Origin of the sequence: Micromonospora sp. NPDC049662, from assembly GCF_040675055.1 — a bacterium.
Lineage (GTDB): Bacteria > Actinomycetota > Actinomycetes > Mycobacteriales > Micromonosporaceae > Micromonospora.
Map to the genome: position 1 here is coordinate 115,343 of NZ_JBFAOC010000006.1, position 53,391 is coordinate 168,733.

The window sequence follows — 53,391 nt, forward strand, 5'->3', positions numbered from 1 at the left end:
AGCTCCTGGGTGGCACCCCAGGTGACGAGGCGCACCGTACGGTGTCCGTCGAGCTCGCGCCGCAGGGCGGACATGGCGATCGCGTCGTCCAGCAGGTCACGCACGAGTAGACCGCTGCGCTGCACGGGATGGATGAGGGGCGGGGGAGAAGCACCCATCGCGATGTGGACATCGGCGAACCATTGCCTGTCCGGCATCGCTGGCAGCACGAGCACCCGCCGGCCCAGACTCCAGAACAAACTCTGTTCCGCGAACGCCTGCCCGACCCGAACGAAGCTGTCGTGCGTGGCTGGGTCCACCGTCAGGCGCGGATGACGCAGGTTGAAGTCGGCGATGTTCGGAACCACCAGATCGATGGCTTCGGACTCAACAGCGCTACCAGACATGCCCCTCCCCGATCGGGCGTAACGTCCCGCACGTCGCGACGAGAACCGTTGCATGATACGTGTGTCGGGCCGCGCACGACAGGTGCGCATCGATCCGGCTGATGCGGCGGTGGCTTGCCAGCACCAAACGCGATTGAGAAGATCTCTGATATGGCATCCACGAGGGATCAGGTCGCAGTCATTGACCTCAGCGACTGGCTTGCTCGCACGCCCGAGGGCGACGCCGTCGCCATGCGCCTCGTCGACTCGTTTCGGAAGGTCGGCTTCGTCTACGTAATCGGACACGGAATCGCAGCGGAGGCAGTAACCGCAATCTTCCGGGCTTCGTATCGGCTCTTCCAGCAGACCCCGGCCCAGCTCGACAAAGTGCACTACCGGCACGCGGGTCACTACCACGGCTACGTACCCAAGGGCGTCCTCGCCGGAACCGGTTCGTTTCACGAACTCTACGACTGCGGCATGGACATCGGCGACGACTACCAGGGCCCCGGCGCATACCTGTCCAACATGCCCAACCCCTGGCCGGAGGACCTGCCCGGCTTCCGGGAGACGGTCGAGGGCTACCAACAGCTCATGCGACCGCTCGCGGACGAACTGCTCGCCGCGATCGGGGTTGGTCTCGGTCTGCCGAGAGACTTCTTCCAGGCTCGCAGCGCGATTCCACACGCCCAGCTTCGGTTGCTGCACTACCTTCCGCGCCCCGACGCACCAGATGACGCGCTCAGCGTCGGCCGTCACAGCGACTACGAGGCAGTCACCATCCTGGCGCAGGACGACGTCGGTGGTCTCCAGGTGCGCGACCCCCACGGACAGTGGATGGACATCAAGCCGATCGAGGGCGCCTTCCTCATCAACGCGGGCGACATGCTGGTCCGGTGGACCAACGGCACCATCCCGGCCACCCCGCACCGGGTTCGTACGCCTCGTGAACGGGAACGCTACTCGGTCGCCTTCTTCTATGGCACCAGCTATGACGTGGTCATGGAGCCCGTGCTGCCTCCGGCGCACCCAGTCGTCGAGAGGCATGAGCCCGTGACCGGCGGTGAATACTTGTGGCAGCGGTTCACCGAGCACGGCATCTAGAACTGACCCTCGACCTCTGCTGCAGGCCAGCCGTGCGAGGGGTGGGGACATGAATGTCATCAGCGTTGTGCGGTGCACACGTGACTGAATCAAGGAGCCGCCATGCTGCCACCGCTCGACAGCATGCTGCGGATTCCCATCGGCGTGGCGATCCGACCGGTTGGTTCGAGCATCTCTACGCGGCCGCTGAACGAGGCGAGGTTCGCGTGCCGTGGGTGGAGTTGGCACCGAACCCACACCTCGTGTCCTGGGTGGCACAACGGGACAGGGCGGCCTCGGGCGAGACCGCTCTCGTCGTCGGTTGTGGGGTGGGTGATGATGCGGAGCTCCTCGCCGAGCTCGGGTTCGCGGTGACGGCCTTCGATGTGGCGCCGAGCGCTGTCGCCGGTGCACGGAATCGCTTCCCGCAGTCCGATGTCGACTACCTCGTCGCCGACGTTTTCAACCCGCCGGCGGGGTGGCGCTCCGGGTATGACCTCGTGGTCGAGTCGTACACCGTTCAGGTCTATCAGGACGAGCTGAGAAGCGCTGTGATCCAGAACGTCGCCGACATGGTGGCCCAGGGCGGAACGCTGCTCGTGATCGCGCACGCCGCCGCCATCGTCGAGAACGCGGGACCCCCGTGGCCCCTCACCCTCTCGGACATCGAGGCGTTCGGCCCGGCGGGCCTTCGACCGGTGCGGCTCGACGAGATCACCGACGACCGTCCGCCGGGCCGCCAATGGCGGGCCGAGTTCCGCAAGATTGACTTTGATCATCCGGCGACGGCTGCCTAGCATCGCGCTATGCCTACCTCAACGCGTCCGTTGGCCCCACTTCGTGAAGACTGGAACCGGGTGTTGTGTGTGGCCGCGCACCCAGATGACCTGGAGTACGGTGCGGCGTCCGCGATCGCACGATGGACCGCCCAGGGCAAACAGGTGAGCTACCTGCTGCTGACATCAGGCTCGGCAGGCATCGACGGGATGCGTCCGAGTGAATGCGGGCCGATTCGGATGGCAGAGGAACGCGAGGGAGCCCGCGAGGTCGGCGTGCACACCGTCGATTTTCTCGACTACCTCGACGGAGTCGTCGAGTACGGCCTGCCGCTACGTCGCGACATCGCCCGCGTGATTCGACGAGAGCAACCGGATGTCGTGGTCGGCTACGCGTTCACGGAGCGGCTCGGTGGCGGGATCGTCAACCAGGCCGACCATCGCGCTGCCGGGTTGGCGACTCTGGATGCCGCCCGTGATGCGGCGAACAGATGGATCTTTCCGGAGTTGTGCGAGGACGAGGCCCTTGAGCCGTGGCCGGGGGTGCGGTTCGTGTGTTTCACGGCCTCCCCGCAGGCCACTCACGGTGTGGACGTCACAGGCTTCCTCGAGCGCGGTATCGCCTCCCTGCGCGCCCATCGGGCGTACATGAGCGGCCTTGGCGTGGCAGCGTTCGATCCTGCCGAGTTCTTGACTGAAGTGGCACAGTCCCACGGCGCCCGGTTGGGCGTTGACCTCGGGGTTGCATTTGAGGTCTACGAGCTGATGCCTGGCAGTGCCACAGCGATCTGACGCCATCCGACCAAGAGTCCGGGTTCCGCGCCTTCACGTGGAACTGTCCCTCGGAGGCCAAGCTGCTCGAGTACGACCGCATCGACCTGCACGAGCGTGTTGGTTAGCTGGTTTTGAGGTGCGGGGACCGGGTGGGTCATCGCGTGTAGGGCCTCGTGTTCGGCGGGCGAGACGTGGCCGAGTTCGCCGTGTAGGCGTCGGTTGGTCTTCTACCGGTTCACCGCCGATCCGCCGGCGGCGCTTCCTAGTATTCGGTGTTGAGCCTGACACCGTGTCAGGCCGCAGAATAAGGCGGTGTTCAGCCTCAGAGACTTCGCTGCATTCGGTCGAGTGTCGGTGCACATGCTGCGCCATTACGACGCGACCGGCCTCTTGCGGCCAGCCGCGACGGATCCGGTCAGCGGGCACCGCTACTACCACGCCAACCAGCTGCATCGGCTCGACCAGATTATCGTCCTGAAGGACCTGGGACTTCCGTTAGTGCAGGTTGCCGACATCCTCGACAACAGGGTCACCGTCAAGGAGCTGCGCGGCATGCTGCGGCTGCGGCGCGCACAGTTGGAGCAGCTCAGCGCCAATGTCGCCCGACTTGCCGGCCTCGACGCGCGGCTGCGCATGATTGCACAGGAGGGGCACATTAATACCGGAGACGTAACGTTGAAGCGCATCCCGCAGGCGCGCGTCGCCGAGCTTTCGGAGGTGGTCGCCAGCTACGAAGAATCGGACACCGGGCTGGTGATCGGGCCGCTGTACCAGGAAATTTGGCGGCGGCTGAACCAGAGCGGCGCGACGGTGACTGGTTCGCCGATCGCCTACTACGTGCCGGAACCCGGCACGGGCGGCGACGGCCAGGAGGTGCGGGTTCACGCGGCCGTCGAGGTGGCCGCCGACACGCCTGCGGGCGACGGAACGATCGACATTCTCGACCTGCCCGGGATCGAGTCCGCTGTCACGATCCTGCACCGGGGCCCGATGGCCGAGGCGTTCCGCAGCATGCAGGTCCTGGCCCGCTGGATAGACGACAATGGCTACATGCCAGTCGGGTATGCCCGCGAGGTCTGCCTCGAGTTCGATCCGGGGAATCCGGCGAACTGGGTGCACGAGTTTCAGCTCGGGGTCGTCCGCCCCTGACAGTCAGGGTTCGGACGGTCGCCCGGTGCGCTGCGGGTTGGCGGTCGTTTGGACGAACGACAAGACCTGCGGCAGGACTCAGATCAGAGTGTGGTGACCTTGAAAGCTCGGGCGGGGTAGCCGTCCTGGCCCGGGATTTCGTAGTGGCATCGCACCCGCTGATTCAGCGTCAGGCTCCGATCTCGTTGGGCCCTGCAACGATGTGGCTGAACCAGTCCGGGTGGTGCCGATTCAACCTGCCGGAATCAGAATTGATCGCCAAGGCGGGGACGTGCATCCTCACGTGTCTCTGCCCGCACCCACCTTGTCGTCGCTGGAGAGATGGCCGGTAGCAAGCTCGACACGGCTCGGACGCTGGGTATCGAAACCATCACACCCGAGAAGCTCGCACAGCGCCTCGCTGGCATCTGACGTCGGGCGCGGTCGCGATCAGGACTCCGGGTACGGCGTCCACGCCGTGCACCAGGCGGGAATGCGGACCCCGCTTACCTCGACGCCTGCCTTGAGCTTCGCCTCACCAGGACACCTGGAAGTCCGGCCGGCTCCGAACTTGGTCAAGAGGTGGCTCGGGTGCGGTGTGCTGTATGCCGACGCGCTGCTCAGGCGAGGTGGCAGACCGCGCGGGGTCGGGTGTGGCTGCGGAGATGCGGTAGCCCTCGGCGATGAGCTGAGCGTTCAGACATGTCGCGTACGTGGGCGTGGTGAGGATGCTGTCTGGGTCGCCGTCGCGGGGGCCGAGCCAATCTTTGCCCAAGTCGTCGGCGATTCGGGCGGCGATGTGTGCCCGTTGTCCGTCGGGTAGGGCGAGGTAGATGTCGCGTGCGATCCTCGCGGTGGCGGGGTCCGCGGGGTTGGTGTGCGGGTGCCGGGCGGCGAGGACGGCGTCAGCGGCGTGGAGGTATGCCCGGTGCCCGGCGTGGTGCTGGGGAACGTAGGGGCCGATGGGTTGGTCGGGGTTGTCGCCGGTGATCTGGTACTGGTCGCGGTAGGCCGCGACGGTCGCTACGTGGGTCCGCCACGTCGCGTGCTCGATCGGCTGGCTGACGTTGCCCCGGAGTCCGGTGAGCCAGGCGGGTTGCTCGGTGAGGGCGCGGTCGGTGACCTCGTTGACCCGCTTCTGGATGAGCCGGGTGGCGTCTTCGAGGTAGGCCGTCAAGGCGGTGTCGGTGGTACGGGAAGTGGCGTCGAGCCAGGGCACCGGCCCGGCCTCGGGGGCGGGGCGGGTGAGGCGGTGGAGTTGGTGGCGGACGCTGTCGAGGTCGCTGTTGGGGCGGGCAGCGGTGAGGAGTTGTTCGGCGGGGTGGCCGTGGGTTTCGGCGGCCTTGAGGGTCCAGGCGAGGGTGCGCCAGCCGTCGGTGGTGCCGGCTTCGGCGGGTGGTGGGGTGGTGTCGAGGTGCTGGTTGAGGCGCCAGGCGAGGACTTCGGAGAGGGACCGAGCGTCGTGCAGGGGTCGAGCGAGGGCGGCCGTGGCGACGGCGGTGAGGGCGTCGTGTCCGGCGTGTTCGGCGCGGCGGATCGCGGCGGTGAGGGCTGGCCAGGCGGGCTCGCCGGTAGCTTGGTCGGCCTTTCGGTCGCCGAGAACGGTGGAGATCAGCTGTCGGTGGTCGCCGTCGTGTGAGGTGGGTTCGCTGGCGAGAAGCCGCGGTGGGCGGGTCGCGTCGATGGGGTCGAGGGGCTCGGCCGTACGCAGGATCGGTCGGAGGAGAGCGGCGTACCTCGCGGTGTCGTCGACGCTGGGTTGGGTGAGGGCGGGGCTCGGGCTGCGGCCGTCCAGGTGGTCTGTGATGCGCCAGGTGAGAAGTTGAGCGGGGGATTCGGCGCCGACGAGGGTGCCGCGGCGGGCGGTGTTGGCGAGGACTTGGGGCAGGTCCCAGCCGTTGCTCTCGGCGGTGCGCAGCGCGCGGACGACGGTAGGCCAGGCGGCGTCACGGTGCACCGCGCCAGCGTCTGGGCCAAGGGCGTCGGAGACGAGGGCGTGTAGGCGCTGGTTGTCGGCGAGTTCCGTCGCGTAGCGCAGTCGGGGGACCAGGGTGGCGAGGCTTCGGGCCTGGTCGGCGGCGTGGGCGATGGCTTCGGTGGCGGAGGTTTGCGCGCCTTCGGTGGCGAGGACGGTTTCGAGGACTTCTCGGGCGGCGCGGGCGTGTGGGTTGTAGCCGGCGCGGTCGAGGCGGGCGTCCTCGTCGAGGGGCAGGATCCGGTGGGTGACGGCGTAGAGGGTGGTGTGCTGGCGGGCGCGGGTGGCGGCGACGTAGAGCTGTTCGCGGGCCATGTCGTCGGTGATGAGGGCGTGGGAGGTGTCGACGGTGGCGCCCTGGGCGCGGTGGACCGTGGTGGCGTAGAGCAGTTCGACGTGCGCGCCGACGTAGGCGGCGGGGAGGGTGAGAGTGCCGCCGTGCTGTTGGTGTTTGACGGTGAGGGCCCCGTCGGGGCGGCGGTGGGTGACGGTCCAGGCGTCGCCGTTGCGGACCCAGTCCTTGCCCCGGTTGCTGGTCATGGTGCGGCTGTTGAGGCGGGTGACGATCCAGTCTCCGCGGCCGGCGCGGTTGCCGTCGTGCAGGTTGACGCCGTCGGGTTCGACCTGGCCGGCGGTGACGCGGTCGGCGCGGGCGCGGGCGGACAGGGCGGTGACGCCGGCGCTGGTGGACGACGACATGAGGGTGGTCAAGCCTGCGGTCATGTCGGTGTGCCAGGCGGTGTAGGCCTGTTCGACCATGGCCTCGTAGGAGCCGCCACGGATCCGGCCGCTGCTCTCGTAGTGGTCGAGGGCGGTGGTGTCGCCGTCGCGGAGGCGGCGGGTGGCATCGGCTTCGGCAGCTGTGGTGAAGCGGTGCAGGGCGGTGAGTTCGACGGCGCCGGCCTCCGTTGCGAGCAGGCGCAGTGCGCCGCCGGACTCGACGGCGGCGAGTTGCCGGTGGTCTCCGAGCAGGCGTACGAGGGCGCCGTGCCGTGTGGCGATGTCGCGTAGGGCGTCGAGGTTGTGGGTGCCGGCGAGGCCAGCTTCGTCGACGAGGATGACGTCGCCGGGCCGTACCCGGAAGAACTCCTTCCCAGCGGAAAGGGCGCTGGGGGTGCGGTGTTCGTGGACGAACTTGTGCAGGTTTTCGGCGGGGACGCCGAGGTCGGCGCTGAGGACGGCGGACGCGGCGGCGGAGGTGGCCAGGGGGATGAGTCGCTGGCCGTGGGCGGCGACGACGTGTTGGTACGCGCGCATGGTGGTGGTCTTTCCGGCGCCGGCGGGGCCGAGCCCGACGGCGATCAGCCGCGCGTCGGTGGCGAACGCGACGACCATGGCCCGCTGCCCGGGGTCGAGCGTGGTGGCGGTGGTGGCCTCGTAGGCATCAAGCATCGCCTGCACGGCGGGGGCCGCGTAGCCCATGACGGTGGGGGTGCGGGCGGCGTCGAGGAGGCGTTGTTCCGCGTCGAGGATCGCCTGGCTGGTGTAGCGGGCGGCGCCGTGCTGTACGAACACCGACGTTCCGTCCTCGCGGCGAAGCCCCGCCGGTTCGACCGGATCCGGCTCGACCGTGACGGGTACGCAGAGCACGGTGACGGCCTGGTGGACGACCTGCTGCAGCACCTCCGCGCGGTCATGCGGATCGGTGAAGCGCAGCCCGCGAGGGGCGACGGTGGCGGGTGGTTCGCGCAGCAGCCGGTCGGCTTCGGCACGCAGGTTCCACACGGTCCACGTCGACCGGGATCCCTCCGCCTGCCGCACCGCCAGAGCGGCTAGGGCCCCGATCTGCTCTGTGGATAACGTTGTGGAAACCGTCTCGTGTCTGTGGGCGGGGCCGGTGGCGCTGACTACCTGGGCAAGGGACCGCGCGGCCGATTGGCCGTGTTCGGCGTGCAGTCGGGCCGTCCACTCCTCGCGCAGCGCGGCGAGGGAACGGGGAGCGGGTTTGGGACCGCGGGTGTCGAGGTTGGCTTGGCCCGCGAGGCGGAACGCGGCCTGGTTGTCCGGGTCGCGGCCGTGGGCGCGACGGAAGTCGACGACCAACTGCTCGTAGCGGGACTCGATCTGCGACCGCCGCGATGAGAACGTCCCGATCACTTCGCGCGGAACACCGGCTACCTCACGGACCGGATGCCGCTTGCCCATGGTGTCAGGGCGGACCGCGAACTGCACCCCGAGGTGTTGGATGGCGAGGGTCTCGACGGTGGAGTTGTAGTGCTCGGACGCGGCGACTGCGATGCGGTGCAACGGGCCGCCGTCAAGGCTGCGCCACTTCCCATCCGCGCCCTGGATCTTGTTGCTGATCGCGACATGCGTGTGCAGGTTCGGGTCGCCGTCGCGGGAGTCGTAGTGGTCGAACATGGCGTAGACCAAGCCGCGGGTGTCCAGCTGCGCCTGCCCGGTATCGCCGCTGCGGGTGAACGCCGCATGCTTCTCCAACAGCTGTAGCGCGGAGTCGCGGGCCTGCTCGTGGATCGCCTTCACCGCGTCGCGGACCCACTCGCGCTCGTCGAGGGCCCACAGCAGGACGAGGCTCTTCACGGGGGTGAAGACGAGGTCGTAGCCGGCGACGGCACCGCGGGCCCGGCGGGCCTCCTCGGCGCGTACCTTGCCTGTCTCGGCCTGTGTCGGCCTTCGCCCCGTCTCGGCGCGTACCACGTCGAGCCGTTGCTCAACACGGGTGTCGAAGTCCTGCAGGGTCGCGTAGACGGGGAAACGGCGCCCGAGGGTGGCCTGACGGATCGCCTCCTGCGTGAGCCGCTCGACCTCCTCGTCGTCCATGCCGGGCCGAACCCGGGTGGCGAGATGTCGGGCGATGATGGCATCGGCATCGGGGTGCATCCCCTGGCCAAACAGGTGCCGCATCTGCTCCTCGGACACCTGCCCGGCCAGACCGAGCGGGGCCAGACCTCGACCGCCCCACCGGCCGGGAGGGTTGCCGGGGGCGGTGTAGTAGTCGGTCGCGTCCTGCCCGGGAAGCCGGTCGCGGTCGCCGCCGACGACGTGTCGGGTGAGGTAGGTGTAGCCGTCGCCGACCGACAGCTTGTGCAATGTCATCACTGGGCGACCACCCCTTCCCTTGCGTCGAATTCGCCCCCCATCCGCCTTCGTTGGCGCGATTGTTTGCGCCGTCTATTTGAGGGGGAGAGGGGACGGTACCCGCCGCAGGCGATCCATGGCAAGAGCATCTGCAAGAGGTGTGTCGGCGTTCTCTTTTGAAGCTGTGGATCAACGTTTGCGCTGGTGGGGCGGTGTTGTGTCGGGGTTTAGGCGGCTTTTCTTTTCGGTTGTTTGTGGTTGTATTGACGTGGTTTGAAATTGCGACTCGGTCTTGTTGGTAATGGGTGCTCGTGGCTAGGGTTTCGGTATGGCTAAGCGAAATTCTGGTGCGGGTGTTAATCGGATGGCGGCGCGGAAGGCGTCGGAGGTTCGAGCAGCGCGGGTCGCGAGGCTCGCGGCGTACGAGGCGAACGTGACGGAGGCGGTGCGGGTCTACTTCGACCGGGTGACACGTGCGGGTCAGGTGCGGGAGGAGGCGGACCTTCGGGCTCAGCGGATCCTCGCTGCCGGGCAGAGCAGGGCAGGAGGGCTGGACCGGGAAGCCGATGCGGCCGTCGCCCGGCTTCGGAGACTTGGTGAGCCGGTCACGGAGATCGCGGCCATGATCGAGCTTCCTGTCGCTGGGGTACGCGCCGCCCTCGCCCGCGCCAGCGACCACCCGACTGCCGTGGGCGACCAGCCGGCCCTCGTCGATGAGCCCAGGGAGATGCCCGCGCAGGAGGAGCCGGCATTGTCGACGGCATGAGGTCGGGCGCGGCTTCCAGCACGGCGCAGCCGGGTGCGGTCGGCAGGGGCGGGTGATGTCGCCACGGTGATGGCGCGGTGGGGCCGGACTCGACAGTCCGGCCCCGCCGCGCGTTGCGTGTCAGCGGTCGCCGTAGCGCAGGACGGTCCGGTACTCGGCGGCGTCGGCGGCGCTGTACGGGTCGTAGGCGTCCTTCTGCCCGACCAGCACGAGTCGGCGGCGGACGGACGCCGTGGTGGGGGAGCGGTGCTGCGGGGCGGTGGGAGTGGCGGTGGTGCTCATGAGTGGGTCCTCCTGACGTTCGGGTTGGTGCGCTGCTGCCCGGTTGGGGCCGGGGTGCCGCGCTGACAGGCCGGTGAGGGACCGGCCGCGGCCGGCGGCGGGCAAGCGGGAAGGCCGCGAGATCTTGGGAGCGCAGCGGTCCGGGGAGCGCAGCGAGCCGGCCAAGATGTTGGGGTCGGCGCTTGCCGGACGTGGCCGGGTCGGTCACCACTGGGGACTGGCCAACGCGCACCACGGACACCGGCGAGACCCAAGCGGGTCAGGGCGGAGTGGCGATGCGCAACCTCTCGTACGGGCGGGCGCGTCGCCCGGTGAGGCGTAGGCGCAGATGCTTGACCGGTGCGGTGGGGTAGGCGCGGAGGTAGGTCACCAGCGTGTAGGCGAGGTTGGCGGTGCGCTTTTCGACATCGTCGAGACCGGGCTGGCCCTGCATGCGGGCGTTGAGGGCGCCGAGGAGTTGGTACCAGCCGTAGTAGAGCTCCTTGATGGCGATGACGTTGTCTGCCGTCAGGTGGGTGCAGGTTCGGGTGGCGGTGAGCCACTGCTGGTTCACGGCTTGGGCGTGCTCGTCGAAGAGGTTGCCGATGAGCATGTCGAGTTGGCGGCGTACGTCGTCGGCGTCCTGCGGGAGGCTGATCGCGGGCAGGGGCAGGCAGGCTCCCGACTGGGGGTGGGCGGCGTGGACGACCTGGGTGATCGTCGCGCAGCCGCGAACCAGCTCCCGATAGGCGTCGGCAAAGTGATGGCGGGCTGGAGGAGTCATGAGAGGTTCTCCGGGCGTCGGGCGGGTGTTCGGTGTTCGACCAGGCGGATGGACTGATCCCCGGGCGGGCCGCGGGCAGCGGCCCGCCCGGTGTGGTGGTCAGCGGTGCAGGAGCTGTGGGTCGGTGGTGACCTCGGGGTAGAGGTGCGCGGCGTACTGCTCGCCGTCGGGGGTGGTGACGATGTCGCCGCGGCGGGCCTTGACCGCAGTGCCGGCGTGGGCGTCGGTGAACCGCATGGAGACCGACAGGTTGCGGGCCTGGACTTTGAGGCTGGGCATGTCGGAGTCGTTGAGGTAGGGCAGGAGTTGGCCGGCTTCGACGAGGACCTGGTCGCCGCGGGTGAGGTTGCGGGCCCGGGCGGCGAGGTCGCCCCAGCACATGACCTCGAAGAACATGGCGCGGGTGTCGACCCACTTGCCGCTGTGGTCGCGGTAACGGTCGCGGTGCACGATCGGGAACTGGACGTACTCGCGGCCGTCGCGGGTGTGGCCGGTCTGCGGTGAGGCGGTGAGCCGGCCCTCGACGATGCAGGTGAACAGGGACATGACGATGCTCCAGACAGTCAGGTCGGGTGAGGGGTGATGGGCGGGGCCGGCCGGCGCGGCCGGCCCCGCCTGCGGTGAGGGCTAGAAGGCGGGCTCAAGCTCGCGGTCGTCGGCGCTCCAGGGGGCCTCGACCTGCTCGGCCTTGGCGGTGCGGGCGGACTGGGCGCCGGCGAACCGCATCGAGACGGCGACGTTGCCGGCGGTGACCTGCAACTGCCCGGCCGGCTTGTCACTGTTGGGTGACTGGTAGGCCCAGACGGAGAGGTCGTCGCGGGCCTCGACGATGACCGTGTCGCCCTTGCGCAGGTGCTCGGCGCACCGTTCGGCGAGGCTCTCCCAGCAGGTGACGGTGACCCACAAGGTCGGCCCGTTGGTCCACTCACCGCCGTTGCTACGGCGGCGGGTGTTGTGGCCGACCCGCAGTTTGCAGACGGCCTTGCCGGAGGGGGTGACGCGCAGCTCGGGCTCGTCGGCGAGGTTGCCTTCGAAGGTGAGGTTGAACAGCATGACCGTGCTCCCTGTCGCTTGGTGTGCGGCGGGCGGGCCGGTCGGGTGACCGGGGCGCCGGGGTGCCGCGCTGACGGGGCCGGTCAGAGCCCGCCCTGGGGCCGGGGCTGCAAGCAACCGGCCAAAAGATCTTGGCGTCGAGCGGAGCGAGACAAGGGGCCAAGATGTTTTGGAAGGGGGCTTAGCGGCCCCGGCCCGGGTGGGCTGACCTTCGGGTCCCTCAGCAGCGGACACCCGGCCGCCACCCGGGACACCAGCACCGCCAGTGCGCCTCATTCGTGACGAGCGGGGCCCGGACGTCGTACCGGCCTCGCCGGCCGCCGAGTTGGGGCACTAGCGGCACGCTTGGACGGAGCCAAACGATGTGGGGGCGTTCTGCGCCCGGCAGCGTCGTCCGAACGTGTTGTGGCCAGGTCGCTTGTTCCGGGGCGAGATGCTGACTGCGAGCAGACCATCCGCGTCTGGCTGCTGTCCACGGGGCGCCGAGTCAGACGCCCCAATGACATACGGCGGCGGGGTGGCTGAACTCAACAACTGGTAGGCGCTGGGTGCTGGACTGGTCGTGTTGGTTCGGTCACGATTTGGTGATGAGTGAGGTGCGTCCTCGGTGGGCGAAGCTACCCCCGGCTGAGCGAGACCGCCGTCTGGCGCAGAGCGCCGCAGATCGCGCGCGACACGAACATGGCGCAACGCCGTCGACGGCCGTACCGCGCATGGATGTGCCTGAGCAGGAGCGGCGCAGCCGGCAGGGTCAGAGCGACGCCGCCCGTGCCCAAGTGACGCGCTGGGCGGGACTGCCGGAGGAGGAGCGCCGTCGTCGACAGTCGCAGAGCGACGCTGCTCGGGCTGCGGCCCGGCGTACCGAGGCGCGGCCTGTCCGAAGCTCGGCGACCGAGTTGAGCGACGACGAGACCGTCCGGGCGATGGAAGACACGATCGACAACGGCGGCTACGACTTCATGTCGAAGGACGACTGGTGACAGCAAGACGAAGGCGGCGGCCTGGGTGAGGGCTCGTATTCCCACGGCGCGGTTGTCGTCCCCGGGTTACTGCCCGGGGGCGGCGTAGTCCGGCTCGCCAGCCGGAGGCGATCGTCGTACGAGCCTCAGCCGCCGACAGGCCGACGGTGTGCGCGGCTTCCGCGAGCCGGGGCCACACCACCTGTGCGTCTAGCCCGTCGTGCGCGGCGAGTTGTCCGAGGCGGAATGCCGCGAGGTGCAGGGCCGTGTTCCGGCCGCCAGCGGTGATCCGCTGTCCGCCGCGGATGACCGGCCGGGGTGCGGCGAGGATTCTGCCGATCTCGCCATTGAGGGCGGCGAGCCCGTACCGGTCGGGGTCGTCGATCCGCCCCGGGATAGCCGTAGCCGGTTCGGGCACCGGGGCCGGCGGTGGTGACAGCAGTCGCCGTAGGGCTGGTGGGCAGTCTGGCAGGACGCGGTCGAACTGTTGGGTGAAGGTGTACCGGCGACCGGTGGGGTGCAGCGACGGCGGTGCGACGACGAGGCCGCCGCGTCCACGCCAGTCCACCCCGGGTATCACGCCGACGCGGTTGGCGTGCCCGGTCGCGGCGAACCAGAGATGCCACCCGAATCCGGTTCGTACGACAGGCCCCTTCGAGCGGGCGTTGTCGAAGATGGCCGTGACGGTTCGGAGTCCGTCTGCGGTGTCGATGTCGCAGACGTCGAGCAGGCTGCCGGTGGCGAGGCCGATGTTCGCGTCGGGCCACCTCGTCCACCATTGCCGTACGAGAGCGGGGTCAGTGGAGGCATCTCGCAGCCCGTGCCGCAGCCTGGGGTGTTTGCCGGGTGACGGGCAGGCGAGCGCCCGCCGGCAGCTACAGCCACCAGCACGCTGGGGAGTGTGCAGGGGCATCACGGGGATACCGGCGGTGGCGTAACGAAGGGCCACGTTGAGGACGGGCTCGGATCGCAGGTCCTGCGGTGGGTGCGGTTGGGTGGCTGGTGCGGCGGTCGGCCCCTGGGCTTGGGTCGGGGTGGTCATCGGAGGGTCCTCAGGTGGTCATGGGTGCGGTTCGGGCCCGACGAATCTGTCGAGGCTGGGCATGGCACCAGGACGGCGGGATGGTGGACGGGGTGCTGGTTGACCGTGAGGTCGAGCCTGACGTACTCGCCGTTCTCGGTGGCGATCGCGACGCTGAGCGGCGCAGCGGTGCCCGGGACTGGGGTGACGGTGAGGGTGACGGGGCCGGCGGTGATCGTGGCGGTCGGGACGCCGTATCGGTCCTCGCTGACCGCGGCGTTGACGGCCCAGGTTTCGGCCAGCAGCGGCCGGCCGCTGCTGTCGATGAGGCTGCTCATCAGTTCCAACGCGTCTGCGCCGGATGGCTCGGCTTCACGGTTGAGGAATGCGGTGAGCGCGTCGACGATCGCTGTGTCCGGGTGTTGCTGGCCGTTCGTCGTGTGGTGCGACCGCAGATCCCCGTGGTCGGCGACTGTCGGGGTGCGATGGCGTTGCATCAGGCCGGTGTTGGTCAGGGCAGCTTGCGGCGTCACGAGGTACTCCAGAGGCAGTGGTGCGGGCGGGATGGATCAAGGTCGGGGCCTGGTTGCTTCGGCCCGGAGGGTTGGCTGTGCGGAGGCGCGACGGGGAACGCGTCACTCGGCGCGCGCGGCGTCGAAGTCGCAGGTTCCGAGGAAGGCCAGGTCGCGGGCGGGTATGTGCCTGCCGGCGGCGAGCGCCACGATGCGGCTTATCCGGTCCTGTGGGTCGACGGTGAGTGCCCGCCGGGCCGCGGCGAGAGCGAGGGTCTCGTCGCCGAGTCGCCACGCGCACCAGGCGGCGAGACCTGCCGGAGCGGTGACGTACTCGTCGGGGATGCGGCGGGTCAGATCCAGCCACAGATCCCGCTCCCACATCGCCCCCGACGTGGCCCGCCGTACCGTGTCTCGGTTGTGCGGATCGGTCAGCAGGATCGCCAGGCGGGCGGCCTGCTCGACGGTGAGGCGGTGGCCGTTTCGGGCCCGGTCAAGCAGTGTTCGCAGCGTCGCCGGCTCGTCGGAGGCGGGCTGAAGGGCGGCAATGGCTGCGGCGACGGCGGTCTGTTGTGCCGGGTCGGGATCGGTGAGCGCGAGCAGGGCGTCGCGACTCGGTAGTGCGACGAGGCCCTCGACGGTCGACTGGGCGGCAGTCGCGGTCGCCTTCGCGTCGAAGCTGACACCCTCGGTGGCGTCGCAGGGACAGTCGAGGCAGAAGTAACGGTCGGTGATCACCAGGAGCGTCTGGCTGACGGTGAGGTGCGCGGCCAGGGCGTCACCTGCCGCCGTGACCGTCGGTGCGACGTCCCGGTTGCCGTAGCCGACGAGGACGAGGGTCTGCGCCGCCGTCCGATCGGCGACGTCGCGGAAGGCCTCGACGACCTGCGCCATCGGGGCGGCGAGGTCGACCCGGGCCGCGACGGCGACTCTCCGGTCGGCCTTCAAGAACAGCGCGACGAGACTCTGATCGGGGTGGTAGCCCAGCAGGTAGGGCACCAGGCCCAGCAGTTCCGCCTGCGACCGTACCGTGAAGGTGGGGACATGAGACACGACAAACTCCTTGTGTTAGGCGGCGGCGCGCATAAGCGCGAGCCGGTCCAGTCGCCGGTAGCGGGAGGCGAGCAGTTGACACAGCGCATGGGCGTGGTGGACGGCCGCCGCGCCACCGGCCGTCGACTGATCGGCGGCCTTCTCCGGCGCCAGGCGTAGCCGCAGCGGCCGGGACGCCGTGTCGAGGTCTCTCGCGCTGCCGCCGCCGACGAGGGTGACGCCGCCTACGACGAGCAGGTTCGTCAAGTGGGTGGCCAGCACATGCTCGCCGTCGCCGAGCTGCACGATGACTCGGTCAGGGCCGAGTTGCTGATCCAGGACGTTCGGCTTGAATAGGACCGTGCCGTACAGCTCAGCGGCCGAGACTCGGTAGGCGACCACGCCGCGCGGACGCCGTTCCTCGGTCACCGTGACGCGGCCCAGACCCGGCAGGTCCACGAAGTCGTCGAGAGTCATCGGTCAGGCCCCGCTTCCGACGGCAACGGCGTGGGCGGTGCCAACCTGTGTCGCTTGCAGTGCTGGCTGTCCGTTGCCGCTGCTCGATTCGGCATCGGCGCCGGCCGTGGCCAGGGCGCGAAGGTCTGTGACGCGCCGCTCGTAGCGGTGGATCTCGGCGGAGAGTTCGTCGCGTCTGCGGTAGCGGTGCGCCAGCTCGTCGCGCAGGAGGTACTCGGCGCGCTGCTCGGCGCACAGACGTGCCCAGGTGATGACGAGGGTATGACGCACCGGGTGCGTAGCCCACATGGTGCGCAGGACAGTGATGATCGCGGCGGCGTACTCCGAGGTCCTGTCCGGCACCAGGGCAGCGACTCGCGTGCTGCCGGCGCGGTAGACCGTCAGGTGCCATCGCCGGACTGGGTCTTGCTGATCCGGGTCCAGGTCAGCGATGCCGGCAATGGTGATCCCGTTGATCACCGGCCGATTGATAAGCGGGCCCGTGTTGACCGGGTCCGTGGGTTCGTGGCCGCAGCGGACCCAGATCCGGGTCGGGATCAGCTCCTCGTCGGCGAAGGCGGGCTCGATGGTGAAGGCGCCGCTGGCGCGGCGCCCGGAGATGACGTAGCGGACCTGCCCGCTGGTGAGGTCCGGGGTCTGGGTGAGGGTCAGCTCGCCGAACGGGTCAGGCAGGGCCACGGTGTGAAGTTCAGTCATGGGTGCTTCCAAGGTTCTTGAGGTGAGGGGGTCGCCGGGCGGGCGATGCTGGCCCGATCCGCCCGGCCGGCCGATCGGCGCAGCCCGCACGGGCCCACCCGGTCGACTTTCGAAGATCACGAGAGGCTGCGACGGTGGGCATTGCGGGGCCAGCCGCGGCCGGTCAGGATCGAGGGCCAGTACGCACACCGGCTGACTGCCGCTGCGGAGCGTGAGGGTCCCATTGCTGCGCCTGTATACGGTCCAATTCCGGCGAGGGCAGCTTCGGCTGCTTTGAACGCAGGTGTCAGCGTCTGCGTGCTGTCGATTGGAAGCGGGCGGCTCGGGAATCCTTGAGGTGCGCTGTCTACCGCCTCGACTTGATCTGGTCAGTCTCTGCGGTCGTGAGCAGGTAGGTGGATAGCTGTGGCACCCGTTCGCGCCAGGCGCGGTAGAGCCAGTGTGTCCCGTCGACGAGAAGCAGGGCGGGTGGTTGGCAGGTGATGTGGATCTGCCCCACGGTCAGTTGTGTGCTCAGGTCGGTGGCCATGGCGAAGGTCCGGTTGAGGGCGCTGCTGGTCGGGCCGATGACGTTCGCCGTCCGCAGATTTGCGTTGTCGAGGTGGGGTAGGCCCGTACACGGGCGACCACGTGCCGACGTCGAGGGGCAGGGTGTCACGAGGCGCCGAGGCGATCAGAGCCTTGGCCGCGTCGATTTCGAAGACCCATCGCCCGAAGTGGAACAACTGCGGTGGTCGGCCGCCGTTCACTGGCTGGTTCCCTTCTCGGTGAGGCGGGTGTAGATGGCGATGCAGCGAAGGATCAGCTCGTGCGGCGGCAGGGCGAGCAGTCGTTGCTGGTTGTCGGCGCGGAGCCGGTCCCAGATGAGGACGGTGACGCTGGCTGACTACAGGTCAACCAAGACGCCGTTGATCTTGGCGTGTTGCCGGTTGGCGACGATCTGACGCAGCGCGTCGATGAGGGTGGGGTCGCCGGGCCGGTGGTTGGCGTCGTCGGGTCGGGCGGCTTCGGCGAGCAGGGTGTAGCAGTCTTCGCAGGTGTAGCCGCTGCGAGGTGGGGCTTCGGTCTCCCATCGAAGAACGTCGGCGGCGGGCTGGCCGCACACGGACTGGCGTGGGTCGCGGGGGTGGCGGATGTGGCCGCTCATCGGCAGCCCTCCTGGTCTGGTCGAAGCGGGGTGAAGGTCGGGCATCGCAGTGCTTCTCCTAGAGGCTGTTCGTGGACTTTGTGCTGTCGCAGCGTTGGGCGTTGCTCGAGGCCGCGTGGAGGGTGAGAGGTGCCAGCCGGCGAGACGCCGGCCGGATACCGAAAACAAGGGCTTGCCTAGTCCTGCGGCGACGGGAGGACTGCCGGTCCGTCAGCCCGGAGCGCCGCAAGGAGAGCCGTCGCACGGTCGGTAGAAACGCGGACCCCATCGGTGCGCAGCCCTTTGATCAGGACCGACCGGGACAGCGTCACGCCGTGAGCGCTCAGGCGGTCCGCGACTCGACGTCCGGGGTCCATCAGGTCCGTAACGTCTGGTACCGATCGTGGCCGTAGCCGGTCGGCACCGTCCCGGCGGGTCGAGCGCCCGGCTAATTCCGCGGGCTGCGGGCCGGGAACCGTTGAAGGAGTCTCTCGCGGTCCCGGTCCGCTGTCGCCGACGCTCCAGACCTCGACCCGGTAGTCCGCCTCGACGGCCGACGGCGCACGGGCGCCCCCGGAGCCGGAGGACGGAGCCGACGTCCGCTGCGACGACCACTCGGCGTTGAACTGGTCCGGGAGACCGTGGCCTTGGTCCTGTTCACCGCGGACCCTGTCGACCGCGGTCCGGTCCTGCGCCGGGACCGTCCGCTCTGCCGGGTCCGAGCCTGCGGGTAGCGCAGAGTCCGGCGCTGGCCGGGTCCGGGCCTGCACCGGAAACGCTTTCCCTGAAGCAACCGTGCGGTCCGACTCGGTGCAGGCGCGGTCCTGCGGTGATGAGGACTGGTCCGGGACCTGTCCTGTCTCGTGGTGGATCTGTTGGTGGGGTAGGGCGGGGATCGGGCGGCTCGTTCCGTGTTCGGCGAGCCAGGTCAGAGATGCGAGGACGGCGCCGGTGTCGCCCCGCCGGGCTGCGACGCGGACCGTGCGGCGTGCCAGCCGGCGGACCTGGTTGCGCCTCGCGGCGGCCCGCTGGGCCTGTCGCTCGGCTGCGGCCCTCCGCAGCAGGTAGGCGGCGCGAGGGCTGACACGGTCGCGAACATCGACGGACCAGGCTGCAGCGGTGCTGGGCAGGTATCGGAGCCAGCGGCGCCACCCGAACGCAGCCGGCGGATCGGGTAGGAGCCTGCGGCGGCGCAGCTCGACGCGGTGTCGGGCACCGCTGCGGATCTCCCAGACCACGATCCCGGCGAGGGACAGGACGGCAAGGAGCCCAGCGCCGACGCGGCTGACATGTTGGTGGCCGAGGTAGTTAATGCCGGCGGCTGTAGCGGCGCAGAGCCAGGTCAGGGCGCGTGGGGCGCGGGCGGCTTCCCCGGCGAGGCGCATCTTCTGCGCGGTCAGTGCCATGACCAGCGCTAGGCCCTCGATTGCGATGGCGACGACGATTCCGGCGAGCAGTGGCCAGCCGCGGGCTTGGGCTGCGGTGATCTGTCCGTAGACGGCGCCGCCGACAGCCAGGACGTACATGGTCGCGGCGTAGACGTCATCGGCGTGCCCCCGCACGTACCCGACGAGCGAAGCGGTTCGGTGCCGCCAGCGCGCTGCCCGCTGTCGGGCGGCGCGGGCGCGGGCCTCGTGGCTGGTTCGCCGATCGGCGGCTCTCTCCTCGGCCTCGCGGCGCTGGGCGGCGCGGGTCTGGGCCGCGAGGTGCTGCTGCCGCTCTGCTGCCTGGAGCTGACGCTGCATCGCGGCGTCAGCGGCGGCGATCCTCGCTGCCTCGGCGGCCTGGGCCTGCTGGGCGGAGAGGAACTGGCGGGCCAGTCGCCGGTCGCGCCTCGCCAGGTGCGCGACGGCCTCCAGGTCGACGCTCACCGGCCCCGCCCTCTCTCGCCAACGGCATCGCGGTAGCTGTCGAGGGGAGTCACCGCGGCCCCTGGGCCGGGAAGTCCGCCGAGGCACCGCGGACGATGGTCATCGGGCGGTGGGCGAGGGCGAGGGCGAGGAGTTCGTAGACCAGATGCGGGTGGCCTCCCGCGAGCCGGAACCTGACCTGATCGCAGGCCGCGCCGCGAACCGGCCGCAGGACACCGCCGGGGGCACAGACAGCGATGACCCATGTACGCGCCCGGTTGACGTCGTAGGCCAGCTGATTCACGGCCCCGTCGTCGCCGACCACGGTGAGCAGCGCTGGCCCGTCCGTGGTCAGCAGGATCTGGTCGACGCGGGCAGGGCCGTGCGCCAGGGCCGCGCCGACGGCGAGACGGAACTGCATCCAATCCATGATCACGAACGGCCTCGTGTCCCGCTGTCGGGCGTTGTCGGATCGGGGGCGAGGAGGTGTGTGGTTCATGAGGGTGGCTCCTGGGCGAGTACACGGCGCGCCCGGACCTGCGAATGGGTCCGGGCGCGCGGATGTGCGAGAGGGTGGTTTAGGCGGCGGTGGCGGCGAGGTGCAGGGCCTGGACGGCCGTGGCCTCGAGACCGTGGGCGGCGTCGGCGTCGGAAAGGGTCTGGGCGACGGAGGTGACGGCGTGCATGACCCCACCGGCGGTGGGGTCGGCGCCGGCGATGAAGTGGGCGAGGATGTCGCGTTGCTGCTCCTCGGAGTACTTCAAGCGTTGCCCGATGATCTTGAGGGTGGCGTTGGGGTCGGTGACGGGGATGCCGGCGGCAGTGTCGAGCTCGCGCAGAACCTCAGTGATGTAGTCGGCGTCGAGGAAGGCGGTGACTGCGTCGGTGGTACGGGAGGTGATCAGGTCGAGGGTGCGACGGTTGGTCTCCTCGGAGGCGGTGACGACTCCGTCTGAGCCGGTCATGCGGGAGCCGATGTGGGTACGGCGCAGGGCGTTGCGGCGTATGACCATGCCGTTGCGGCAGACCTCGAAGCGCACCCACGGAGCGATGCTGAATGCACCCGCCCCGGTCTCGGAGTTCGAGATCAGGAACCCGGCTGAGACGATCGGCAGTTCGGAGCCGGCCCGCCCGTCGAACGGTGACCGGTAACGGGCCAGCAGACGGGGGGCCGCAACTTGCACCTGCGGGGAGTAGACCCGCAGGTACATGCGCCGGTCGGTCAGGTCACAGCCGGCGAACTGCACCCGCACGTTCGCGCGGCGGATCCCGTCGAGAGCAGCGAAGAGAACGTCGAGGTTGTCGATGCGGTTGTACCGGTCGGACAGGACCGCCCGCACGACCCCGCCGCCGGTGTCGTTGCGCAGGCAGCGGATGAGGAAGCTGCGGGGGTCGCGGGCAAGCCAGCCGTTGACGTTGTCGTCGAACAGGTCGGGGTGTTCGGCGGCGAGGCGCCGTAGGTACGCGACGGGGATGCCGAGCTTGTCGGCGAGGCCGGCGGTGGCGACGTCGTTGACGCTGTAGGTGCCGGAGGTCATCGTCACCCCCTCCGGGCCGAGCTGCGGCTCGGTGCCGTCCAAGACGAGGCTGCCGCCGACGGCACGCATTCGCCCGGCGCCGGCCTTGACGTCCAAGGCCCGGGTTGACTGGTCAGTGAGCATGCGGCGTAGCTGGTCGAGGTCGACGTTGCGGTGCGCCGGAACAGTGATCATCGAAGACATGAGGGATGGGTCCCTTCGAAGAGAATCTGGAGGTGGGGAGGTCGAGGTCGTTGAGGGAGTCAGCGGCCGGCGTCAGCGGCGGTCATGGCGGCCAGGCGTAGTCGCTCCCACTGCTCGGGCCCGATGGTGCCGAGCGCGCGGGCCTCGTCGAGGTGATTGAGGGCTGCGGTGGCGTCGCTGGCGATAAATGCGGCGTCGGCGGCGCGGAACGCCACTTCGCCCTGCTCGCGGCGCAGCTGTCGCCACTGCACGGGGTTGCGGCCCGGCCCAGCCTGGATCAGCACCTCGGGGTGGGTCCGGGCGTGCTCGTAGATCCACTCCCACTCAGCGGGGGTCGCTTCGACGATCTCGGCGACGTACCGGCAGCCATCGCCGGTGACCCGGTGATAGCCGGGCCCGTACTCCTCGAACGCCAGCAGGATCTGCCGTCGGCGGATCAGCGCCAGACGGCGCTCACGGTCATCGACTTCAGAGAACAAGTCAGCATCAGTGGACACAGGGCTCCAATCGGAGATGTCGAGAGTTGGTGCGGTGACGGGCCTCTCCCGCGCGGGGGAGTCGGGTCGGCACGGAAGTCGGCGGGGGTGCACGCACTGCGCGTGGACCCCGCCGATAGGGAAGATCAGGAGTTGTCGCTCGAGGGCTCGTCGTTAGAGGTCTGCTTCTCGACGTCGATCAGCTCATCGGCGTCAGAGAGGTCGTCGGCCTCGGAGCCCGTTGCCTCCGGCGCTGTCGCCTCGGGCTCGCGCTGCCGCGCGGAGTGTGGTGCAGCGATCAGCTCGTCGGCAGCCCTGCCGACCTGCTCGGTCTCCGCGGCGACATCGTCGACGTCGGGGTCCTCAGAGTCCGCAGGCGTGGAGTCATCGGCGTCTCCGTCGTCGGGCAGCTCGTCCTGTGGGTCGCGGCCCAGCGACTCCCGTAGCGTCGTCTCCGCCTCGGAGAGGGTGTAGCCGTCGGCGACGAGCTGGTCGAGCCACGCCACCGCTGCCTCGTCATCCAGGGCCCACGTCTCATCGCGGGCCGCGTAGCCAAGGTTGCGTTCCTGGACGCAGATCCACTGCGCCACCAGACAGCGGCGCAGCTTTTCCTCCCGAGCCGTCACGGCAGCGGCACCGTCTACGCCACCGAGAGTGGCGTACAGGCCGTCGACGTCGTGAAACCGCAACCCATCCACGACGGTGGCCTGCAGCGCCTCCAGGAAGAGCCGCTTCACCGCCCGCGCCGACCCGTACGCGGTGCGGTAGAACTCCCGCCGTACTTCCGCCGCGACCGTCAGACCGGCGAGGTAGTCAGCTTGGGCCTGCTCGGCCGCCTCCCGGTGGGCACGCTCCTCTTCCGAAATCCCTCGACGGCTGCCGTAGCTCAGGCGCTGGTAGCCGTACCGGTCCGGCTCCGCGCAGTAGAAAGTCGTCTGGGCATGGTCGCCGATCTTCTCGACGAACGCCGCGAGCCCCGCCAACGTGGAGTATGTCTCTGGGGCGAGCGGGTTGCCGTTGGCGTCGGCGAGCTGCGTGGCGGCTACTGCCGTACCGCTGTAGGGGTAACCCTTCGGCTTCGACGTCACCTTCACCCCGGCGAGGACCAACTCCGCCTTCGCCCGCTCCTTCGCCGCCGTGAAGGTCCGCTTCGATCGCTCGGCGGCGATGGCGTGCCGGAATCCCCAACTTGCCCCGGTGCCCTTCAGAATCCGATCCAGGGCGGCCGGGTCCTCGGTGAACTCGGACAGCGCGGCGGCATCTTCCAGTGTCAGGGTGCCGGCGTCGGCGGCGCCGCGCGCCGCCTGCGGCAGCTCCCGCAGCTTCAGGGTCTGCTTCACCTTCGCCGCCGGGATCGCCCGCACCGTGGCGATCTGCTCGGGCGACCAGTCCAGCAGGGTCAGCTGGTGAAACGCCTCAGCCTCCTCCGTGGGGGTCAGCCCCACCCGGTGGCCGTTCTCGGCGAGCTGCGCGACGATCTGCGCCGCCGCACCCTCGTCGGAGGCGACCCACACCGGCACCTGCTCCATGCCGAGCTCGATCGCCGCGTACTTTCGGCGATGCCCGATGATCAGCTGAAAGGCATCCGGCTGGTCCGGCCCCGGGATGGCCACCAACGGGCAGAGAACTCCGACCACGGCCATTGAGGCGGTCAGGTCACTCAGATCGCCGACGTCCGTGCGCAGGTTACGCGGGTTATCGACCAGGTCGCGAGGGTCGAGGTACTGGGCCCGGACCAGGGGGCCCGCGGGATCCGCGGGGGCCGTGACCTCGGCGATGCTGAGCTCGTCCGATACGGGTCGGGACAACAGAGTGGTCGTCATAACAGAAAACGTCCTTCCCAAACCATAAGGACGCCCTACACGGCGCGGGAACGGCCGGGTGGGCGGTGCTGGCCCGATCCGCCCGGCCCGGCCGATCGGCGCAGCCCCGCACAGGCCCACCTCGCGCTCAGTACGGCGCACTGGCGCGGCTGCGCCGGTGGGCCTTGAGGGGCCAGCCGCGGCCGGCCAGGATCAAGGGCCAGCAACCGCACCCGGCCTTCCGCCCGAGAGCAGGTCAACGCCGACAATGACTGCGCGAGGGACACGGCTGCTATCGTTCGGGCGCTGCCGGGCGGCAGCTGAGCGCGGCCAGCGGATGCTACGGTCGGAAGGCGGACCTACCCCACGTTTGTGGATCGGCAGGTCCTGCTTTTTGAGCCCGCCGCCGCTGACGTGTCACCGTCGTCTGGGGGTGGGTGTCTAACAGCATTGGATGCTGCTGGTCGTTGCTGCGATGCGCGCTAACTCACAGTGGCCCGATTTGTGCAGAAGGCCTACACGGGCTCTGGGAAAATCCTTGGCCCGATCCGCCGGGCCGGCCGATCGGCGCCGACCCGTACAGGCCCACTCGGAGATACCTGCGAGGCACTGAACGGCTGGGACGGTGGGCCTTGCAGCGGCCAGCCGCGGCCGGCCAGGATCGAGGGCCAGCAACCTCAGCCCGGCCGAACAACGTCGGGCATGCCGACGGGCTCCGTGGTGGTGCGGAACTTTGTTCGGGTGGTCGAGGATCTTGGGTCCGAGACGGACGCTCGCCAATTGTGAGCCCGCCGTGAGCCCGGACGCCTTTGGACACCGTGTCACGCCCCGGTACAGCCGAGGAGCGGCAGGTGTGTCTACCTGGACAGATAGACACACCTGCCGACTGCCGATCACCATCAAACCTGACTGGCGTCTAACTCATAATCCCTCGGTCGCGGGTTCGAGTCCCGCCCGCCCCACCACTTACCTCTGGTCGGCCATGGTTCCGACGAACCAGGCGAGCCGCATCGAGGTCCGATGCCATCAATCGAGGCAGTGGACGTGAACGGCGATGTGCTGTGGCTGAGCGCCGCCCGTGTCTCGGTGTAGGACTTCAAGTTCGACACGGCGCTGGTCCGCTGAGGCGGGCTCGTTCTCCTCGCCGACCAGGCAGGTGGGATACGTGCCGTCGTTGTGCAGTGTCCCGCGCGCGTCCTGCCAGCTTTCGGCGATTACCGAGTAGATCGTGTCGCCATCGAGAGGGCCCCGCGGCGCCCCGTCTTGCGCAAACGCGATGGACCTGGTCTCGTCGTTCGACCAGGTGACCGTCCCGACGAGCAGCTCCGCCTTGGCAGTGTGCGGATCATCGCCGAGCTTGGCCGCCCCGAAGCCGCCGATCAGCCCTACGGCGACCAGCGCCAGAGAGAACGCAACCGTGGCGAGGCGGCGATGTGGTGGAGTAGGGGCCGCCGCCTCCTGCATCGTGTCGGGGAATGGCACTGGCATGGGTGCAAGGTACGCGATCGGCGCCTACCGGGCTGGCCCAGAAGTTTGTCTCCTGCCGCCATCCGCGCTGACGTCGCGGTTCGGTTGGCGGACGACTGTCGCACGACAGCCGACGGAGGGCAGCCATCGACGGCTTTGTCTAGTCTCACCTGATGCTTGACGGTTGGTCTGGACAGCCAGCCCTCCGTCGATACTGTTGGTCGCCATCGACCCCCTGATGGCTGCCGAAGGCCGCACACCGGTCGACCCTGCGGATTCGGCCGGTGTGCTCAGGCGATGCGGAGGTGCTTGATGGTGGTTCGCCGGCGCTGGCTGTTCTGGGGTGCGGCCGTGGTGGTGCTGGCTGGTTGCAGCTCGGAGGTGAACGACCCGCATGAGGGTGCACTGCCCAAGGGGGAAAGCTTGGGGGAGATGCGCCAGCAAGCGGGTGAGGCCCTGGCCCGCTATGAGCAGGCGGTTATCAACGCTGATGGTGCAGCCACCGTCACCGTGACGCCGCCGCCATGGAACTCCCCACCCGGCATCTCCATCGAATCAGCCACCAGTGCCAGGGCCAGCACCCGGTTGACTGTCACCTTCACTGGCACTCGGGAGCCGGCAACCAGACCGTGCGGTGCCGACTACCACGCTGAGGCGGTCGAGTCTGCCAACGCCGTCGTCGTCATCGTTATCGCCCAGCCTCACGCCGCCAACGAGGTATGCACGCTTGTCGGCTACCGACGAACTGCCAATCTGAACTTGGCTCAGCCTCTGGGTCAACGGGTAGTCCTCGAAGCGAGGCAAGGGCAGCGAGTTCCCCTGACCACTGCCGAGTGAGCACCGCAAGGCGGGTCGCGCCGGCACGGCCCCGGCCTCATGGCGGAGATGGCTCCAAGGCCCGCAGTGTGGCCGCAGGAGCAGGCGACCGTTTCTGATGGGGAGACGAGGCTCTGGCCGAGGGCGCCGCCTGTTCGCTCGATCGCGTCCGTGGTCAGGAGGTCGTCGCGACGTGGCCCCGAGGGGCTGCTTCCCAACGCACGCCGGGCGGAACGAGGCCGAACCAGGCTCCGATGGCGGCCATCGAGGCGACGAGGTACGCCGCCCACCACCCGAGCAGCGCCCACATACCGTGGCCGACGAGGTCGGCCAGGCCGAGCGCGAGGAACACGAGAAAAAGGTAGGCCAGACGGCCGTACGAGAGGCTCCCGCTCTTCGGCAACTCATGGGCCTTGCGGAACGGAATGAGGCTGACCCCGTAGGGACGACGGAGCAGCGTGAAACTCGCGGGCCAGAGCCGCCCGTACCCGGCCACGTCGACCACGCTGACGCCGGGCCCGTGCCGGATCGTAGCCGGACGCGACCTGGTCAGCTCGCGCAACCACGGTTCCCAGACGACACGTTGGTGTAGGACGACGCCCCTGCCCCGGCCGCCCACCGTCAGCCACACGGAGTATCCCTTGGGGCTGGTGTCGGACCCGCCGGCGGCGTTTACGGCGTGCGCCGCAGCGGTGACCCGCCCCGCGCTTCCCGGCTGCCCTCCCTGCGCCAGATGCGCGGTCACCAGGACCCGCCTCGCGGGAGCACGAGCGGCACCCCACCACTGAATTAGGCGGACGAGCCAGGACAGCACCAGAAAGGCTCCCGGAGCCAGCACCACGCGGATGACGCCCGCTTCGTGCCCGACCCGCGGGTCGGTACTCAGCCGGTACCCCAGCGCGATGAGGGCGACCAACGCCACGACGCTGCCGATCACGAACATCGGCGCGCGAGCCCGCCGATTCGCCGAGCTAGCTGTACTTCCGCTGCTGGCCATGGCGTCCGTCCTGCCTGTTCGCCCTCAGACCTAGCCACGACGCTAGCAACGCCGAGCAAGGCTCACATCGAGCGTCCGTTCCAGATCTCCACCGGTGCAGTGCAATGCAGTGCGGTCGCGGACGGGCCCTGAGCCGATCGCGTCGAGCCGATGATGAGCGGGCGGTTGGCAAGGATGCCGGTCCAGATCAATCCTGGATTGGATCGGCCGGCGTGAGTACGACGCGTCGGGTGTGATCCAGGTGGCGCGTGATCGTGTACCTGCCGGTGGCGCCAACCATCGGGGCCTCGCCGGTCCATTCCAGGGCTGATGAGCAGTCTTCGAACCGCACCACATACTCCCTGTTCGAGGTGAAGACGTGGGTGACGGTGGCGGTGACCGCAGAGCCGATCGGGAAGCGCATCTTGAGGACCAGCCACTCCTCGTTGCTCGTGCTGGCGGGGAGGTAGGTCCGGGAGCGGAACGACGCGTCGAGTGGGAAGAGACGCACCTGGCCTGGCCGGTGCTGGAGAACCTCGAACGTCATCACTGCGCCGACCGAAGGCCACTCGGCCGGGTCATGAGGCAGGACGAGGACGTCAACGAAGCCCTCCAGCTCCTGGCCCAGGTCCACGAGCAGCCCGATCGCTCCGGGCCTCGGTACACGGACGACCTGGCCCGTGACGTGTTCACCCACGGGCAAGCGACGTCGGGCCACATCGAGCTCATCCCGCTCTGCCACGGGCGACAGCCTCCTCAGACGCCTCGGATCCATGCCTCCTACAGCCACTCCATGTCGATGTTGCCGGAGTAGACGCGCGCAACCCGATAGTCGGGACGTCCGAACAGCTCCGCTTCGCCGTTGTAGATCGCGATCAGAGAGCCTGCCCCATGCCACCAGGTGTCGACAATGCCGGCCGTCTCTGGCACGGGTCGCATATCGGAGAGGTCAAGGTCGGCAACCGCGTCGCCAGAAAGCCTGGTAACCGTCTCTGCGATCTGCTCTGCCGACTGGGCGAGTGCCAGTGACTCGACCCAGCCTTCGATGCGGACGTGCAGAGGCACCCAACTGTCCATGGCGATGCCGAAGCTTCCGTCAGGTCCGATCAGGAAGGAGTACGGCAACGCCGTTCGTTGCGGTCCTGCCTCGAACCACCAGTCCGGTTCGGGGAGGTCGTTCTCCCACTCCGGTGTGTCGGCACGCAGCATTCGCGGCCCTCCGTCGTAGCTGAACGACGGAGGTAGGGCGAGTCCGCCCCAGCGAGCCTGATAGCTCTCCGCCCGGTCGACGACTTCCGACGGAATGCCGTTGGCCTCCCACTGCTCGCGCCAGTCACTGACAGAGGGCACGTCGAGCCAAACTCCATGGACCGCCACGAAGCGGCGAGCCCGGACACTCAGGTTGGACGGTGCGTCACGGACGTGTCGCGTCACGCGGGCAGCTTATTCGATCTTCCGTGCGCCGCTGGCTTGGCAGCGAACGCCTCGGATCCATGCTTGCGGCAGGCGGTGGTTTCTGCGAGCGGCCAGGCTAGGGCAGCAAGACCTCAAGGCTCTGCCCCTCCCTACTCCAGGGACGGGGGATCCACGTACTCGCCGAACGGCTCGACCGATCCGTCCCAGCCGAGCCAACCCTGCTGGGTCATCCGTCCGTCGGCGTAGGTGTAGGACCAGTGGGCACCGTCCTCACCGTCGAAGTGGACGACGCCGGAGCGAACGAACGGCGCGATCGCGACGTAGAAGGCGATGGCCTGGTGCGACCACTTGGGGTCGCCCGCGTCGTCGTGATCGAACTCGATCCAGTCCCCGTCGCGGGTGATCGAGGCCCTGGCCTCGCTCGCTATGTCGACGATCCGGTCACTCACGTCAGTCATGTCGGGCTCGTACCAACGACTCTGTTCGGCCATGGCTGCCTTGGCGGCGGCCGTTGCGGCGGCGTCGTCCGACTCCGGTAGGTGCAGACGGCCGGAAGGCCACACGGAATATCCCACGGCGGGCAGTCTACGGTCGTCGATGTTCCGTACACCGACCCGAACAGCGCGCCAGCGCCGGGTCAGTCCGATGGCGGCGGCCAAGCGGGCCACGTCGGCTGTTGCCGGGGTCGACGTTCGCGATTCCACGGCTCCGAATGCCGGGGTGTTGAGTTTCGCGCCGGCCGCCTGGTCGGCGTTCATCAGCAGCGCCAAGCAGCCTCGCTGACTGCGGCCCGTTAACGCCCGGCCGGGGCCTCTTCGCCCTCGAGCAGTCGGCCCAGGCCGGTCAGGCCGGGGCCGATCCTCTTGATCTGGTCGTTGAAGAGCAGATAGATCGTGCCCTCCTCGTCCATGGCCAGGCTGGCGTGCCCGTCGTGTTCCTCGCCGAGCGGGTAGAGCAGACCGGCCGTGGATCCGGAGAGGCTGTCGAACCAGACCTTCTGACCGAGGCACAACAGTGGGTCGAGCCGTAGACCGATGCGGGCCGAGTCCCGACCGGGACCGCTCACCGGCACGACCAGTCCACCGAACTCGGTGAGGAAAGCTCGCGCGGGAGCGTGCATGGCAAAGCCCTCCGGGGCGAGCGCCGACTCCCACTCGCCGACGTCCATCCGGCGGCGTGGTGACCAACCCGCCATCCTGAGGGCTTGCGCCGCACGGTCCGGCAGTGCGCGGTCATCTCCCCGCATCACAGCACCTCTCTCAGGTCGAACTCGTTGCGCAACGACTTACAACTGTTGCAGCACGGGTTGTGCGCGCCGTGTCCGGGGTTACCCGGAGCGCGAATCCGTGCGGCCCCAATCGCGCCACCGCGCGGGTCGATGCCCCGGTCCAGCAGCTTTGACAACGACTGCGGTAACGCGCAGTTGCCGTGCCACGGCGCGCGAAGGTTCTGCGGCACCCGGTCGAGCGCACCGGCCACCTCGCGGTTGTGCGGATAGATCCGGTCGGGGCCGTCGCTCACCGAGACGGCGGTGTGCCGCCCATCAGCCGTGGTCACGGCCTCGGCGGTGCCATTGACCCGTCCGTTGCGCTGCTGGCGGTCGGCCTCCTGACGGGCACGGTACGAGGCCTGCCGCGCGGGAGAAGCGTTTCTGGTCGGCCGTGCGTCCGGATTTCCGCGGCGTCGCCGCTTGACCTTCTTGAGGTCTCTGACCCATTCCCGGGCGAACTTGGCGGCGATCTTGCCGGTGCGGTTCCTAACCATCGGCCAACCGCCAGAGGGCTTCCTGCATCAGGTTGCCGACGATGGTGCGGGTCAGCGTCTGGAACACCGGAATCTCCAGCAGCGAGGCGCCGAACGTCGGGCCAGCGGTGGCGATTGCTTGCGCGATCTGGATCGCCAGCAGGACCAGTTGCACAATGACCGCGATCTTCAGGGCCAGTACGATCGCGGCAGCGATCATGAGCCCGGCACCGCCGACCAACGCGCCGGTTCCGTTGCTCTGAAGGCTGTCGACAGGGCTCTCCTGTTGGCCCCACCAGGCACGGAATGCCTCGATATCGGCACCCTCGTTGCCGCTCAGCGCGGCTTTGGCGGCCGTCTCCGCCTGCTGAATGAACTCGGCCACGTCACTGCTGAATTCGCACCAGGCCTGGCCGAGCTCAAAGAGCTTCTGCTCGTCAGAAGCTGGCCAGGTGTAGCCCAGGATGTCGAGCAGGCTGCGCAGCTCACCCGGAATCTGCAGACCCACCCGTCAGCCTTCCATTCGTTTGAGCAGCACGCGAAACAGGTCGCCGGTGTCGGCCTCGTTGGCTTCGTGGGCACGAGCCATCCCGGTCAGGTCGTCGCCAGCGAAACCGACCTCATCGAGCGCCTCGAGCAGTGACTCGAAGACGTACGCCGCCGCTTCGTCGTATGCCACGCCGAGCAGTGACCCGGTCTCGTCGTCGCCGAACGCGGGACCGATCGATGCCAGTCGGGCCTGGAAGGCGGTCAGCTTGTCGGCGAAACCGTCCGCCAACGACCGCATGGTGGTGCCGGCAGCCGAGATGCCCTCCGGGTCGATCTGCACGGCGCCGTCACCCGCCTCGGCGGCCCAGCCGGTCCTGCGCGTCGGCGAGCCCGTCGAGGAACGTGGTGAACTGCCGGGCGGCATCCCGCTGAATCTCGGTCAACTGCCGCCCGAGGTCACTCAGGTCAACCTGTTCCGTGGTGGACGTCGTCGCCTGCTGCAGGTCTGCCATGGCGTCGTTGACGGCGGTGAGGATGTGCTCGGTCAGGGTCGTGAGGTCGAGCCGCCGGAGGCCTGGGTCGACCTCCAGTGCGGTCAGCCGGCCCGGCGGCGCAGCGGTGGCCCGCACCATCCCGTCCGCCGCCTCGCCGTGACCCTCAGGCTGGGGCACGTCCGCCCCGTCCGCCCCGCCGGACTGCTGTGCGGACAGCGCACGCAGCGTGTCGGTGAGCACTTTGTCGATCCCGTTGGGGTTCGTCGATGTCACCTCAGCCCCCCGGATCTGCGTTCAGTGATGCCCACGAGATTTTAGAAGACAACGCCGTCGCCCGCCGTCCCCCGGGGGCGTGCGCCGGCGACGGCGAGGGCCTCGCATCACTGTGGACATCAGAAGTACCGGATGGACCAGTCGAACATCCGTACCGGCAGGAGTACGAGGACGACGGTCGCGGCGACGGCGAGCAGCACGCGCACGGTGCGAAGACCTCGCCACCACGGGATGATCCATAGCAGCAGCCACATGGTGCCCGCGATCGCCACATGCACGCCGATCACTCTGAGGCTGGTTTCCTCGCAACTGTTGTCGGCGATTGCCTCTTTGCACAGCGTCGGCGGGCCGTTGCTGTCTCCGATGTTTCCCAACACTCCGACGATGCCAGCCAGCACCGGTGCCGCCACGAGGGTGAACAGTGGCGTCACCAACCATCCGGCAAGATCGCGGCGCCGGTCCATGAGCCGCCCCATCAGCGAGACGATACAACCGGATCGACACACACCACGCCCCGTCGCCGCGGCGGACGATTGATCGACTCGGCCTCCGGGAAATCGGGGTATCAGGACGCCGTTTTCGGACCGACTTCCAGGAACCCGAGTGGATCAGGCAGTCCTAGGCGTCGATGAACGTCGTACCGTGTTCCGATGGTCTCGGACGCGGTGCGGTACTACGACGACTTCCTCACCGAGCGGGACTGGCTCGCCGAGGGATTGAGCTGGGCTGTGGTGCAGCCGGCGAGTACCGAGGCCACCGTCGACGGGATCATCAAGCGGCTGCGGGCCAGGCGTGTCGAGCCGGGTGACGACCAGTCGGGCGAGCTTGCCGACCTGGCCCAGATCGGCCCGGACGTGCTGGTGTTCCAGGACAATGGCTGCGCGTTGAGCCGGCCCGAGGTGCTGCGCTGGCTCAGCGACGGCACGCGGGTGCACACCGTCGAGTGGACTGTGAACGGCAACGGCGGCCTCACGTACGCGGTGTACGGCCGGGTGCTCGCCTGGATGGACCTGAACGACCCGGAGCGGCGGCACGGCGACGACCCGTCCGCGTTCGCCGACGACCTGGACGACGTACGCGCCGCGCGCGGAACCGGGTACGTGCGGTCGGCGGCGATGGCGTTCGTCGAACGGCGGACCGGGGTGCGGCTGCCGGCCGAGTGGATGAGCGACGAGGGGGTCGACCCGCAGGCCGGGCCGTGGGTGACGGTGCGGCTGCCGCACATCCCGGCCGACCCGAGGCCGCCGTCGAACTTCGGTCACTACGAGCCCGACCTGGACGCTCGGCTGCGGTCCGCGCCGGATGAGGTACGGCGGGCGGCGGTGGCGCACGCCGTACGGGCGGTGATCATGCGGCTCCGGTTCAGCGACGACGAGCTGGCGAGGCAGGCGGTCGAGGCCGTCGAGCGGGGGCTGACCGTGGACGAGGAGACCCGGTGGAGGATCGTCCGCCTCACGGCGCAGGGCGGTGATGTCCGGGCCGGCGCCGATGCCGTGCATGCCCTGCACGCGGCGCTGGGTGCGGGAATGGCCGGCGTCGACGCGCTGGGCGCCGCGCGGCACGCGCTCGGCGAGGAGTGGCTGGCGGTGCGCCAGGACCTGTACCGCCTCGTGCGGGAGACCGGCTGACGGGGTCGGATCGACGCCAAGATCTGCACAACATCCCCGATGTTGCTGCCTCAGCCGCGCCGGAGACAGCAACATCCCCGAAGTTGCTGTCACACCACACCACACCACGAACACCACGCCACGAAGAGCAGATCGGCGGGCGGCGGGACTTTTTCCGGCCTGGCGTCGAATCGAGGGCTGCTCGTTCGTGGTACGGGTGGAGGCGGTCGGCGAAGGCCGCCCGGGAGACGAGGAGTTCTGAGATGGCGCGGTACCTGATCTCGTTCAACGACGGCGCGATGGACCACATCCCCGCCGAGGAGTTGCCCGAGGTGGGCAAGGCGGCGCACGCCGTGCTCCAGGAGGCCGTCGACGCGGGCGTCTGGGTGTTCGGCGGCGGCCTTCAACGGCAGCGGGCCAACATCGTGGCCACGGACGGGTCGGTCACCGACGGCCTCTACCCGGAGACCAAGGAGGTCATCGGCGGGTTCGTGGTCGTCGACGTGACCACCCGCGAGGAGGCGCTCGGATGGGCTGCCAAGTTCGCCGCCGGCTGCCGCTGCGCCCAGGAGGTCCGGGAGATCATGGCCGACCCCGAGATGGAGGAGATGCTCCGCCGCGCCGACCGTCGAGGGTGACCTTCATCGGGAAGATCCTGGTGGTCTGCGTCTCGCACCACGACGGCACGACATGGAGGTGCTCGTCCCGCCCCTGAAGCGGGTGGTTCTAGGTGTGCTGAAGTGCGGTATGCCTCAGAGGTATGAACATTCCACTGAGGTATACCGCTCACCACCGCCGCTGTGGTTGGTCGAGCAGACCCGGCCGGCCGGGTAGCGCAGGCTGTACCAGCAGGAGGGCAGCTGCGGGGATCGTCCCCGGATCGGAATTCTTGAACCCTTGATGGCGTCAAGCGTTTCCGAGACTCCAGGGAGCAGTCATGCCGCCGCACGCCGTTACGTCCACGCGCCGCCCAGCCCTGCGGGCGGTCGCCGCGACACTGGCCGCCGCCACCATCCTGACCGGGTCCGCCGCGTTCGCCGCCACCGACAGTGGTCGCCCGGCCGGGCCACCCGATGCCGTGCAGCGGCAACTGGACGGCCTGGTCAGCGAGAGTGGCTTCCCCGGCGTCCTCGCCTCCGTACGGGGGGCCGACGGCCGGGTCCGCGACTACACCGCCGGGGTCGGCGACCTCCAGACGCGTCGCCCGGTTCACCGGGACGGCCAGGTCCGCATCGGCAGCAACACCAAGACCTTCACCGCGGTGGTCGTCCTGCAGTTGGTGGGGGAGGGACGCATCGACCTGGATGCCACGGTCGAGCACTACCTGCCCGGAGTCGTGCGAGGTCACGGCAACGACGGCAACGCGATCACCGTACGTCAGCTGTTGCAGCAGACGAGCGGCCTGGCGGACTACGACGACGTGCTCTTCACCAAGGCGCAGGACCTCATCGACAAGAGCCACTCGTACTACCAGCCGAGGCGGCTGGTGGATGCCGCGCTGACGAACGCGCCGCACTTCGCGCCCGGCGCGAGGTGGGAGTACAGCAACACGAACTACGTCCTCGCCGGGCTCATCGTCGAGCAGGTCACCGAGCGTCCCATCGGCGAGGAGATCACCAACCGGATCATCAGGCCGCTCGGCCTGCGCGACACCTACTGGCCGGGAGTGGGGGAGCAGTCTCTTCGGGGTACGCACCCGCACGGCTACGTCGCAGTGGGCCCCGGCGCACCGTGGGTGGACGTCACCGACATGGACCCGTCGCTGGGCTGGGCCGCCGGCCAACTGGTCTCCACCCCGGACGAGCTGCGGACCTTCTTCCAGGCGCTCGTCGACGGCCGGCTGCTCAAGCCCGCGCAGCAGAAGGCGATGATGACCACCGTGCCCGCGCCCGGCTTCGAGCCGACCGGCGAGTACGCGTACGGGCTCGGCATCGCCAGCCACGAGTTGCCCTGCGGCGTCGAAGCCTGGGGTCACGGCGGGGACATCCAGGGGTTCGAGACCCGCAACCTGGTCACCCGCGACGGCCGCGGCGCCGTGGTCGCCGTGACCGGCCTGCCGACCGGTGAGCAGATGCTCGCCGAGGTGAACGAGAGCGTCGAGACGGCGCTGTGCGGCACCGACCACCGAGCATCGTCGGCCCGGTGACATCGCACGCGGACCTGCGCGGCTACCTTCCGGCCGCTACGGCGAGCCGACGCCGTAGGAAGGCGGCTCCCAGCGGGTACCGGTAATCCCGGCCGCCTGTTCGTGCGCGCGGTTCAGGATCGACTCCGCCTCCCGCCGCGCGGCGGTCACGATGCTCTCCGCCTCGAGTCGCGCGACGGCGCGGTGGTCCTCGGCCTGCTTCTCGGCGAGGTCGAGGATCTGCTCCACCCGGGTGCCCAGGCCGCTGAGGGTCGGCGTCTCCCGCTTGCGCCGTCGCGGAGCGGCGGCGGCCTGGTCGTCCTCCCCCCGGTCGGCCAGGCCGTCCTCGACGAGGTGGGACTCGCCGGTGCCGATCAGGGAGAGCGCGACTCCGATCGCGGCGACCGCGACACCGGACCAGACGGCGGCCGGCCCGAGGGCCGGACCGACCGCGCCGCCGACGCCGAGCCCGACGAGGACGGCTGCGGTCCTGGCTGGCTTGCGCACGGGTCCTCCAACGACGGTACGGGCGCGGGCATCGGGTTCCAGCATGACGATCGAGTCAAGCTCGCCAGCCCCGAACACTCCATCGTGGATTGAGGTCGGTCACCGTGCGGGGGGCTGGATTCCCGCCAGGGAGAGGGCCAGGAGTCGTTCCGCCTTCGTGGCGTCGGCCGGCTGGGCGGCGAGTGAGATGGCGTTGGCGAGGGTCATCACGTCCGCCATGACGACATCCGCGCGTACGGTTCCCTGCTCGACGGCCCGACGCAACAGCTTCTCGCCCGCCGCGCAGAGCGTCGCGCCGCAGGTCTCGTTCTCCTCAGGTGGCGCGTTCAGCAGTGTCACCGCGAGCCCACGGGTCGTCGTGGCGTACACGGTGACCTCCCGCAACCAGGTGGTGAAGGCGGCGAGAGCGTCCGGCTCGGCCAGCAGGTCCTCGGCGCGACCGGCGAGGTTCTGCACGCAGGTCCGGAAGACGGCCTGGAGCAGGGACCACCGGGACGGGAAGCGCCGGTGCAGGGTCGCCGAGCCGACCCCGGCGGAGCGGGCGATCTCCTCCAGCGAGGCGTACGCGCCATCGCGGGCGATCGCCTCGGCGGCCGCCTCCACGATGAGGTCGTAGTTGCGTTGTGCGTCGGCTCTCATGGCCCGCCCTTGCCAAAGTGGGGTGGTCCCCCATATCGTAGCCGGCGACAAGTGGGGGGACGCCCCACTTATTTGGAGGCATCATGGCTGTCCTCGTCATCGGCGCGACCGGCAAGCAGGGAGGGGCTACCGCCCGAGCACTGCTCGACCGTGGCGTCGTGGTCCGTGCCCTGGTCCGCGACGTCGCCACCGACAGCGCACAGGCTCTGGCCGCGCGCGGCGCCGAACTGGTCAAGGGCGACCTGGACGATCCCGCGTCGCTGCTCGCCGCGGCCCAGGGGATGGACGGCCTCTTCTCGATCCCGTTTCCCGACGTGGCGAACCTGCAGGGCGACGCCGAGCTGACTCGCGGTCGGAACGTCGTCGAGGCCGCCCGCCGGGCCGGCGTGGCACACGTCGTACACAGCAGCGTGTCCGGCGCGGGCGACTTCCACCGCAGCCAGCCCGGCTGGGCCGAGGGCCGCTGGGACCGGCACTACTGGGAGAGCAAGGCGGCGATCGACGAGATGGTCCGCACCGGTGGCTTCGCGCACTGGACCGTCCTGGCGCCCTCGACGTTCATGGAGAACCTGGTCGGCTGGTCGTACCTCTTCGGCGACTGGTCCAGCGGCACGATCATCACCGGCTTCGCGGCGGACGCCCAGCTCCCCTGGGTCGCCGTCGACGACATCGGAGAGGCCGCGGCGATCGCGTTCACGGACCCGGGACGGCTCGACGGCCTGGACGTCGAACTCGCCGGCGACCTGCTCACCATGACCGAGGTGGCCGCGATCCTCAGCGAGGTCACCGGCCGGACGATCTCCGCGCCCGTGCTCACTCCGCGGGAAGCCGTCGAACGCGGACTGCTTCCCGCCATGGTCAATTCGGTCGAGCGGATCAACGAGAATGGCAGTCCCGCCCGTCCCGAGATCACCCGGGCGCTCGGCCTGCCCACGACCGACTTCCGGACGTGGGCACGCCGCACATTCTCCTGAGGGGTCACATCGAGGCGGTGGCCCGCGTCCGGGTCGCGACGACCCGGCGGCGGCGCACCGGGTACGGGATCGGGTGGGAGATCCCCCAGGCGGCGCCCTTGCAGACGACCTCCTTGTAGCGGGCCGCCAGCCGCCCGGTCAGCTGGGACGGCTTGGCCCGGTCGTCGGCGGTCACGTACTGAATGATGCCGTCGCGGCGGCCGAGACTGATGCACTGGTTGAAGTAGCGCAGCGGGGCATTCGGCATCTTCGTCCGGCCGGTCAGGCGCGCGGCGATGGCGTCGGCCGCCTGCCAGGCCATCGGAGTTCCCGAGGCGCAGGACATCCGTAGCGGCTTGCCGCCCGGCCCGGCGGCGAGTCCGGCGTCGCCGACCGCGTACACGTCCGGGTGCGAGACGGACCGCATGGTGTCGTCGACGACGATCTGCCCGGTGGCCGCGACGGTCAGACCGGTGGCGGCGGCGATGGGGTGGACGGCGAAGCCGGCCGTCCACACGGTCACCGTGGCCGGGATCGTGCCACCGTCGGCGTTGACCACGCCGGCCGGCTCGACCCGAACGACGTCGGTGTGCTCGTGCACCGAGATGCCGAGCCGGTTCGTGACGCCCCGCAGGTGCTGTCGCGCCCTGCCGTTCAGCCAGTCACCGAGACCGCCGCGGACGGCGATCGCGACGTCGAGGTCGGGCCGGGCCTCGGCGATCTCGGTGACGGCCTCGAGGCCGGTGAGACCCCCGCCGACCACGAGCACCCGCTGCCCGGCGGCGAGGTGGGCGAGACGGTCCCGCAGCCGCAGCGCCGACGGTCGGCCCGCGAGGTCGTACGCGTGCTCGGCGACGCCGGGAACGCCGTGGTCGGCCGAGGCGCTGCCGAGGGCGTAGACGAGCGTGTCGTACGCGATCTCGTCGTTGCCGTGCGCGTCGGTGAGCGCGACGGTGCGGCGGTCGACGTCGACGGCGGTGACCCGGGCGACGCGGACCCGCACGCCGGTGCCCGCGTACACCCGGCTCAGCTCGCGGCGCGTGAGGTCCTGGCCGGCGGCGAGCTGGTGCATGCGGACCCGCTCGACGAAGTCGGCCTCGGCGTTGACAACGGTGATCTCGATGTCGTCGGGGTGCAACCGGCGGGCGAGGCGGCCGGCGGCGGTCGCTCCGGCGTAGCCGGCTCCGAGGACGACGATGCGGTGCTTCATGGCGGCGCTCCTGTCTCGGCGATGGTCGCTACCTGAACCGGGCAGCGACGCCGTTGCTGACAGGAGGCGGCTATGACCTGGGTCACCAGACGTGCAGGAGCGGCTCCGAGTGTGCGGTGACGGACCACTGGCGGGTGACGCGTTCGAGCTTGTCGGGGTTGACCTGGACGCGGATCGCCGCGACTCCCTCGGGGGTCATCTCCAGGGACATGACACCGACGACCTGCTCGCCGGTCACGACGACGACCGCGGGCCCGCCGTTGACGACCTCGGCGTAGAGGGCGGGGCTGCTGCCGCCCACCAGGTTCCGTTTCACGTCGCTGGGCCGGAAGAGGCCGCGCAGGAACTTCGCCACCGCCAGCGCGCCGACGACCGGCGTGGTGCGGGCCGGGATCTTGCCGCCGCCGTCACCGACGCTCGTCACGTCCCCGGTCAACAACTCCACCAGCCGCTGGATCTGGCCGCTGTTGGCCGCCGTGAGGAACTCGCTGACGATCTGCCGGGCGGCGGCGTCGTCCACCTCGCCGCGCGCCCGGCCGGCGGCGACGTGCTGCTTGGCACGCCGGTAGATCTGCTGGCAGTTCGACTCGGTGAGGTCGAGGATCTCGGCGATCTCGCTGTGCGGGTAGCCGAAGGCCTCGCGCAGCACGTACACCGCGCGCTCGTTGGGCGACAGCCGCTCCATGAGGGTGAGCACCGCCATCGAGACCGATTCGCGCTGCTCGACGGTGTCGACCGGCCCGAGCATCCGGTCCCCGGCGAGGACGGGCTCGGGCAGCCAGGTGCCCACGTAGGTCTCGCGCCGGGCGCGCGCCGAGGTGAGCTGGTTGAGGCACAGGTTGGTGAGTACCCTCGTCAGCCAGGCCTCGGGCGTCTCGACGCGCTCCCGGTCGGTGGCCTGCCAGCGCAGGAACGTGTCCTGGACCGCGTCCTCGGCGTCGCTGGCCGAGCCCAGCAGTCGATAGGCGATCGCCTCCAGGCGGGGCCGGGAGCGCTCGAACACCTCGATCTCGTCGGAACGCAGTGGCATGGCTCGACAGTAACCGCGCCTGTCGCGCGGCTCGGCGAGCCGGTTGCGCGGTGATTCGGCGCGCTCGGTAGGCGCAAACCGGGACGTCAGCGGCCGCAGATCCCACTACTGGCCATTAGGATGTGGGCCATGAGCGCCGAGGCCGTAGGCATGTACATGCCCGCCGTCGTGACGCTCGACGACGTCGCGGCGATGAACTCCGCCGATCCGAATGGCCACCGCTACGAGACCAGCCCCGAGGGGGTCCTGTCGGTCATGCCGCCGCCCGATTCGGAGCACGCCACGATCGCGAGTCGGCTCTTTGCCTGGCTGATTATGGCTGGTTGGCCCGCCGAGCAGGTGCTTCAAGCCGTCGGTGTGCGGATCTCCGGCCCGGGTGGTGACGGTGGCCGAATTCCCGATCTCAGCGTCTGGCGCAAGCCGCCGGGCCGCAGTGTCTGGGCGTCGGTGACCGAAATCGCGCTTGTAGTGGAGATCGTCTCGCCGGGTTCGGAGGCGATGGACTCGGTGACCAAGGTCCGTGAGTACGCGTCGGCCGGCATCTCGCAGTACTGGGTCGTGGACCGCGACGGGGCGCAGACGGTCACCCTCTACCGGCTGGGTGGAAACGGGCCGTACGAGGAGCACGCGAAGATGCCGTTGGCGTGGCTGCTCCAGTCGGTCCCCGCCGACCACCTCGACCAGAGCCTCTGACACACGTCCCTACTGGTCGACGAGCGCCGTCAGGGCCGCGCGTTGTGGCCAGGCCTCGTCGGTCATGCAGTCGGTGAGGCAGGAGAGACCGAAGGCAAGCGGCCACGAGGCGCTGTGCCGATTCTCGGCGGGCAGCAGCGCGAGAGGGTCGTCGGGATCCCACTGTGCGGTGGTCGGAACGGGTACGGCGAGCACCTCACCCACGTACGGCCGTTCCGTCCAGAGGACGGCCCGCCGCAGCACCTCGTCGGCAGTGACCTTGAGCAGGGTGACCGTGCAGAACTCCGGCACGCCGCCCCGACTGATCCACCGCCCGAAGCCGAGGACCACGCTCTCGGCTATCTCGTGTGGTTCGAGGTGGCACTCCTCGCGCAGTTCGCGCAGCGCGCCAGCGACGATGACCTCCTGAAGGCTGGGCGCGGTAACCGTCGCCGCCGCGTCCCCGGGCTCCAACGAACCCGATCCGGAGGGTGCGATGAGCCCGGGGCTGCCCACGTTGTCCCGGGTCTGTGCGACGAGCAGCAGCCGTCCGTCGAGGGTGAACGCCAGGGTGGAGATGCCCACCACGTTTGCCAGCCGACTGTCGGCGAACCGTCGCAGCCGGTCCCGGTGGTCGAGGATCAGGTCACGGCCACGCATCGGTCGGGTGTCCCGACCTGCCTCGTAGACGTCGTACGGCGCGAGCAGGTTGCTGCAGAAGAAGTCGAAGTAGTGCGCCGGCCGCAGCGTGACGACCGGGTCGTCGGCACCGGTCGGCAGGTCGTCGGCGAGGCCCAACACCGCTCCGTTGTACATGGCGGCCGTCCGGGCGTGCCGGGCCAGGAAGTCGAACGACCAGCGCCGCAGGTCCCGGCCGAGGACGTAGCTCGTCGGCGAGACGGCGCAGCGGATGCGCTGGCCCCGCAGCCGGGAACTCTCGTCGGTGGGGATGATGCCGGTGCTGTGGGCACTGGTGAGGACCCGCCTCGGGTACCGGACCTGTTCGACGATGTCCCGATAGTCGTCGCCGTCGCGGGGATGGAAGCGGAACTGTCGAGTCCGTCGACGGTTGGCGAGGATCTCCAGGGTCGAGACCAGGAGACCCGCCGTGGCCGCCGCGACGCTGAGCGCCAGCGGTGGGCTCTGGGTGGCGGTCGCCGCGCTCAGGATCGCCAGGCCAACGCCGGCGGCGGTCAGGCGGTACCGCCACAGGCCCTGCCGCCAGATGCTCATCGTCGTGCTGACTCTTCTCGCCGTCCTGAGCACTCGGCACCTTTTCGGTCGCACCTGACGGAGACGACCGCATGGTATCCGCAGTAGAAACCACCACATTTACGCCGAGTTGCCGTCCAAGTTTACGAATGTGTCAGCGCTCGCGGCGTGCGCCGCGCCGCGGTGGCCAGCGGCGGCGCAGGTGAGCAATCCGTCCGTCGAGGACAGATGTCGCTAACCGGACAAGACGGTAAAGCCCCTGGTAGAGGACCCTTAAGGCAGGCGAGAGGGCGAGGGATGTCGGGCCACATCCCCACCCGCGGGCCCGGTACGGACAGCATCGTCCGCTCCGGTGCCGCCCTCGCCGGCCCGGCCCCGCCGGTGCGGGCCCGGCACCGCCGCCGGCCCCGACGAGGCGCACGGCTCGGCCGTCCCACACCGCTGGAGGCGCCCGCAGCGGTGTCACCGTCCACCGCCGGCGACGTCGCCCACCGGCACGTCGCCCACGTGCCCTGTCGACCACACGCATCGTGGATCCCGCCCTGTTCGGCGTCGCTCACCCGCGCGCCGGGCCGGGCGACCGAATCAGAGAGGCCCTGTCATGGCGGCTCCCACCGCGACCGCAGCCCTGAACGCATCCGTCTTCTCGCCGGGTGACCAGATGCTGCTGACCGTCACGTACTCCGACGCCGACACCAAACCGCTGACCGTCACCATCGTGGTCACCGACGCGCAGGGCAACAGCAGCGCGCCGGTCAAGGTCACCGCGGTCATCGACCCGCTCACCGTGACCGTCTCCGACAACTCCGGGCGTACCTGGACCCGGGTCTCCGACAACGGCTCCGTCGCCGTGTACCGGGCGGTGGCGTGATGCCCCGGGTCACCGTCCAGGTCCGCGACGCCGCCGGACACACGGCGACGGCCGGGGTCGACTACACCGTGCGCCAACCGGTACTCGGCGGCTACTACCTGTCCGGCGGGGCCGACCCCACCGCCGACATGGCCGGCGGCAACTTCCGCTCGTTGACCCAGTACCGCAGCTTCGCCGACGGGTACATCTTTCCCGGCTACAACCGGCCGTGGCTGGTCAACCTGGGCAAGGCCGGCGTGCAGATGAACATGGTCCTGGAGCTGAAGCACTACGGCGCCGGCGACGCCGGGCCGCAGACCTTCACCGTGGACGGCGTCACCTACACCGTGCCCGCGCCGTCGATGACGATCCAGCAGCGTCCGGGCACCAGTTGGCCGAAGGCGTACGGCTACACCCAGGTGCTCAACGGCCAGTGCGACGGGTTGTTCGCGCGGGCCCTGTCCCAGTACCGGACGCTCGGCTTCGGGGTGAACATCCAACTCGCGTCCGAGTTGGACACCGACCACGAGTTCGGTACGACCGAGGCCGGCAAGGCGTACACCTGGGCCGAGTCCGACGCGCGGGCGGTGCAGGCCGTGTCGTACATCGTCACCTGGTTCAAGGCCCGGACCTTGCCCACCGGCACGACCTTCTCCGTGGGGGTGGGCGGCTTCGACCGGGCGTGCTTCCAGCGCACCCACACCGAGGCGCTGATGTCCCGACTGGACTACCTCCAGTGGAACGCCTACGCGACCGCCTCCGGCCAGACCGCGCTGGCCCGCTTCCGCCGGACCAAGGACTGGGCGGTGGCGGACCTCGGCCCGGTGGCGCTGTCCCGGCCGGTGATCATCGCGGAGTACGGGGTGCGGTCCGCCGAGATCCCCGACCAGGCCGCCTGGATCGCCACCGTTCCGGCGGCGATCGCCCAGCTCAACGCCGAGCGGGGTCCCCTCATCGCGCGGACCAACTACTTCAACTCCGGGTGGGGCACCCTGTCGCCGAAGGCGGCCGGGCTGGCCGCGCTGCGCACCGCGTACGCCACCCGACCGTACGTCTGATCGACGCGGTCACTCCGCTTCGAGCCGCTCGGCGTACGCGTCGCGCAGTGCGGGCCAGCCGAAGTCCTTGGCCTCGGCGCCGCGGATCGGGCCGACCGGGTCTCCGTCGAGCAGCCGGTCGGCCACGTCGAGGCAGAGGTGCCAGCCCGCGGCGACCATCGGCAGCGCGCCCGGCTCGGCGACGGTGTGTCGCAGGGTGAGCCGGGTGCCGCTACCCGAGGCCGTCAGCTCCCACCGCAGCAGGTCGTCGCCCCAGGTGTACTCGAGCAGGTGAGGCGGCTCGGCTCGGCGTACGGCCGCGGTCTGCTGCACCGACGTCTCGCCGTCGACGAGGGTGAGCACGGCGGCGCCGGGGCTGCCGAGGTCCCGGTCGGCGAGGAACGGCGCCCACTGCGCGAGCTGTGCCGGATCGGTCAGCGCCGCCCAGACCGCGCCGGGTGGGTGCCGCAGGTCGCGGACGAACACCAGGGTCGCACCGCCGTCGGCGTGTTCGGCGCGCGCCTCGGCGGGTGGGCTCGGGCGGAACGTGTCGCGGTCCATGTCACTGCTCCTGACTGTCGAGGTGCCGTTGTAGGGCGTCCAGGTGACGACTCCACAGCTGGCGGTACGGGTCGAGCCAGCCGTCGACCGCTCGCAGCGGACCCGGGTCGAGGCGGTAGATCCGCCGCCGGGCGGCGACCCGGCAGGAGACGAAGCCGGCCTCGCGCAACACCCGCAGGTGTTTGGAGACGGCCGGCTGGCTGACACCGAGCCCGTCGACCAGCTCGTTCACGCTGCGGTCGGCGTCGCGGAGGGCGTCGAGGATCCGGCGTCGGGTGGGCTCGGCGAGGACGGTGAAGGCGTCGCTGGACACCCGCTCAATATGCCCCTGCCGTCATATGTCTGTCAAAGTATACGACGGTGGCGGCCGTCCCGGAGCGGCATCGGGGACGGCTACCTATGCTCGGAGCATGGAACTGCGGATCTTCACCGAACCCCAGCAGGGTGCCACCTACGACCAGTTGCTCGCGGTCGCCCGCCGCGCCGAGGACGCCGGCTTCGGCGCGTTCTTCCGCTCCGACCACTACCTGAAGATGGGCTCGGTGAGCGGCGACCCGGGCCCCACCGACGCGTGGACGACGCTGGCCGGTCTGGCCCGCGACACCAGCAGCATCCGGCTGGGCACGCTGATGACCGCCGCCACGTTCCGGCTGCCCGGCCCGCTGGCGATCACGGTGGCGCAGGTCGACCAGATGAGCGGCGGTCGGGTGGAGCTGGGCATCGGCACCGGTTGGTACGGCGACGAGCACACCGCGTACGGCATCCCGTTCCCGGCCCTGGGCGAGCGGTTCGACCGACTGGAGGAGCAGCTCGCGGTCATCACCGGCCTCTGGTCCACCCCGGCGGGCGAGACGTTCAGCCACCCGGGCCGGTACTACCCGGTCACCGACTCGCCCGCCCTGCCCAAGCCGGTGCAGCAGCCCCGCCCGCCGATCCTGCTCGGCGGGATGGGGCCGAAGCGGACGCCCCGGCTGGCCGCCCGCTACGCCGACGAGTTCAACCTGCCGTTCGCCTCGCCGACGGACTCGGCGGCGCAGTTCGAGCGCGTCCGCGCGGTGTGCGCCGAGATCGGCCGCGACCCGGCGGAACTGGTCTGGTCCAACGCCCTGGTGCTCTGCTGCGGACGCGACGACGCCGAGGTGGCCCGCCGGGCCGCCGCCATCGGCCGGGACCCGGACGAGCTGCGGGCCAACGGCATCGCCGGCACGCCCGACGAGGTCCTGAACACCATCGACCGGTACGCCAAGATCGGCAGCCAGCGGATCTACCTCCAGGTGCTGGACCTGGCCGACCTCGACCACCTCGACCTGGTCGCGAGCGAGGTGCTGGCGAACCTGTGACCCGTCAGGCGCGGTGCTGCGCGTGCCGGCCCGGCTCGCGCAGCACCGTGTCCAACCGGCCGTCACGGTCGCTGTCCACATAGGTGATGTCCGGTACGCCGTCACCGTCCACGTCGATCTGGACGACGTCGGCCACGCCGTCACCGTTGAGGTCGGTGACGATCTCGACCGACCCGTCCAGGTGGCGCGTCACGATCGACCGCGACTCGCCGGCGGGCTCGCGGGGCGGTGGCCCCGGCGACGGTACGGGCGTCGGCGCGGGAGCGGGAGCGGGCGTCGGCCGGGGACCGGGTGTGGGCGCCGGGTGGTTCGGCAACCGGACGTTTGGCGGCGCACTGGCCGGCTCGACCGCGCTGCCGGTCGGGTCCAGCTCCTCCTCCGACGGGAAGACGTCGCCCCGCGCGGCCGGATCACGGTAGCTGCTCATGGGCGTAGGGTTCCCCGCCGACGGCGAGAACAACCGTGCCCGATCGTCCGGTGTCCTCGGTGCCCGGTCTGGCGGAAGATGTCGGGACCGACGCCACGGTCATGAAACGGGGGTCCACGGGTGGAATTGCGCCGGAATCGGGGGGCCCGTGCGCTCGCCCTGGCCTGCGTACTCGGTGGGGTAATCCTGCTGGCCTATCCCAGCGACCGCGCCCTGCTACGGACGATCATCGCGGTGGGTGTCATCGCGCTCGGCACGGTGGCGCTGGTCAGCGCGTTGCGGCCGTTCCGGTTCGGGATCCACGCGGACGGGCTGAGCATCCGGCGGCCGGGCCTGCGCCGGGAGTTCCGGTGGGCCGAGGTCGACACGGTGGTCCTCGACGAGCCGCCTCGACAGGATGGCTACCCGACCCCGCCGAGGCTGTTGCTGGTGCCTGTGCAGGGTATGCCGCGTGAGCTGGTGACCGCCCGCCACCCGCTCGACGGCCGGCCGGCCATCGAGCTGCTCGTTCTCGACCAGGTCCGCGAGCAACCCGAGCAGGTGTCCGAAGCGCTCACCCGGCATGCCGGAGACCGCTTCGTCGACCTGCTCGCTCTGCGGCGCGCCGCCTTCGCCGTCCCGGACATCGCGGTGGGCCTGCGCGGCTACGCCATGGACCGGGTCGATCGGCTGATCCGGCGCGGCCAGGACGCCCTGCTGTCCGGCGACGCGGCGGCCCGGCAGGCAGCCCGCGTCGAGATCGAACGCGCCAGCGCGGCCGGTCTGCCGCGCGCCCAACGTGGTTACCACACGTTCCAGGTGGATACGGTTCTAGACGCCCTCATCGCCGCTCTGAGCGACCAGCAGTCCACCGATCGGGAGACCGCCACGTGACCACCCCGGGACCGAACGCCACGTCGACCGCAGCTTCCGAGGTGCCACGCCGCAACTGGGCCGGCAACGTCCGGTACGCGGCGCGGGCGTTCCACCGACCGACCTCCCTCGACGAGGTGCGTCGCCTCGTCGCCGGCAGTCGGCGCGTCCGCGCCCTCGGCACGGGGCACTCCTTCAACCGCTTCGGCGACACCGCCGGCGACCTCGTGAGCCTGGCCGGTCTGCCGCCGACCGTCGAGGTGGACCGCGAACGGGGCCAGGTCACCGTGAGCGGCGCGATGCGCTACGGCGACCTCGCCGGACACCTGCACACCCAGGGGTACGCGCTGGCCAACATGGCCTCGCTGCCGCACATCTCGGTCGCCGGCGCGGTGGCCACCGCAACCCACGGCTCCGGCCCCACCCACGGCAACCTGGCCAGCGCCGTCGCCGGCCTGGAGCTGGTCACCGCCGACGGCGACCTGCTGCGGGTCGACCGCGACGACGACACGTTCGCCGGCATGGTGGTGGGGCTCGGCGCGCTCGGCCTGGTCACCCGGGTCACCCTGGACCTGGTGCCGGCCTTCGAGCTGCGCCAGTACGTACGGCTCGACCTCGACCCGGCCGCGCTGGACGAGGCGCTCGACTCGGCGTACAGCGTGAGTGTCTTCACCGACTGGCGTAGGCCGCGACTGCGGGAGGTGTGGCGCAAGCAGCTCGCGGACCAGCCGCCGCCGGAGGCGGACTGGCTCGGCACCACCCCGGCCGACCAGCCACGGCACCCGGTGCTCGGCATGCCGCCGGAGAACTGCACCCCGCAACTCGGCGAGCCGGGCCCGTGGCACGAGCGCCTGCCGCACTTCAAGCTCGGCTTCACCCCGAGCAGCGGTGACGAGTTGCAGTCCGAGTACCACCTGCCACGTACCGCCGTCGCCGACGCGCTCGCCGCCCTGGCCGACGTGGCGCACCTGATCGCCCCGGTCCTGCACGTGTGCGAGCTGCGGACGGTGGCGGCCGACGAGCTGTGGCTGAGCCCCAACCACCAGCGGGACAGCTTCGTCGTCCACTTCACCTGGGTCGACGACACCGACGCGGTGCTACCCGTGCTGGCCGAGGTGGAGGCGCGACTGGCCCCGTTCGCTCCGCGCCCGCACTGGGGCAAGGTCTTCGTCACCGACCCGGAGGACCTGTCGGGCCGCTACCCGAGGTACGCCGACTTCACGTCCCTGCTGACGAAGCTGGACCCCAAAAACAAGTTCGGAACCGACCAGCTGAACCACTACTTCCCCCGCTAGCTCCCCGCGCCGCCCTACCCACGTCGATCATGGAGTTGTGGTGCCCGTTCAGGGGGCTTCGAAGACGTTTTGATCCCACCGCAACTCCATGATCGACGCGGCGTGGGCGGGCGGGAGAGGGGCGTTAGCCGGAAGGGGTGGGGGTGGGGGTGGGGGTGCGTAGGGTGGCGCGTTGGACTGCGCGGCTGATGTCGCTGGGGGAGACTATTCCGGTCAGGCGGCCGTCCTCGGCTACCACCAGGGCTCGGCCGTCGGCGCACTCGGTGAGCCGGGGGAGCAGGTCGTTGAGCTGTTCACCCGGCTGGGCGAGCACCAGCTCGTCGGCCCGGCAGGCCACCTCGGCCAGCGTGGTCGACGCGCGCCGCTCGGCCGGTACGCCCCGCACCCGGTCCACGGTGACCAGGCCGGTCGGCCGCCCCTGGTCGGTCAGCGGCAGCGCCGAGTGCCGGTACGCGAAGAGGTAGTGGTCGACGAAGTCGGCGACCGTCATGTCCGCCGACGCGGTCTGCGGCTGCGGTGTCATCACGTCGCCGACCCGGATTCCGCGCAGCGCGGTTCCGGTGCGGGCCTGTCGCTCCTCCACCCCGGCGGCCCCGATCAGGAACCAGCCGATCAGCGCCAGCCACAGCCCGCCGAAGCCGACGCCGGACAGGAACTGCCACAGCCCGAGGCCGATGAGCAGCGCGCCGAGCACCCAGCCGGCCCGCGCGGCGACCACTGACGCCCGGGTCCGGTCGCCGGTGGCCTTCCACACCGCCGCACGTAGCAGCCGACCGCCGTCCAGCGGCGCGGCCGGCAGCACGTTGAAGATCGCCAGCAGCACGTTGATGCCGGCCAGCCAGGCGATCGCCCCGAAGAGCAGCCCGCCCTGCCCGGCCAGCGCGAACAGCAGCGCGATGACGCCGAAGAACGCCCCGAGCAGCAGACTGACCAGCGGGCCGACGCCCGCGATGCGCAACTCCGCGCCCGGGTCACGCGGCTCGCCCTTCAGCTCGGCCACGCCGCCGAACAGCCACAGCGTGATGCCGTCGACCTCCAGCCCGTTGCGTTTGGCCACCACCGCGTGCGACACCTCGTGGGCGAGCAGGCCGACGAAGAAGACCACCGCCGCGGCCAGGCCGGCGAGGGTGTACGCCACGGCGGAGCGATCCGGGTACGAGCGGGGAAACTGGTTGGCGGCCAGCCCCCACGCGATCAGCGCGAAGATGACCAGCACGCTCCAGTTGACGCCGACCGGCACTCCCGCGATCCGACCGATCCGGAAACTCGCCCTCATCCCGGGCTCATACCCACGGTCAGCCGAGCCATGCGACACGCGGCGCTCAGGTCGTCGCTGCGGAAGGTGCAGCAGCTGAGATCGGGCGCGGATCCGCCTTGGTGACAGAAGGTCGATCAGGCTGTCGGCGTCACCGACCGGTGGTGGAGGTCGCGGTGCCGCCGGGGCCGCTCTTGATCTGATGCATCAACTCACGAAGCCCGGCCGTGGTGGCCTGCTCGGCGTCCTGAAGGTTGCCCTCGGTCTCGTCCGCCTTCTTCACGTGACGCCGGAGGAAGGCTTCGGCTCGGTTGCCCCTGGCTTCTGCCTCTGCGACCACCCGTTCACCCGTTGGTGATCCGCGGTCTTCGTCGAGGCGGGTGGGGGCAGATCCAGGGGCGATCACGTTGACGTAGTTGGCGAGATGTTGTGCGGCGTTGCTACTCAGTCGGCCGAGCCGGCCGGCCTTGTCGACAGCGGTGCCGCTCTTGCTGATCGCCAGGCCGAGCTTCGGGTTCTCGCTTCCGCTAGCGAGTTGGTGGAGATTTCGCCGAGCCTCGGCGACGTCCTGCTGGGCGTGGCCCGCTTTAACGGCGAGGGCGTCCAACTTGTCGATCGCGGCGTTAAGCTGCGCCACGACCTGGGCCAGAAGCCCAGTCATCCGAGTGACTCCCGATAGCTGCCGGCGTTGTCCTTGACCACTGTGATCACGTGGAGGGTCAGTTCCACCTCGCGTTGGGCCGAAATGAGGTCAGCACGGACCTTGTTGGCCTCGGCGTGCTGGCTGTCATGCAGGGTGGCGAGGGCGAGGCCGGTCGCCTCGTCGAGCTGAGTGCCGATTTCCCTGACTGTGGCGGCGGCTTCGCTGAGCGAGCGGTCGGCTTCGTAGAGGATCGCTTTGATCTCGCCGATGCTCACGGTCAGCCCAGCACGCTCATGTACTGTCGCGCTGCTTGACTGCTGCCCTGCAGGGTGGTTGCCCCTTCGACCAGCCGCTGTTTGCTCTGCTCGGCGCGAGCGATGGCTTCGGCGAGCGTCGGGTGGCCGGTGCCGGCGGCGCGCAGCCGGACCAATACCTGTTCGATGCTGGCCATGCTGTCCTCCCCGCTCGACCACGCGCGACGCGAGCCATCTTCGTACGTTCCGTGGAGGGACGAACACTAACCGACATCACGCGCCGTTCGCAGCCCCGGACGTAGATGCCGGCGAGCGGATTACCTCTGGCCGGGCGTCAGCGGCGGGGGGTCTCGCTGGCGATGGTCGCCTCGCGGGGCAGCGCCGCCGCCCGCATCGCCCAGTCCAGCGCGTAGTCGGCGATCTCCTCCCAGCCGGGCGCTCCGACCGTGAAGTGCGACCGGCCGGGAAACTCCTCGTACGCGGTGAGCGCGCGGGACTTCTGGTAGAGCCCCGCGTTGGCGCGGACCACCGACGCCGGCACCACGTGGTCCTGCCCGCCGGCCATCAGCAGCAGCGGCGCCCGGTCGACGCGTCCGGTGTCGACGCGGGCGGGCGAGCGCGGGTCGACGTTGGCGAACGCGCCCTCGAAGAACACCCGGCCCGCTCCGGGGACCGCGTACCGCTGCCAGGCCCGGTCGGACTCCTCTCGGCTCAAGGTGTTGCCGAAGGTGTAGGCGAAGTCGTCCGGGGTGAACGGGACGGCCTTGCTCCGGTTGGCGGGGCTGCGCAGGATCGGGAAGCCGGAGCGCAACTGGCTCAACGGCACCTTGAGCACCCCCTTGATCGCCGCCGGATGTACCCCCACCACCGCCGCGCCGAGTCCCCGGTCGGCGAGGACCTGGGCGAACAGCCCACCGAACGAGTGGCCCATGATGATCGGCGGACGCGGGAGCGCCCGGATGATCCGGTCGTAGTGGGCGACGATCGTCGCCATGCTCTGCTCGGCGATCGGGCTGGGGTCGTCGCGCAACTGCTCGACGGAGCGGTCCATGCCGGGCCACGCGGGAGCGATGACGTGCATGCCGCGCTCGGTGAATCGTTGGGCCCACCCCTCCCAGCTCCGTGGGGTCATCCAGAGCCCGTGGATCAGCACGATCGTGTCGACCTGGCCCTGCGGTGTGGCACCCATCGCGTCCTCCCGGTGTCGCGGCGTCCGGCGGCGCGCTTACCCGCTGCCGGACCCGGAATGCCTGTGTCGGGGGCGGATGTGCCGGTGGGCGTGATGACTCAGGGGCATCTTGATGACTGGGTGGCATCACGCTCGTCGGGGTCCTCGCCCGCCGGCCCGTCACGCTGCGTGCCCGCCGGGCTCTGAGCCGTGCCGTCCGGCCCTGACAAATGTCACGGTCGGAACGTGACGGCCGCTTCAGGAGTCGAGGTCCGCGACACCCCAGGATCAATGCCATGACGAGTACGCATCCGGCCGTCGAGCTGAACGGCCTCACCAAGACCTTCGGTACGGTCACCGCAGTCGACGGACTGAGCCTGCGGGTGCAGCCCGGCGAGGTGGTGGCGTTCCTCGGCCCCAACGGGGCGGGTAAGACCACCACGATCGACATGCTGCTCGGCCTGGCCCGCCCGGACGCGGGCACCGTGCGCGTTCTCGGCGGCACCGCCGACGAGGCGGTTGCCCGGGGGCGGATCGCCGCCGTGCTCCAGACCGGCGGCCTGCTCAAGGACCTCACCGTGGGCGAGACGGTACGGATGACCGCGCACTTCTACCGGCGCACCCGACCGGCGGCCGAGGTGCTGGCGCGCGCCGGTATCGCCGACATCGCCGACCGGCTCGTCGGGCGGTGCTCGGGCGGTCAGCAGCAGCGGCTGCGCTTCGCGTTGGCGCTGCTGCCGGACCCGGACCTGATGGTCCTCGACGAGCCGACCACCGGCATGGACGTCGAGGGTCGGCGGGACTTCTGGCAGGCCCTGCGCCGCGACGCCCGCGACGGCAGGACCGTCATCTTCGCCACCCACTACCTGGACGAGGCGGACGCGTACGCCGACCGGATCGTGCTGGTCCGCCAGGGCCGCGTCGTCGCGGACGGCACCACCGCCGAGATCAAGAACCTGGCCGCCGGCCGTACGGTGCGGGCCACCCTGCCCGGCGCGGACCAGGCCGCGCTCGCCGCGCTGCCCGGCGTCGACGCCGTGGAGGTACGCGGCGACAGCGTGCTGGTGCGTACCGGCGACTCGGACGCGATCGCCCGGCACCTGCTCACCCGGACCGCCGCCCGGGACGTGGAGATCACCTCCCGCAACCTCGAGGACGCCTTCCTCGCCCTGACCACCGAACGTATCGGAGCCTGACCCATGACCACCCTGCCCGCACCGGCTGTCCTCGGCATCGAGCTGCGCCGGGTGCTGCGCAACCGCCGCACCCTCGCCTTCACGCTGATCATGCCGGGCGTCTTCTTCCTCATCTTCGGTCTGCCGCAGCGGGGGCAGACCCTCGACAACGGCCGGCCCGTCACGGCGTACGTCATGATCAGCCTCGCCGTGTACGCGGCGATGGTGGCGACGACCAGCGCGGGTGGCGCGGTCGCCACCGAGCGGGCGTTGGGGTGGAGCCGGCAGCTACGGCTCACTCCGCTGCGGCCGACCGCGTACGTGGCGACGAAGCTGGCCACCGCGATGACCCTCGGCCTGATCGCGGTGGTCGTGGAGTTCCTGGTGGGGGCTGCGGCCGGCGTCCGCCTCCCGCTGGACGTCTGGCTGCTGTCCGGGCTGGCCGCCTGGGTCGGCTCGCTTGTGTTCGCCGCGTTCGGCCTGTTCATCGGCTACCTGGTGCCGGCCGAGAACGTCATGCAGTTCATCGGGCCGATCCTGGCGGTGCTGGCCATGTTCGGCGGGCTGTTCGTGCCGGTCGACGTGCTGCCGCACGTGCTCCAGCAGGTCGCGAAGTTCACCCCGGTGTACGGCATGGGTGAGCTGGCCCGCTCGCCACTGACCGGCGACGGCGTGAGCATGGCGGCGGTGGCCAACATCGTCATCTGGACCCTGGCCTTCGGTGTCGGCGCGACCCGGCTGTTCCGCCGGGACACCGCTCGGGTCTGACCGGTCCGACCGCTAGCGTGAACCCGATGGACCTCCCGACGGGGCAGCCCCAGCCGATGAACCGCCACTGGCGGTACATCGGCTGGCTGCTGGCCGCCGTGTGGCTGTTCTTCCTCAACGTGCCGATCTCCACCGCGCTGCACCAGTCGGAGCCGTGGCGGCGGTTCGTCGGAGTGACCGCCCTCGTCGTCTTCGGACTGGGTTACGTGCTGCTGTTCCAGTGGGCCCGTCGGCTGCGTCGGCTGCTGCTGCCGATTCCGGCGGGGCGAGCACGTCTGGGCCTGCTGGTGCTGCTCGGGGTGGGCCTGGCCAGCATCCCGGGCACCGGCGGCGACTGGCTGGCGACCCTGGTCTACGTGGCCGCGGCGGGGGTGTTCCTGCTGCCGCTGTCGGAGGCGCTGGCCACCGTGGCGCTCTGCGCCGTGACCCCCGCGCTGGCGTCCCGGCTGGTGCCGGGGTGG

At 70.0% G+C, this 53,391-nt stretch carries 63 protein-coding genes (2 of these 63 only partly in view); 21 read left to right on the top strand and 42 right to left on the bottom strand.

Annotated features, from left to right (window positions below; genetic code table 11):
- A protein-coding gene (locus AB0J36_RS06960; RefSeq protein ID WP_363660233.1) for a hypothetical protein crosses the window boundary here: on the bottom strand, window positions 1–386 show its beginning. 973 nt of this gene lie to the left of the window's left edge; 386 of the gene's 1,359 nt are visible here — the first part of the coding sequence; the start codon lies at window positions 384–386; its stop codon lies beyond the left edge, outside the window.
- Window positions 387–500: 114 nt separating this feature from the next.
- Here AB0J36_RS06960 and AB0J36_RS06965 point away from each other — a divergent pair, with 114 nt between their 5' ends.
- The 4 genes from AB0J36_RS06965 to AB0J36_RS06980 all read left to right on the top strand — a co-directional run bounded on the left by AB0J36_RS06965 (window position 501) and on the right by AB0J36_RS06980 (window position 4,147).
- Window positions 501–1,469: a 2OG-Fe(II) oxygenase family protein gene (locus AB0J36_RS06965; RefSeq protein ID WP_363660234.1), complete on the top strand. Its 969-nt coding sequence runs from the start codon at window positions 501–503 to the stop codon at window positions 1,467–1,469.
- Window positions 1,470–1,684: 215 nt separating this feature from the next.
- Window positions 1,685–2,245: a class I SAM-dependent methyltransferase gene (locus AB0J36_RS06970; protein WP_363660235.1), complete on the top strand. Its 561-nt coding sequence runs from the start codon at window positions 1,685–1,687 to the stop codon at window positions 2,243–2,245.
- Window positions 2,246–2,254: 9 nt separating this feature from the next.
- The gene (locus tag AB0J36_RS06975) at window positions 2,255–3,016 is read left to right on the top strand and encodes a PIG-L deacetylase family protein (protein WP_363660236.1); all 762 of its coding nucleotides are present in this window, start codon (window positions 2,255–2,257) and stop codon (window positions 3,014–3,016) included.
- A 294-nt stretch (window positions 3,017–3,310) separates the two neighbouring features.
- Window positions 3,311–4,147 carry a MerR family transcriptional regulator gene (locus AB0J36_RS06980; protein ID WP_363660237.1) on the top strand — a complete coding sequence of 279 codons (837 nt, stop codon included), beginning with the start codon at window positions 3,311–3,313 and terminating at the stop codon, window positions 4,145–4,147.
- A gap of 514 nt (window positions 4,148–4,661) precedes the next feature.
- On the opposite strand, the gene mobF is transcribed toward AB0J36_RS06980, so the two are convergent.
- Window positions 4,662–9,158: a MobF family relaxase gene (gene mobF, locus AB0J36_RS06985; RefSeq protein WP_363660238.1), complete on the bottom strand. Its 4,497-nt coding sequence runs from the start codon at window positions 9,156–9,158 to the stop codon at window positions 4,662–4,664.
- Between the two features lie 346 nt (window positions 9,159–9,504).
- Here mobF and AB0J36_RS06990 point away from each other — a divergent pair, with 346 nt between their 5' ends.
- Window positions 9,505–9,906 (top strand): hypothetical protein, encoded by a 402-nt coding sequence (locus AB0J36_RS06990; protein ID WP_363660239.1) that lies wholly within the window; start codon window positions 9,505–9,507, stop codon window positions 9,904–9,906.
- A gap of 120 nt (window positions 9,907–10,026) precedes the next feature.
- Here AB0J36_RS06990 and AB0J36_RS06995 read toward each other — a convergent pair whose 3' ends face one another.
- From AB0J36_RS06995 to AB0J36_RS07010, 4 genes are all read right to left on the bottom strand, one after another.
- Window positions 10,027–10,188, bottom strand: a complete 162-nt coding sequence (locus AB0J36_RS06995; RefSeq protein WP_158630759.1) for a hypothetical protein — start codon at window positions 10,186–10,188, stop codon at window positions 10,027–10,029.
- A gap of 259 nt (window positions 10,189–10,447) precedes the next feature.
- On the bottom strand, window positions 10,448–10,951 hold the full coding sequence (locus AB0J36_RS07000) for a hypothetical protein (RefSeq protein WP_363660240.1): 504 nt from the start codon (window positions 10,949–10,951) through the stop codon (window positions 10,448–10,450).
- 99 nt (window positions 10,952–11,050) lie between these two features.
- Window positions 11,051–11,497 (bottom strand): single-stranded DNA-binding protein, encoded by a 447-nt coding sequence (locus tag AB0J36_RS07005; protein WP_357129833.1) that lies wholly within the window; start codon window positions 11,495–11,497, stop codon window positions 11,051–11,053.
- A gap of 81 nt (window positions 11,498–11,578) precedes the next feature.
- Window positions 11,579–12,004, bottom strand: coding sequence for a single-stranded DNA-binding protein (locus tag AB0J36_RS07010; protein WP_363660241.1), 426 nt, complete (start codon window positions 12,002–12,004; stop codon window positions 11,579–11,581).
- A 713-nt stretch (window positions 12,005–12,717) separates the two neighbouring features.
- Here AB0J36_RS07010 and AB0J36_RS07015 point away from each other — a divergent pair.
- Window positions 12,718–12,984 carry a hypothetical protein gene (locus AB0J36_RS07015; RefSeq protein ID WP_363660242.1) on the top strand — a complete coding sequence of 89 codons (267 nt, stop codon included), beginning with the start codon at window positions 12,718–12,720 and terminating at the stop codon, window positions 12,982–12,984.
- Here AB0J36_RS07015 and AB0J36_RS07020 read toward each other — a convergent pair.
- From AB0J36_RS07020 to AB0J36_RS07080, 13 genes are all read right to left on the bottom strand, one after another.
- Window positions 12,962–14,005 (bottom strand): bifunctional DNA primase/polymerase, encoded by a 1,044-nt coding sequence (locus AB0J36_RS07020; protein ID WP_363660243.1) that lies wholly within the window; start codon window positions 14,003–14,005, stop codon window positions 12,962–12,964. The two genes, AB0J36_RS07015 and AB0J36_RS07020, sit on opposite strands and share 23 nt — an antisense overlap.
- Entirely contained in the window at window positions 14,002–14,517 is a 516-nt protein-coding gene (locus tag AB0J36_RS07025; RefSeq protein WP_363660244.1) for a hypothetical protein, read from the bottom strand. The genes AB0J36_RS07020 and AB0J36_RS07025 overlap by 4 nt, the downstream gene beginning before the upstream one ends.
- 102 nt (window positions 14,518–14,619) lie before the next feature.
- Window positions 14,620–15,549: a DUF4192 domain-containing protein gene (locus AB0J36_RS07030; RefSeq protein WP_363660245.1), complete on the bottom strand. Its 930-nt coding sequence runs from the start codon at window positions 15,547–15,549 to the stop codon at window positions 14,620–14,622.
- 15 nt (window positions 15,550–15,564) lie between these two features.
- The gene (locus AB0J36_RS07035) at window positions 15,565–16,005 is read right to left on the bottom strand and encodes a hypothetical protein (RefSeq protein ID WP_363660246.1); all 441 of its coding nucleotides are present in this window, start codon (window positions 16,003–16,005) and stop codon (window positions 15,565–15,567) included.
- A 3-nt stretch (window positions 16,006–16,008) separates the two neighbouring features.
- Window positions 16,009–16,791, bottom strand: a complete 783-nt coding sequence (locus tag AB0J36_RS07040) for a hypothetical protein (protein ID WP_363660247.1) — start codon at window positions 16,789–16,791, stop codon at window positions 16,009–16,011.
- Between the two features lie 256 nt (window positions 16,792–17,047).
- Window positions 17,048–17,359, bottom strand: coding sequence for a hypothetical protein (locus AB0J36_RS07045; protein WP_363660248.1), 312 nt, complete (start codon window positions 17,357–17,359; stop codon window positions 17,048–17,050).
- Window positions 17,360–17,587: 228 nt separating this feature from the next.
- Complete coding sequence (locus AB0J36_RS07050) at window positions 17,588–17,848, bottom strand: hypothetical protein (RefSeq protein ID WP_363660249.1); 261 nt, start codon at window positions 17,846–17,848, stop codon at window positions 17,588–17,590.
- Between the two features lie 176 nt (window positions 17,849–18,024).
- A complete protein-coding gene (locus AB0J36_RS07055; protein ID WP_363660250.1) occupies window positions 18,025–19,698 on the bottom strand; it encodes a hypothetical protein in 1,674 nt (557 codons plus the stop codon).
- A gap of 49 nt (window positions 19,699–19,747) precedes the next feature.
- Complete coding sequence (locus AB0J36_RS07060; RefSeq protein WP_363660251.1) at window positions 19,748–20,098, bottom strand: hypothetical protein; 351 nt, start codon at window positions 20,096–20,098, stop codon at window positions 19,748–19,750.
- A 157-nt stretch (window positions 20,099–20,255) separates the two neighbouring features.
- Window positions 20,256–21,389, bottom strand: coding sequence for a DUF932 domain-containing protein (locus AB0J36_RS07065; RefSeq protein WP_363660252.1), 1,134 nt, complete (start codon window positions 21,387–21,389; stop codon window positions 20,256–20,258).
- Window positions 21,390–21,457: 68 nt separating this feature from the next.
- Window positions 21,458–21,877 carry a hypothetical protein gene (locus AB0J36_RS07070; RefSeq protein WP_363660253.1) on the bottom strand — a complete coding sequence of 140 codons (420 nt, stop codon included), beginning with the start codon at window positions 21,875–21,877 and terminating at the stop codon, window positions 21,458–21,460.
- 143 nt (window positions 21,878–22,020) lie between these two features.
- Window positions 22,021–23,697, bottom strand: a complete 1,677-nt coding sequence (locus AB0J36_RS07075; RefSeq protein WP_363660254.1) for a ParB/RepB/Spo0J family partition protein — start codon at window positions 23,695–23,697, stop codon at window positions 22,021–22,023.
- A 1,005-nt stretch (window positions 23,698–24,702) separates the two neighbouring features.
- Complete coding sequence (locus tag AB0J36_RS07080) at window positions 24,703–25,164, bottom strand: hypothetical protein (RefSeq protein WP_357393267.1); 462 nt, start codon at window positions 25,162–25,164, stop codon at window positions 24,703–24,705.
- A gap of 291 nt (window positions 25,165–25,455) precedes the next feature.
- On the opposite strand from AB0J36_RS07080, the gene AB0J36_RS07085 reads away from it, so the two are divergent.
- The gene (locus AB0J36_RS07085) at window positions 25,456–25,980 is read left to right on the top strand and encodes a hypothetical protein (RefSeq protein ID WP_357173533.1); all 525 of its coding nucleotides are present in this window, start codon (window positions 25,456–25,458) and stop codon (window positions 25,978–25,980) included.
- A 154-nt stretch (window positions 25,981–26,134) separates the two neighbouring features.
- Here AB0J36_RS07085 and AB0J36_RS07090 read toward each other — a convergent pair whose 3' ends face one another.
- The 4 genes from AB0J36_RS07090 to AB0J36_RS07105 all read right to left on the bottom strand — a co-directional run bounded on the left by AB0J36_RS07090 (window position 26,135) and on the right by AB0J36_RS07105 (window position 28,926).
- Window positions 26,135–26,956 carry a hypothetical protein gene (locus AB0J36_RS07090; protein WP_363660255.1) on the bottom strand — a complete coding sequence of 274 codons (822 nt, stop codon included), beginning with the start codon at window positions 26,954–26,956 and terminating at the stop codon, window positions 26,135–26,137.
- A 187-nt stretch (window positions 26,957–27,143) separates the two neighbouring features.
- Entirely contained in the window at window positions 27,144–27,710 is a 567-nt protein-coding gene (locus AB0J36_RS07095; protein ID WP_357132308.1) for a hypothetical protein, read from the bottom strand.
- A gap of 5 nt (window positions 27,711–27,715) precedes the next feature.
- Window positions 27,716–28,369, bottom strand: coding sequence for a hypothetical protein (locus AB0J36_RS07100; protein WP_357132311.1), 654 nt, complete (start codon window positions 28,367–28,369; stop codon window positions 27,716–27,718).
- Between the two features lie 131 nt (window positions 28,370–28,500).
- Window positions 28,501–28,926 carry a hypothetical protein gene (locus AB0J36_RS07105; protein ID WP_357132314.1) on the bottom strand — a complete coding sequence of 142 codons (426 nt, stop codon included), beginning with the start codon at window positions 28,924–28,926 and terminating at the stop codon, window positions 28,501–28,503.
- A 70-nt stretch (window positions 28,927–28,996) separates the two neighbouring features.
- Here AB0J36_RS07105 and AB0J36_RS07110 point away from each other — a divergent pair, with 70 nt between their 5' ends.
- On the top strand, window positions 28,997–29,134 hold the full coding sequence (locus tag AB0J36_RS07110; RefSeq protein WP_363660256.1) for a DUF397 domain-containing protein: 138 nt from the start codon (window positions 28,997–28,999) through the stop codon (window positions 29,132–29,134).
- Between the two features lie 10 nt (window positions 29,135–29,144).
- On the opposite strand, the gene AB0J36_RS07115 is transcribed toward AB0J36_RS07110, so the two are convergent.
- The 6 genes from AB0J36_RS07115 to AB0J36_RS07140 form a co-directional block, all read right to left on the bottom strand.
- Window positions 29,145–29,597 (bottom strand): SUKH-3 domain-containing protein, encoded by a 453-nt coding sequence (locus AB0J36_RS07115; protein WP_357132320.1) that lies wholly within the window; start codon window positions 29,595–29,597, stop codon window positions 29,145–29,147.
- Window positions 29,597–30,115, bottom strand: coding sequence for a hypothetical protein (locus tag AB0J36_RS07120; protein ID WP_357173549.1), 519 nt, complete (start codon window positions 30,113–30,115; stop codon window positions 29,597–29,599). The genes AB0J36_RS07115 and AB0J36_RS07120 overlap by 1 nt, the downstream gene beginning before the upstream one ends.
- The gene (locus tag AB0J36_RS07125; RefSeq protein ID WP_355619480.1) at window positions 30,108–30,602 is read right to left on the bottom strand and encodes a hypothetical protein; all 495 of its coding nucleotides are present in this window, start codon (window positions 30,600–30,602) and stop codon (window positions 30,108–30,110) included. Before AB0J36_RS07125 ends, AB0J36_RS07120 begins: the two co-directional genes overlap by 8 nt.
- 3 nt (window positions 30,603–30,605) lie before the next feature.
- A complete protein-coding gene (locus AB0J36_RS07130; RefSeq protein WP_357132326.1) occupies window positions 30,606–30,923 on the bottom strand; it encodes a hypothetical protein in 318 nt (105 codons plus the stop codon).
- A 7-nt stretch (window positions 30,924–30,930) separates the two neighbouring features.
- Window positions 30,931–31,350, bottom strand: coding sequence for a YbaB/EbfC family nucleoid-associated protein (locus AB0J36_RS07135; RefSeq protein WP_357132329.1), 420 nt, complete (start codon window positions 31,348–31,350; stop codon window positions 30,931–30,933).
- A 119-nt stretch (window positions 31,351–31,469) separates the two neighbouring features.
- A complete protein-coding gene (locus AB0J36_RS07140) occupies window positions 31,470–31,826 on the bottom strand; it encodes a hypothetical protein (RefSeq protein WP_357173561.1) in 357 nt (118 codons plus the stop codon).
- A gap of 174 nt (window positions 31,827–32,000) precedes the next feature.
- Here AB0J36_RS07140 and AB0J36_RS07145 point away from each other — a divergent pair, with 174 nt between their 5' ends.
- The 3 genes from AB0J36_RS07145 to AB0J36_RS07155 all read left to right on the top strand — a co-directional run bounded on the left by AB0J36_RS07145 (window position 32,001) and on the right by AB0J36_RS07155 (window position 35,103).
- Entirely contained in the window at window positions 32,001–32,978 is a 978-nt protein-coding gene (locus tag AB0J36_RS07145; protein ID WP_363660257.1) for a DUF6461 domain-containing protein, read from the top strand.
- A gap of 242 nt (window positions 32,979–33,220) precedes the next feature.
- On the top strand, window positions 33,221–33,595 hold the full coding sequence (locus AB0J36_RS07150) for a YciI family protein (protein WP_357132338.1): 375 nt from the start codon (window positions 33,221–33,223) through the stop codon (window positions 33,593–33,595).
- Between the two features lie 299 nt (window positions 33,596–33,894).
- Complete coding sequence (locus tag AB0J36_RS07155) at window positions 33,895–35,103, top strand: serine hydrolase domain-containing protein (RefSeq protein ID WP_357393275.1); 1,209 nt, start codon at window positions 33,895–33,897, stop codon at window positions 35,101–35,103.
- 36 nt (window positions 35,104–35,139) lie between these two features.
- Here AB0J36_RS07155 and AB0J36_RS07160 read toward each other — a convergent pair whose 3' ends face one another.
- Together AB0J36_RS07160 and AB0J36_RS07165 are read right to left on the bottom strand one after the other, a co-directional pair.
- Entirely contained in the window at window positions 35,140–35,589 is a 450-nt protein-coding gene (locus AB0J36_RS07160; protein WP_357173569.1) for a hypothetical protein, read from the bottom strand.
- A gap of 99 nt (window positions 35,590–35,688) precedes the next feature.
- Window positions 35,689–36,228 carry a TetR family transcriptional regulator gene (locus tag AB0J36_RS07165; RefSeq protein WP_363660258.1) on the bottom strand — a complete coding sequence of 180 codons (540 nt, stop codon included), beginning with the start codon at window positions 36,226–36,228 and terminating at the stop codon, window positions 35,689–35,691.
- 83 nt (window positions 36,229–36,311) lie between these two features.
- Here AB0J36_RS07165 and AB0J36_RS07170 point away from each other — a divergent pair, with 83 nt between their 5' ends.
- Window positions 36,312–37,202 carry an NmrA/HSCARG family protein gene (locus AB0J36_RS07170; protein ID WP_357173575.1) on the top strand — a complete coding sequence of 297 codons (891 nt, stop codon included), beginning with the start codon at window positions 36,312–36,314 and terminating at the stop codon, window positions 37,200–37,202.
- A 4-nt stretch (window positions 37,203–37,206) separates the two neighbouring features.
- On the opposite strand, the gene AB0J36_RS07175 is transcribed toward AB0J36_RS07170, so the two are convergent.
- Both AB0J36_RS07175 and AB0J36_RS07180 read right to left on the bottom strand, forming a co-directional pair.
- Entirely contained in the window at window positions 37,207–38,391 is a 1,185-nt protein-coding gene (locus AB0J36_RS07175) for an FAD-dependent oxidoreductase (protein ID WP_363660259.1), read from the bottom strand.
- 82 nt (window positions 38,392–38,473) lie between these two features.
- The gene (locus tag AB0J36_RS07180; RefSeq protein WP_357132353.1) at window positions 38,474–39,421 is read right to left on the bottom strand and encodes an RNA polymerase sigma-70 factor; all 948 of its coding nucleotides are present in this window, start codon (window positions 39,419–39,421) and stop codon (window positions 38,474–38,476) included.
- A gap of 129 nt (window positions 39,422–39,550) precedes the next feature.
- On the opposite strand from AB0J36_RS07180, the gene AB0J36_RS07185 reads away from it, so the two are divergent.
- The gene (locus AB0J36_RS07185) at window positions 39,551–40,114 is read left to right on the top strand and encodes a Uma2 family endonuclease (protein ID WP_357393282.1); all 564 of its coding nucleotides are present in this window, start codon (window positions 39,551–39,553) and stop codon (window positions 40,112–40,114) included.
- A 9-nt stretch (window positions 40,115–40,123) separates the two neighbouring features.
- Here AB0J36_RS07185 and AB0J36_RS07190 read toward each other — a convergent pair whose 3' ends face one another.
- Window positions 40,124–41,326, bottom strand: a complete 1,203-nt coding sequence (locus tag AB0J36_RS07190; protein WP_357132359.1) for a hypothetical protein — start codon at window positions 41,324–41,326, stop codon at window positions 40,124–40,126.
- A 580-nt stretch (window positions 41,327–41,906) separates the two neighbouring features.
- Here AB0J36_RS07190 and AB0J36_RS07195 point away from each other — a divergent pair.
- Both AB0J36_RS07195 and AB0J36_RS07200 read left to right on the top strand, forming a co-directional pair.
- Complete coding sequence (locus AB0J36_RS07195; RefSeq protein WP_355051350.1) at window positions 41,907–42,176, top strand: hypothetical protein; 270 nt, start codon at window positions 41,907–41,909, stop codon at window positions 42,174–42,176.
- The gene (locus tag AB0J36_RS07200; RefSeq protein WP_357132362.1) at window positions 42,176–43,213 is read left to right on the top strand and encodes a hypothetical protein; all 1,038 of its coding nucleotides are present in this window, start codon (window positions 42,176–42,178) and stop codon (window positions 43,211–43,213) included. The genes AB0J36_RS07195 and AB0J36_RS07200 overlap by 1 nt, the downstream gene beginning before the upstream one ends.
- Window positions 43,214–43,222: 9 nt before the next feature.
- Here AB0J36_RS07200 and AB0J36_RS07205 read toward each other — a convergent pair whose 3' ends face one another.
- Together AB0J36_RS07205 and AB0J36_RS07210 are read right to left on the bottom strand one after the other, a co-directional pair.
- Complete coding sequence (locus AB0J36_RS07205) at window positions 43,223–43,753, bottom strand: SRPBCC family protein (RefSeq protein ID WP_357132366.1); 531 nt, start codon at window positions 43,751–43,753, stop codon at window positions 43,223–43,225.
- A gap of 1 nt (window position 43,754) precedes the next feature.
- A complete protein-coding gene (locus tag AB0J36_RS07210) occupies window positions 43,755–44,066 on the bottom strand; it encodes a metalloregulator ArsR/SmtB family transcription factor (RefSeq protein ID WP_357132369.1) in 312 nt (103 codons plus the stop codon).
- Window positions 44,067–44,163: 97 nt separating this feature from the next.
- On the opposite strand from AB0J36_RS07210, the gene AB0J36_RS07215 reads away from it, so the two are divergent.
- Window positions 44,164–45,093 (top strand): LLM class F420-dependent oxidoreductase, encoded by a 930-nt coding sequence (locus AB0J36_RS07215; RefSeq protein WP_363660260.1) that lies wholly within the window; start codon window positions 44,164–44,166, stop codon window positions 45,091–45,093.
- A 4-nt stretch (window positions 45,094–45,097) separates the two neighbouring features.
- On the opposite strand, the gene AB0J36_RS07220 is transcribed toward AB0J36_RS07215, so the two are convergent.
- Entirely contained in the window at window positions 45,098–45,520 is a 423-nt protein-coding gene (locus AB0J36_RS07220; protein ID WP_357132374.1) for a hypothetical protein, read from the bottom strand.
- A 120-nt stretch (window positions 45,521–45,640) separates the two neighbouring features.
- Between AB0J36_RS07220 and AB0J36_RS07225 the strand changes: the two genes are divergently transcribed.
- Together AB0J36_RS07225 and AB0J36_RS07230 are read left to right on the top strand one after the other, a co-directional pair.
- Window positions 45,641–46,393, top strand: coding sequence for a hypothetical protein (locus AB0J36_RS07225; protein ID WP_357132377.1), 753 nt, complete (start codon window positions 45,641–45,643; stop codon window positions 46,391–46,393).
- Entirely contained in the window at window positions 46,390–47,667 is a 1,278-nt protein-coding gene (locus AB0J36_RS07230; RefSeq protein ID WP_357132381.1) for an FAD-binding protein, read from the top strand. Before AB0J36_RS07225 ends, AB0J36_RS07230 begins: the two co-directional genes overlap by 4 nt.
- Before the next feature lie 124 nt (window positions 47,668–47,791).
- On the opposite strand, the gene AB0J36_RS07235 is transcribed toward AB0J36_RS07230, so the two are convergent.
- The 5 genes from AB0J36_RS07235 to AB0J36_RS07255 all read right to left on the bottom strand — a co-directional run bounded on the left by AB0J36_RS07235 (window position 47,792) and on the right by AB0J36_RS07255 (window position 51,008).
- A complete protein-coding gene (locus AB0J36_RS07235) occupies window positions 47,792–48,943 on the bottom strand; it encodes a site-2 protease family protein (RefSeq protein ID WP_357173584.1) in 1,152 nt (383 codons plus the stop codon).
- Between the two features lie 130 nt (window positions 48,944–49,073).
- On the bottom strand, window positions 49,074–49,583 hold the full coding sequence (locus AB0J36_RS07240; protein WP_363660261.1) for a hypothetical protein: 510 nt from the start codon (window positions 49,581–49,583) through the stop codon (window positions 49,074–49,076).
- Window positions 49,580–49,840, bottom strand: a complete 261-nt coding sequence (locus AB0J36_RS07245) for a hypothetical protein (protein WP_363660262.1) — start codon at window positions 49,838–49,840, stop codon at window positions 49,580–49,582. The genes AB0J36_RS07240 and AB0J36_RS07245 overlap by 4 nt, the downstream gene beginning before the upstream one ends.
- A gap of 2 nt (window positions 49,841–49,842) precedes the next feature.
- Window positions 49,843–50,016: a hypothetical protein gene (locus AB0J36_RS07250; protein WP_363660263.1), complete on the bottom strand. Its 174-nt coding sequence runs from the start codon at window positions 50,014–50,016 to the stop codon at window positions 49,843–49,845.
- A gap of 137 nt (window positions 50,017–50,153) precedes the next feature.
- A complete protein-coding gene (locus tag AB0J36_RS07255) occupies window positions 50,154–51,008 on the bottom strand; it encodes an alpha/beta fold hydrolase (RefSeq protein WP_357132393.1) in 855 nt (284 codons plus the stop codon).
- A gap of 275 nt (window positions 51,009–51,283) precedes the next feature.
- Between AB0J36_RS07255 and AB0J36_RS07260 the strand changes: the two genes are divergently transcribed.
- The 3 genes in view from AB0J36_RS07260 to AB0J36_RS07270 are tightly spaced (at most 26 nt apart) and all read left to right on the top strand, a layout consistent with a single transcriptional unit that may run on beyond the window.
- Window positions 51,284–52,183 carry an ABC transporter ATP-binding protein gene (locus AB0J36_RS07260; protein WP_357173598.1) on the top strand — a complete coding sequence of 300 codons (900 nt, stop codon included), beginning with the start codon at window positions 51,284–51,286 and terminating at the stop codon, window positions 52,181–52,183.
- Between the two features lie 3 nt (window positions 52,184–52,186).
- Window positions 52,187–52,930, top strand: a complete 744-nt coding sequence (locus AB0J36_RS07265) for an ABC transporter permease (RefSeq protein WP_363660264.1) — start codon at window positions 52,187–52,189, stop codon at window positions 52,928–52,930.
- A gap of 26 nt (window positions 52,931–52,956) precedes the next feature.
- A protein-coding gene (locus AB0J36_RS07270; protein ID WP_357132402.1) for a histidine kinase crosses the window boundary here: on the top strand, window positions 52,957–53,391 show its 5' end (the start). Its footprint extends 702 nt past the window's final position; the window shows 435 of its 1,137 coding nt (coding positions 1–435); it begins with the start codon at window positions 52,957–52,959; its stop codon lies off the right edge, out of view.

What these genes read in the sequence shown, in the direction of transcription:
- AB0J36_RS07075 (WP_363660254.1), bottom strand. Translation starts at nt 23,697, where the DNA reads ATGACGACCACTCTGTTGTCCCGACCCGTATCGGACGAGCTCAGCATC.
- mobF (WP_363660238.1), bottom strand. Translation starts at nt 9,158, where the DNA reads ATGACATTGCACAAGCTGTCGGTCGGCGACGGCTACACCTACCTCACC.
- AB0J36_RS07085 (WP_357173533.1), top strand. Translation starts at nt 25,456, where the DNA reads ATGGTGGTTCGCCGGCGCTGGCTGTTCTGGGGTGCGGCCGTGGTGGTG.
- AB0J36_RS07220 (WP_357132374.1), bottom strand. Translation starts at nt 45,520, where the DNA reads ATGAGCAGCTACCGTGATCCGGCCGCGCGGGGCGACGTCTTCCCGTCG.
- AB0J36_RS07150 (WP_357132338.1), top strand. Translation starts at nt 33,221, where the DNA reads ATGGCGCGGTACCTGATCTCGTTCAACGACGGCGCGATGGACCACATC.
- AB0J36_RS07060 (WP_363660251.1), bottom strand. Translation starts at nt 20,098, where the DNA reads ATGCAGTTCCGTCTCGCCGTCGGCGCGGCCCTGGCGCACGGCCCTGCC.
- AB0J36_RS07195 (WP_355051350.1), top strand. Translation starts at nt 41,907, where the DNA reads ATGGCGGCTCCCACCGCGACCGCAGCCCTGAACGCATCCGTCTTCTCG.
- AB0J36_RS07050 (WP_363660249.1), bottom strand. Translation starts at nt 17,848, where the DNA reads ATGAGCGGCCACATCCGCCACCCCCGCGACCCACGCCAGTCCGTGTGC.
- AB0J36_RS07260 (WP_357173598.1), top strand. Translation starts at nt 51,284, where the DNA reads ATGACGAGTACGCATCCGGCCGTCGAGCTGAACGGCCTCACCAAGACC.
- AB0J36_RS07255 (WP_357132393.1), bottom strand. Translation starts at nt 51,008, where the DNA reads ATGGGTGCCACACCGCAGGGCCAGGTCGACACGATCGTGCTGATCCAC.
- AB0J36_RS07265 (WP_363660264.1), top strand. Translation starts at nt 52,187, where the DNA reads ATGACCACCCTGCCCGCACCGGCTGTCCTCGGCATCGAGCTGCGCCGG.
- AB0J36_RS07240 (WP_363660261.1), bottom strand. Translation starts at nt 49,583, where the DNA reads ATGACTGGGCTTCTGGCCCAGGTCGTGGCGCAGCTTAACGCCGCGATC.
- AB0J36_RS07095 (WP_357132308.1), bottom strand. Translation starts at nt 27,710, where the DNA reads ATGGATCCGAGGCGTCTGAGGAGGCTGTCGCCCGTGGCAGAGCGGGAT.
- AB0J36_RS07005 (WP_357129833.1), bottom strand. Translation starts at nt 11,497, where the DNA reads ATGTCCCTGTTCACCTGCATCGTCGAGGGCCGGCTCACCGCCTCACCG.
- AB0J36_RS07080 (WP_357393267.1), bottom strand. Translation starts at nt 25,164, where the DNA reads ATGCCAGTGCCATTCCCCGACACGATGCAGGAGGCGGCGGCCCCTACT.
- AB0J36_RS07165 (WP_363660258.1), bottom strand. Translation starts at nt 36,228, where the DNA reads ATGAGAGCCGACGCACAACGCAACTACGACCTCATCGTGGAGGCGGCC.
- AB0J36_RS07170 (WP_357173575.1), top strand. Translation starts at nt 36,312, where the DNA reads ATGGCTGTCCTCGTCATCGGCGCGACCGGCAAGCAGGGAGGGGCTACC.
- AB0J36_RS07205 (WP_357132366.1), bottom strand. Translation starts at nt 43,753, where the DNA reads ATGGACCGCGACACGTTCCGCCCGAGCCCACCCGCCGAGGCGCGCGCC.
- AB0J36_RS07020 (WP_363660243.1), bottom strand. Translation starts at nt 14,005, where the DNA reads ATGACCACCCCGACCCAAGCCCAGGGGCCGACCGCCGCACCAGCCACC.
- AB0J36_RS07010 (WP_363660241.1), bottom strand. Translation starts at nt 12,004, where the DNA reads ATGCTGTTCAACCTCACCTTCGAAGGCAACCTCGCCGACGAGCCCGAG.
- AB0J36_RS07145 (WP_363660257.1), top strand. Translation starts at nt 32,001, where the DNA reads ATGGTCTCGGACGCGGTGCGGTACTACGACGACTTCCTCACCGAGCGG.
- AB0J36_RS07190 (WP_357132359.1), bottom strand. Translation starts at nt 41,326, where the DNA reads ATGAGCATCTGGCGGCAGGGCCTGTGGCGGTACCGCCTGACCGCCGCC.
- AB0J36_RS07065 (WP_363660252.1), bottom strand. Translation starts at nt 21,389, where the DNA reads ATGATCACTGTTCCGGCGCACCGCAACGTCGACCTCGACCAGCTACGC.
- AB0J36_RS07215 (WP_363660260.1), top strand. Translation starts at nt 44,164, where the DNA reads ATGGAACTGCGGATCTTCACCGAACCCCAGCAGGGTGCCACCTACGAC.
- AB0J36_RS07015 (WP_363660242.1), top strand. Translation starts at nt 12,718, where the DNA reads ATGGATGTGCCTGAGCAGGAGCGGCGCAGCCGGCAGGGTCAGAGCGAC.
- AB0J36_RS07185 (WP_357393282.1), top strand. Translation starts at nt 39,551, where the DNA reads ATGAGCGCCGAGGCCGTAGGCATGTACATGCCCGCCGTCGTGACGCTC.
- AB0J36_RS06990 (WP_363660239.1), top strand. Translation starts at nt 9,505, where the DNA reads ATGGCGGCGCGGAAGGCGTCGGAGGTTCGAGCAGCGCGGGTCGCGAGG.
- AB0J36_RS07035 (WP_363660246.1), bottom strand. Translation starts at nt 16,005, where the DNA reads ATGACTCTCGACGACTTCGTGGACCTGCCGGGTCTGGGCCGCGTCACG.
- AB0J36_RS07110 (WP_363660256.1), top strand. Translation starts at nt 28,997, where the DNA reads ATGGCGGCGGCCAAGCGGGCCACGTCGGCTGTTGCCGGGGTCGACGTT.
- AB0J36_RS07155 (WP_357393275.1), top strand. Translation starts at nt 33,895, where the DNA reads ATGCCGCCGCACGCCGTTACGTCCACGCGCCGCCCAGCCCTGCGGGCG.
- AB0J36_RS07200 (WP_357132362.1), top strand. Translation starts at nt 42,176, where the DNA reads ATGCCCCGGGTCACCGTCCAGGTCCGCGACGCCGCCGGACACACGGCG.
- AB0J36_RS07140 (WP_357173561.1), bottom strand. Translation starts at nt 31,826, where the DNA reads ATGGGGCGGCTCATGGACCGGCGCCGCGATCTTGCCGGATGGTTGGTG.
- AB0J36_RS07090 (WP_363660255.1), bottom strand. Translation starts at nt 26,956, where the DNA reads ATGGCCAGCAGCGGAAGTACAGCTAGCTCGGCGAATCGGCGGGCTCGC.
- AB0J36_RS07000 (WP_363660240.1), bottom strand. Translation starts at nt 10,951, where the DNA reads ATGACTCCTCCAGCCCGCCATCACTTTGCCGACGCCTATCGGGAGCTG.
- AB0J36_RS07115 (WP_357132320.1), bottom strand. Translation starts at nt 29,597, where the DNA reads ATGCGGGGAGATGACCGCGCACTGCCGGACCGTGCGGCGCAAGCCCTC.
- AB0J36_RS07250 (WP_363660263.1), bottom strand. Translation starts at nt 50,016, where the DNA reads ATGGCCAGCATCGAACAGGTATTGGTCCGGCTGCGCGCCGCCGGCACC.
- AB0J36_RS07120 (WP_357173549.1), bottom strand. Translation starts at nt 30,115, where the DNA reads ATGGTTAGGAACCGCACCGGCAAGATCGCCGCCAAGTTCGCCCGGGAA.
- AB0J36_RS06975 (WP_363660236.1), top strand. Translation starts at nt 2,255, where the DNA reads ATGCCTACCTCAACGCGTCCGTTGGCCCCACTTCGTGAAGACTGGAAC.
- AB0J36_RS07180 (WP_357132353.1), bottom strand. Translation starts at nt 39,421, where the DNA reads ATGCCACTGCGTTCCGACGAGATCGAGGTGTTCGAGCGCTCCCGGCCC.
- AB0J36_RS06995 (WP_158630759.1), bottom strand. Translation starts at nt 10,188, where the DNA reads ATGAGCACCACCGCCACTCCCACCGCCCCGCAGCACCGCTCCCCCACC.
- AB0J36_RS07175 (WP_363660259.1), bottom strand. Translation starts at nt 38,391, where the DNA reads ATGAAGCACCGCATCGTCGTCCTCGGAGCCGGCTACGCCGGAGCGACC.
- AB0J36_RS07235 (WP_357173584.1), bottom strand. Translation starts at nt 48,943, where the DNA reads ATGAGGGCGAGTTTCCGGATCGGTCGGATCGCGGGAGTGCCGGTCGGC.